The organism is Sutcliffiella sp. FSL R7-0096, from assembly GCF_038595065.1.
Classification (GTDB): Bacteria; Bacillota; Bacilli; order Bacillales; family Bacillaceae_I; genus Sutcliffiella_A.
In genome coordinates, this window is record NZ_CP152003.1 from 3915573 (window position 1) to 3973243 (window position 57671).

Sequence of the window (57671 nt, forward strand, 5' to 3'; positions counted from 1 at the left end):
TATCTTTGGACATTTTATTCAAAATGTCCCCCATTCTCCCCTCTAGTCTAAGCCCATTATAAAAAATGATGTCGGCATCACTTAGTTTACGAAGATCCCCTTGCGAGGCCTGATACAAATGGGGGTCAATTCCCGGACCCATCAGGCTCTCTACCTGTACCTTATCTCCGCCAATGTTTTTTGCGATATCACCGATCTGAGCAATTGTCGTGGTAACCCTGATGGTGTCATCTCCGTCTGTTCCCGCCTTGGCATTACAACCAGCTAGACCCAATACAAGCAAACCTAAAAGCAAGAATTTCATCCAAATTGATTTCACTTCATACCCTCTCCTTTTGACTCTCTTCTTTATATTGCTCTAAGCAACAAAAGTTTCTCTAATGCAATTTTTAAGGTAAAAAAATACACACATTTCCACTGAACTCCTAGACCAATTTATGCAGAAATTAGCAAAATGGTGCGACTAAACTTGACCAGATACATTAATTTAAGCCTCGACTCAAAAAGTTGCCCTCATACAAAACTTAAACCCTAAGCAAACTTTTGTCAAGAACGAAAAAACTGAAAAAATAAAAAAAGGGGGTCAGACCCCCAAAGGATTTCCTCGCTCCTTGTCGAATATAAATAAAGTTAAAAGCGAAAGCCCGCTGGAGTGCCAGCGGGCTTTCGCTTTTATTTTATTTTCTTTTTATTTCTGTTAATATTAATTTTTTCCGTTTATGACTATGTTTCTTGCTTGTTGAAGGTTTGAATTCTCTTACTAATCTCCTTCACATACTTTTCGTCCACTATATAACCAATTCCAGGTCCGGTTGGGACTATCACTTCCCCATTTTCTACTACTACCTCAGGCTTCGTCACATCCCTCTTCCAGTACCGACTGGATGCAGAGATATCACCTGGGATTGTAAAATTTGAAAGTGTGGCCAAAGCAATGTTGAAGGCTCTTGAAATACCTGTCTCCAACATTCCTCCACACCAAACAGGAATTGCACTTTTTTCACACAAATTATGAATGGCAATGGCATTGGTCAAGCCGCCAACCCTCCCAATCTTAATACTCATTACCTTGCAGCTGCCAAGCGCCACTGCATTTTTTGCATCTTGCAAGGAAACGATGCTCTCGTCCAAACAGATGGGGGTAGATAATCGCTTCTGCAGTTCAGCGTGCTCCACTATATCGTCTGCTGCAAGCGGCTGCTCAATCATTAGCAAGTTTAATGAGTCCAATGAAGATAACCGTTCTGAATCTTCAAGCGTATAGGCAGAATTTGCATCGACAAGTAAGGCAAGATCCGGATAAGCCTTCCTGATCATTTTAAGTATCTCCACATCCTTATGGGGCTCTATCTTTACCTTCACCCGTTCGTACCCTTCTTCTAAACGCTTTTCAATCGTAGAAAGCATCCTTTGTGGGGAGTCGACACTTACGACAACGCCTGCCTTCACCGAGCTTCGCACACCACCTATATACTCCGATAACGACAACTCCGAACGCTTAGCAAACAGGTCCCATACCGCCATTTCCAATCCTGCTTTGGCCATCGGATTTCGCTTGAAGGTTTCAAGTGCAGCATTTACTTCCTCCGGGCGATGCCATTCCCCCTTCAAAATGCACGGTATAAAAAACTCCGTCAACATATGCCAAGCGGTTTCAATGGTCTCTTCAGTGTACCATGGAGAAGAAAAAGCCACTACTTCTCCCCAGCCGCAATACCCATCAACATCCGTCACCTTCACCAAGATGCTTTCCCTGTCTTTGACGGTTTCCAGGTGAGTGCGGAAGGGTTGGACAAGTTCCATGGATGTTAAAAACAGCTCTACCTTCTCAATCCTCAAAGATGCCATCTCCCTCCGGCACCAACTTCAAAAGCTCTCTGCGCAGCAGTTTACTTGAAGCATTCCTCGGCAGGGCCTCCACCAAATAAAACTGCTTTGGCACTTTATAGCCTGCAAGGCGCTCCTTCAGGAAAAATCGCAGTTCTTCTTTATCAAACATCTCGGTCTTGTTGGCCACAACAAACGCTATAGGAACCTGTCCCCAGCGATCGTCATGTACCCCTGTCACCCCTGCTTCTTTTATCAAAGGATGAGAAACAAGAACCGCTTCTACTTCAGCAGGATACACATTTTCCCCGCCTGATATAATCAAATCACTCCGCCGATCCACTACAAACAAAAATCCTTCACCATCCACATACCCCAGGTCTCCGGTATATAACCAACCATCCTGAATCGAATCCTTTGTGGCCTCCTCCCGGTTGTAGTATCCCGGAGTCACATTCGGTCCTTTTACAACAATCTCACCCGTCTCACCTGGAGCAGCCTCTTGCCCGTCTTTTACTATCTTTAATTGGCAAGGAAACAATGGTTTACCCGCTGATCCCAATTTGGATATAGCAGAGTCGGGAGAGAGTGTGACAATCTGGGAGGATGTTTCTGTCATACCATATGTCTGATACACAGGGATAGCTTTTTCTTGACACTCTTCAAGCATCGATTTGGGCACCGGCCCCCCTCCCACAAGCATGCAACGGAAAGAAGTAGGATAGGTGCCAGTTCCAAGCTGCTCTAATAGAGCACTTAGCATCGCACTTACCACAGATACAATCGTTACATTCTTCTCCATTAAATCTCGATGGACCGCTTCCACATCAAAACGCTTATGGATGATGACCCTCATACCATATACCACATTTCTCATCAATATGGACAAGCCACTGATATGAAACATCGGAACGGCCAACAACCAGCTGTCATTCTCATGAAGGCCCAAATTAAGCGCAGACCCGGTAGCACTCCAGAAATGATTCCCATATGTCTGTTTAACGCCCTTTGGGGAACCTGTCGTCCCACTTGTATACATGATCGTATCCGTTCTATCAAGATCAAACTCTTCCACCACGTCAATAGGTCGTCCATTCAGAGAAACCAACCTGCTAAACGGAATAACCCTCTCCGAATCAAAAACATTGGCTAAGAAAGCCCCTTTATCGTCTTCCACCAAAATAAAACGCGAAGCCGCATCCTCCACTTGAAATGATAGTTCCTGCGCTGTTAATCGCAGGTTATGTAAAATGGTAATCGCCCCAATATTCTTTAGGGCAAAGAGCAATTCAACGAGTTCCATGCTATTACTCATAAAAATAGAAATCCGATCGCCTTTTTCCACTCCCAGTTCTCCTAGCTTTTCCGAAAGCTGAATCGAATTCCTGAAAAGCTCCCTAAACGTAACTTTTCTATCATCCATTTCAAGCGCAATCCGGTCCGGAGTCAAAGCAGCCCGTTTCATTAAAAAATTCGGCAATGCTGTCATATGTCACAACCCCCTTCCTTTATTTTCACCAAAAAAAGAAGAGCAATCCAAAAGCCAAAAGCTCTTAGATTGCCCTCCCAACAAAAGATTCGAATGTATTAAGGGAAACGCGGGAACTGTCCAAAGTCCGGCTTTCTCTTTTCTTTGAATGCATCACGACCTTCTTTTGCTTCTTCCGTCGTATAGTACAATAATGTTGCATCTCCAGCAAACTGTTGGATTCCTGCCAATCCATCTGTGTCGGCATTCATTGCAGCTTTTAGGAAACGAAGAGCTGTCGGGCTGTTCTCGAGCATTTCTTCACACCATTGTACAGTTTCATCTTCCAAGCGCTCCAAAGGAACAACCGTGTTCACAAGACCCATGTCCAGTGCTTCTTTAGCATCGTATTGACGGCATAGGTACCAGATTTCACGAGCTTTCTTATGCCCAACGATACGGGCAAGGTAACCAGAGCCGTAACCAGCATCAAAGCTGCCCACTTTTGGTCCAGTTTGTCCGAATCGTGCATTGTCAGCAGCGATAGTCAAGTCACACACTACATGCAATACATGACCTCCACCAATTGCCCATCCTGCAACCATTGCCACTACTGGCTTAGGAGTTACACGAATGAGACGTTGTAGATCAAGGACGTTCAAGCGAGGGATTTCATCCTCCCCAACATATCCACCATGTCCGCGAACCTTTTGGTCTCCACCGGAACAAAACGCTTTGTCCCCAGCACCAGTTAAAATGATTACTCCAACACTAGAGTCGTCGCGTGCATACGCAAAAGCCTCAATTAATTCCATTACCGTTTTCGGACGGAATGCGTTATGTACTTCCGGACGGTTGATTGTAATTTTTGCAATCCCGTTATATGTTTCATATAAAATGTCTTCAAACTGTTTTGGACCTGCTATCCATTCTCTTGCCATGTTCTGTTTCCTCCCTAAATAAATTAGTTCGACAAAAACTCACTTACTATTTTACCAAACTTTCGCGGTACTTCCACATGAATTGCATGTCCTGCTTCACTTATTTTTATAAAATGCGATTTTTTTATCCTTTTATTCATTTCCTGAGCAATCGAGACAAATTTCTCATCCCGCTCACCAGCTGCTAAAAGGACCGGAAACTCCATCTGTGTAAGGTGCTCCCAATAGGATGGCTGAATCCCAGTACCCATCCCGCGAAGGCTATTGGCAAGACCAATAGATGAATTATCCATTCTTTGCTCATAAATTGCCTTCTGTTTATTTTCAGGAAGCGCTTTTTGGGACTTAAACAGGGGAATGTTTGTCCAAAATTCCACAAAAGATTGAAGCCCTTCCCCTTGAATTTCATCAGCAAGTCTCTCATCTGCCTGTTGCCTTTCCCAACGTTCCTCTTTCGTTTTCAGTCCTGGCGATGCACTCTCCAGCACTAGTTTCCTTACTAGTGCTGGATAAGAAATCGAAAAGGAAAGAGCCAAGCGCCCTCCCATGGAGTACCCATATAGAGATACACTTGAAATACCTAATTTATCAATTATTTCTTTTAAATCAGCCGTTGCATTTTCTATGCTATACCGTTTTGGATCCATTGGTATCTCTGTTTTCCCATGCCCTAGTTGATCTATCAATATAAAAGTGAAGGAATCCGAACAAGGAAATCCAGCAATCATTTCTTTGAAGCTGGTTCCTCTTCCCGTAAATCCATGCAACATAAGTACATGATGTTCGCCATCACCTATGAGGTCGACATGATAGGTTACCCCGTTAATTTCCATCGAATTTCGTCTCCATCGACAAAATAATTTCCTGGGAAACATTTTTCCACAATTTCCGATGGAGTGCTTCGTTTTCTTCCCGATTTGTTGGTACTTCAATTACTTTCAATCCATCACTGTTTAATGAATCAACAAGCGCACTCTTAAAGTCATGCCAATTAGATGCAAGTGTGTATTTCCCATCATACAGCTTCACAGCATGCTCATAATCCATATGTGTCGGCGTCCCAAACAAGGCTTCAAAATGTTGCTCTACTTTGGACTGTGGAAGGAAAGAAAAGATGCCCCCACCATTGTTATTGATCAAGACAATGGTTACGTTTAACTTTTGCAACTTGGCAGCAAGCAATCCATTCATATCATGATAGAAAGACAAATCACCAATGACCAGTACGAAATTATCATAGAAAGTACTTGCCGCAAGTGCGGTCGATACTACACCATCAATCCCATTGGCTCCTCTATTCGCAAGCACCGTCAGTTTTTTATCATTGCAATGCAAGAAGGTATCCACATCTCGTATCGGCATGCTGTTTCCTACAAAAGTAGCTGAACTGTCAGGAAGTATCTCTTGAAGTTCTGTTATGACTCTACCCTCAAACATGCTATCCTCTTTCTCCACTGACAGGACCATTTTGGTTTTATCATTCAACGTTCGGATAGAACCCAGCCACTCACTAGTTACACGAGGTTTAAGCTGGGCTGCCACCCTCTCACAGAAATGAGTTTCTTCAGCATGTACCATATAGTTTGCTTGAAGTGTCGGATCTCTCCAACCACCATCCCCGTCCACCACAATGTGAATAGCGTTGCTGGCTTTGCTTATGTATTGCATCAAAGATTTGGACACCGGCATCGCACCGAATCGAATAATCACTTCCGGTTGCAGCTTTTCTTTCACTTCTTCCGGACGAAGAAAGGCATCATATCCTTCTATGATTGAATCCTTGGAATGGCTTCCTGTCCTCAATCCTGATAAAGGATCTGCGAAAATAGGATACTGAAGGGCTTCCGATAACTCAGTAATCGCTTTTGTAAAAGCTTCCGCCTTTGATTGCGGCATTTCCCCACAGACAATGACTCCATTTTTCCGTTCATTCAATAGTTTTGCAAAATAAGAAGCTTTCTCATCGGAAATTGAATAGTTGCCAATATTGACTTCCACGATGGAATCGCTATTTTTCTTGTATTTTGTCCATAAATCCACCGCTTCTAAATCAGGGATTAATGGCTCGCGGAGTGGAAAGTTAAGATGAACTGGTCCACCTGGAGCACTCAGGGAAGTTCCAGCTGCCCGTGCAGCCATGTTACGGGCATAGCGGACCATCCCAATTGTATCTTGAGGAAGGGACATTTCCACAAACCATTTCACATAATTCCCGTACATTTTCAATTGATCAATAGCCTGAGGAGCCCCCACATCCCGGAGCTCATGAGGCCGGTCAGCTGTCAGAACAATCAAAGGTAACTTTGATTGAAATGCTTCCACAATAGCCGGATAGTAATTAGTAGCTGCAGTTCCAGATGTGCAAAGGATGGCCACGGGCTTGTTGCTCGTTTTCGCCAAACCGAGTGCATAAAATGCCGCCGATCGTTCGTCGATCAATACTGTAACACTCAGGTCTGGATGTTCTGCCATTAAAAGAGCGATAGGGGTGGAGCGGGATCCAGGGCTGATGATCACATTTTCCAACCCGCTTTTTACTAATTCGTCTACAAATGCTGCAAGATAATAGGTCATGTCGTTTGTTGCATTCATTATGTCAAACTGCCCCCTAGTGCTGATAACATTGGTCGGAATTTAATCTGGGTTTCGTGGTACTCGCTCTCCGGATCGGAATCACCGACAATTCCGCAGCCTGCAAATAATGAGGCTTCGCTTCCCTGCAAAAGTCCCGAACGAATTGCGACAATGAATTCCCCATCTTCCTTCCAGTCCATCCATCCGAGTGGTCCCGCATACCAGCCTCTATCCAATCTCTCCACTTCCCTTATCGTCTCCAATGAAATATCTTGTGGGAATCCCCCGAGGGCTGGAGTAGGATGTAGCAATTTTACCAAGTCCGCTATGCTACTATCTTCTTTTAATTTTGCCTTAACCGGAGTGTGAAGATGCTGAATATGCTTCATTTTATATAGGTTAGGCTCAGATGGTGTGCTAACCTGTTCACAAACTTTCTCTAAGGAAGCACGTATCATCTGGACAACCAAATCATGCTCATGCATGTTTTTCTCATCCGTCAGTAGTGCTTTACCAAATTGAACGTCTTCTTCCATAGTCCCGCCACGGGCAATCGAGCCTGCCAAGCACATGGATTCGACTTTTTCCCCATGTTTTTTGACTAATTGCTCGGGAGTTGCTCCCAAAAAGCAGTCCGTCCCTCTTTCAATCGTAAATATATAACTGTTCGCCTGCTCTTCCAAAAGGTTTTGGAGAACTGGCGTGACATTCACTTTATCCTGAAAAAGAACGCGCAGCTCTCTCGCCAGTACGACCTTATCCATCTCACCTTCCGTAATTCGCTTCGTCACTTCCGATATGGATTCCTTCCATTCAACAGGATCCATTTCAAGGCATTTTACAATGGACGTGGTGCTGGCATGCTTAATAGAAGAGACATTCAATAGCTCCTCTTCCATTCTGACTAATTCCTTGAGTGTGGCTTGCTCACAATTGTTTAAGTAATTGACCGTAATATATGTTTGATTCTCTATTTTCGTAAGCATAAATGTCGGTAAAATGAAAAGGGCATCGGCAAACTCATCCCAAAGCCCTGTCTTTTCCTTTTTTGGATCAAAAGAAAAGCCACCATAGCAGACTGGACCTACATTCGGTGAATCACTTTTGCAAACAGCAGCTTGTATAAAACGCTTCCATTGATTTTCAATGTGATGATACCTGTCTTCTTCCCCTTTTGCAGTGAACTCTGCTGTTACTCCTGCACCAACCTGCATATGGGTATGATCAGGGTTGGACCAGAAAAAGCGCTGTCCCGGAAAGAACTGTTCACACTTCTGAAAAAATTGCAGGGGATCTAGCTGTTCCACTTTTTTCGTATAACTTATTAAGACCGACTGGTTTATCGAGGTCGCTCTTGTTTTCGCTTCCTCCCATAAACTCACTATATGGTTATATGGTATTGTAATCATGTAAGACTCCCCCCGAGGCCTTGTTACCGCAAGACTTTGTCTCTCAAATAGCTTCCTTAAAGATACACCTCTAAACCTTTTTATGTCAACAAAATGAACTGTTTTCTTTCGAGTTTCTTCCTTATAATAATACCATGTAAAATCTTCCTTTGTTTCTTCTGAAAAACCGTTGACACCCTTTGTCCCTTTACATACACTTATATTGTATTTATAATATAACGTTTTCGCTTTTTACATGGCTATTTTAGTATAGCCCTACTAATAGATGGAGGGGTCATAATGCAGCCTCAGACAATACAAACAGAGACAAGCTTTCAAGCACCTACCGAAAAGAGATGGAAGGTGTGGTGGAACCTGCTTCGTCCACATACCTTGACCGCGGCTTTTGTACCGGTATTTATCGGGACGGCACTAGCACTATATGACACAACTATAGACTGGCCACTATTCTTTGCCATGTTGATAGCAAGTCTTTTAATACAAGCCGCCACAAACATGATCAATGAATACTACGATTTCAAAAAAGGCCTGGATAATGAAAACTCGGTCGGGATCGGCGGAGCGATAGTCCGACACGGGGTCAAACCTAAAACCGTCATCCGCTTAGCTTTCCTATTCTTTGGTATAGCCACGTTACTCGGAGTATTTATCTGTATGAATACCACCTGGTGGTTGGCAGTGATCGGGACAGCATGCATGGCAGCTGGGTACTTTTATACAGGAGGTCCCTACCCTATTGCCTATACCCCATTTGGAGAGATTGTAGCAGGATTCTTCATGGGATTTGTCATTATCCTGATTTCGTTCTATATCCAAACTGGTGCGATTTCAGGCACTGCCATGGTGATCTCCATTCCTATTTCCATTCTTGTTGGAGCAATCCTTTTGGCAAATAATATCAGGGACATTGTCGGTGACAAAGAAAATGGTCGTAAAACAGTCGCTATTCTACTGGGACGTAAAAACGCCATCATCCTACTTGCAGCGATGTTCATCGTTTCCTATGCCCTTATTGTGCTCTTTATCGTTTCCGGATACGCATCTTTCTGGTTATTATTAGTTTTCCTATCGATCGCTAAACCACTCTCTGCAATCAAAGGTTTCACAAATAATAACAGCAACGTAACGATGATGCCTGCGATGGTGGCCACAGCAAAAACCAACACCATTTTCGGTTTCTTGCTCGGAATCGGATTGCTTGTAGGATACTTTATCTAATCATTAGACTTTGTTAAAGTTAGTTGTTGAATATGACCTGTTTCTAGCTGGTGATTGGAGCAAAAGGCGTAGACTCCAGCGGGAGAGTAGCGACAATCTTGAGACCCGCAGTGGAACGAGGAGGCTCAAGGTCGCCCCGCGGAAAGCGAAGCCTATTGCGGAAATCAACAGCGACTTTTAACAGAGCCAATCATTAAGAAGCTGACACTTAAACGTGTCAGCTTTTTTTAATTGGCAATCATGTTTTTCAAAGGGAACGTTCATAATAAAAATAGACAGGTATTTGAAAGGAGTCTATTTATGATATCCCCTGATAAAATAAACCGTTTAAAGCAACAGCTAGAAGATACAAAAAAGGAGCTTCAAGCCCACCTGGACCAAAATGACCACTACCAGCTTGAACAAGAACACCCCTACGAATCAGTAAGTGAACTCTCTGCATACGATAACCATCCTGGGGACCTTGGCACCGAACTGTATGAGCGCGAAAAGGATATTGCCCTTAATGAACATGCTGAAAAAGAAATGAAAGATATTAATCACGCCCTCCAAGCAATGACTGAAGGGACTTATGGCAAATGCGAGGTTTGCGGAAAAGAGATCGATGAAGAAAGACTCGATGCTCTTCCTACTACCACTTATTGCAAGGAACACAGCCCAGACCAAGTCGTCTCCCATGACCGTCCGGTGGAAGAAAAAGTTCTGATGCCGCCATATGGACGTTTTGAATACGACGAGTCTGAAGGGGTTGCTTTTGACGCAGAAGACACATGGCAAATTGTACAACGCTACGGTACATCCGAATCACCATCCGATTTCTCTGAGGATGTGGGAAACTACGACCGCACATATGTGGAAAGTGAAGAAAATGAAGGGTATGTCGAGGACTACGAAAACTTCGTAGGCACCGATATGTACGGCCAAAATGTCACCGTTTATCCATCTATCAAGCACGAGGCCTATGAGGATGCCCTAGATGAAGAAGGAATCATGACATCCTTCGGAGATTTACACGGGTATGAAAAGGATCCCTATACAGAATAAAAAGATAAGGCCGCCTCACTCACAACGAGGCAGCCTTTCTTATTTTTGAGGATATGTTTCCTTTAAAAACGCAACAGACTGGTTAATTAACGCTTTGAGTACATTCTCATCAATATCCGCAACCTTATTTATGTACACACAAGCCTTACCAGTAGTATGCTTCCCGAATTCCTTCAGCAGTTCCCCCCTTTTCGAATCACCTGTTGCAAAATAAAGACTTATTTTCGCTTTCCTGGGTGAAAAACCTACTAACGGTGCGTCCCCTTCATGTCCTGTTGGATACTTATAATGATAGGAACCGAACCCAATTATGCTTGGTCCCCACATTTTGGCCTCATACCCTGTCGTTTCGGAAAAAATATCTAAGAGCTTATAAGCGTCTTCCCGCTTTTTTGGACTATCCACTGCTTCAATAAATTCTATTACACTGTTATCTGTTTCCTTTGTTTTCAATTCATAAGCCACCGTTGTTCCCCCTTAAGAAATCATACTGTATAAGTAGTTCCACAGACCAACTGACTTTTCCTTTTCCTTCAGCAAAATAGGCACCACTTCCTTTCTCCATCAATACATTATCATAGGCCGTTATCACGAGTTTTTCTTAAAAGTGAGGGATATGAAATGTACTACCGAAATATTTTATCCAAGGAATGGGCTATTTTCCTAGCTGAATGCTGCCAGTTAGCCTACGATCAATATCATCAGAATGGCATCTTTTCCATTCCACCTGGTTTTGAGTTAATTAAGGAATTTAAGGGGGTATCCTTTCACAGCTTAGAATGGTTCGGATTCGTCTTAGAAAATGAAGATGCCATTATTATTTCATTCAGAGGTACCCAGACAGATCCCGATTGGATAGCAGATGCAGAAATATTTCAGAAACCCTTCCCTTATTGTCATACTCAACCTCTTGTCCATGGTGGCTTCCTATCCGTTTATGAATCCTTGCGGGCAGAACTTCTGAGCCTTCTCGAACGCCTTGACTCTTCCAAAAGCCTTTTTGTGACCGGGCATAGTCTCGGCGGTGCACTGGCCACCCTATTTTCATTGGATTGTGCTATGAATACGGATTTCTCAGCAGTTTACATCTACACCTTTGGAGCGCCTAGAGTTGGCGACGAAGCATTTGCCAGCCTCTTCAACGAGACTGTTCCCGCATCCATCCGTTTCGTAAACCTGGCTGACTTGGTTCCATTTGTTCCACCGACAAAAGTCGTCGCCCCCATCAGCAAAAAAACCTGGCACTACAAACACACCCAAACACCATCACGCTTCCTACTAACCGAAGGCTCCATCGTCAAAAACCACAGCATCGAAACCTATATCAAGGCAATGAAGGAAAAGTTGTAAAAAAAGTTCAAAAGGGGGTCAGACCCCCAAAGGATTTTCGTTACCGACGTCGAAGGAACACAAAAAAAGAAGGGCCAGCCTGCCCCTCTCTCTTAGTTATCGCTTGCTATAGCTGGGTTGGAGTCCCCAGATTTCGTCGGCGTATTGCCTGATGGTCCGGTCGCTTGAGAAGAAGCCGGAGTGTGCGATGTTTTTGGCACTCATTGTCAGCCAATGGTTCCGGTCCCGATAGGCTGCATCGACCCGTTCCTGCGCAGTAATATAAGACGAAAAATCCTTTAGCACAAAGTATTCATCATTTTGCATCAGCAAAGAATCGTGAATCGGTTCAAAGTGGTCATCCACATCCGGGAAGAAGCCGTTTACAAGCTGTTCTAGGACCTGTTGAATACGTTTATCATGATGATAATATTCACTAGAACGGTATCCCCCGTTCTGATAATAATTCAGCACCTGTTCCGCTGTCAGACCAAAAATGAACATATTTTCTTCGCCGACTTCTTCTTTTATTTCTATGTTTGCCCCATCTAAGGTACCGATGGTCAAAGCACCATTCATCATGAACTTCATATTTCCTGTTCCCGATGCCTCTTTACTGGCAGTAGAGATCTGTTCGCTCACATCGGCTGCAGGAAAGATATCCTCCGCCAAGGATACACGATAGTTTTCCAAGAAAATGACCTTTAAACGCCCATTGATCGCCGGATCATTATTCACCTTATCAGCCAAGGAGTTTATCAGTTTGATGACCCTCTTGGCATAATAATAACCAGGTGAAGCCTTCGCTCCAAAAATGAATGTCCTTGGGTGGATATCGAAACTGCTATCCTCTTTCAACCGGTTATAAAGATACATAATATGAAACACATTTAACAACTGGCGTTTGTAGGCATGTAACCTTTTCACCTGGACATCGAATATGCTATCTGGATCGACGATGATCCCTGTCTGCTTTCTTATGCGTTCTCCAAGAATCTGCTTGCGCTCACGCTTTACTTGATCCAGCTTATCCAAAAAAGCGGAATCGTTTGCATATACATCAAGCTGACGTAGCTGTGTCGTGTCCTTCATCCATCCATGACCTATAGTATCCTGGATAAGGGAGGTCAGCTGCGGATTTGCCTTTAACAGCCAACGGCGATGTGTAATTCCATTCGTTTTATTATTGAATTTATCCGGGAATGCTTCGTAAAACAAACGCATTTCACGGTTCTTCAAAATTTCCGTATGAATTTTAGCCACACCATTAACACTGAAGCTACCGACAACCGCCAAGTGGGCCATCTTAACCAAGCCATGTGCAAGAATCGCCATTTCTTCAATTCGTCCCCACTGACCGGGATATTTCTTCCACAAATCCGCACAAAAGCGCTCATTAATCTCTTCCACTATCATATAGATACGTGGCAACAACGGCTGAAAAATATTGATCGGCCATTTTTCCAACGCTTCTGATAGGGTGGTATGATTGGTATAGGAAATGGTATGAGAAGTTATCTCCCATGCTTCCTCCCAGCTCATATCCTCCTCGTCCAGCAGTATCCTCATCAGTTCAGGGATGGCCAGCACTGGATGGGTGTCATTGATATGGATGGTGACACGCTTATGAAAATCTATTAAACTTCCATTCTTCTTACGGTAGGAGCGTATAATACTGCCAATACTCGCAGCTACCAGGAAGTACTGTTGTTTGAGGCGTAATATCTTCCCTTCATCATGGGTATCATCCGGATACAAGAATTCAGATACTGCTTCTGTATCGCGCTTATATTGCATGATATCTTTATTAGTAGGAAAAGGCGCTGGCTCTGCACTCCAAAGACGCAGCATATTGACTGTCTCTGTTTGATAGCCGACAACCGGCATGTCATATGGAACAGCAGTTATCGCTTCTCCTTTTGCATGCCTGAACTTTTCTTTTCCATCTTCCTTATAGGACTCCACCTTGCCCCAGAAGTTAATTTCCACAGCCTGGTCAGGCTTTCTGACTTCCCAGACGTTACCATGTCTCAGCCATTGCTCCGGCAGTTCCACCTGATATCCGTCGACGAACTTCTGATCAAACAGACCATGCTTATAGCGGATTCCACAGCCATGTCCCGGTAGGTCCAGGGAAGCAAGCGAGTCAAGGAAGCATGCAGCAAGACGGCCAAGACCGCCATTTCCAAGCCCAGCATCCGCTTCAATCTCTTCAATTGCGGATAAATCAAGTCCAAGTTCTTTCAAGCCTTCCTCGACGACACTTTGAATTCCAAGGTTCAATAGATTACTTCCGAGTAATCTACCCAATAAGAATTCGATGGAAAGATAGTACACCTGTTTTTCATCTGCGGCGCGATTTCGTTCATTGGTGGTAATCCAGTTGGCACTAATATATTCCCGCACCATATTTCCGAGTGTATGATAATGGTCTCTTGATGTTGATTCCTGAAAGCTCTTCCCGTACATACTCTCCAGCTTTTTTAAAAAAGCTGTCTTGAACTTTTCCTTATCAGAGAACATGCACTCCACTCCTAGCCATTAAGGTTGAATACAATTGATTGTATTTAAATGCTGATTTCGCCCAGCTATAATCGCGTTCCATTGCTTCTTTCATTATGCCATTCCATACTTCCGGTTGCTCATAAAAGCTGATGGCACGTCTGATGGTATATAGCATATCGTGGGCATTGAAGTTAGTGAACGAGAACCCGTTACCTTCCAATGTAGTTTCATCGTAAGAAGTGACCGTATCATTCAGCCCACCTGTCTCTCTTACTACCGGGATCGTCCCGTAGCGAAGGGCGATTAACTGGCCAAGCCCACATGGTTCAAAACGGGAAGGCATCAAGAACATATCAGCCCCCGCATAGATCTGATGGGCAAGCGGTTCATCAAATCCGATGAATGTCCTCACCTTTTGCGGATAACGGTAGGACAGTTCACGGAAGTATTGTTCAAATTGAGGGTCACCTGTTCCAAGTACAACCACCTGTACATCCTCTTCCAACACTTCATGTAATACACAAGTGACAAGGTCCAGCCCCTTCTGCTTTGTTAATCTGCTGACCATGGCAATGATCGGAGTATCTTCTTTTACAGGCAACCCGCATAAATTCTGCAAGGCCTCTTTATTCAGTTTTTTATTCTCCATCTTATTGGCGGAATAATTCGCTTCAATGTATTCATTGGTTTCAGGGCTATATAATTCATCATCGATCCCATTAATGATTCCTACAAGCGCGTCATTCCTAGCCTTGAGAACCCCATCCAGCTTTTCACCGAAATAGGCCGTTTGAATTTCATCCTTGTAAGTGGGGCTTACGGTTGTTATGTAGCCCGATGATACCAGTGCCGCCTTCATGAAATTGACATTCCCATAAAATTCGAGTTCATCCGCAGTAAAATGCTTATAATCTACCCTTAGCAAATCGTGAAGGATGCTAGGCGGGAACACTCCCTGAAATTGGAGGTTGTGGATGGTAAAGACACTTTGAATATGCTCGTAGCGTGGATTTTGCTTGTATTCCCGCTCCAGAATGAAGTTTACCATGCCGGTATGCCAATCATGACAATGGATCACATCTGGAATGAAATCGATAGCCGTCATGCTCTCTAGTACCGCCCGACAGAAAAAGGAAAAGCGTTCCCCGTCATCAAAATGGCCATACAGGGAATCGCGATTGAAATAGTATTCATTATCAATAAAATAATAGGTTACATTTTCATGTGTCAGCTCTTCCACACCGCAATACTGGTTGCGCCACCCAACATCAACAAATGTGGTCTGTATCCTTTTCATTCTATTTTTAAATACTTCAGGGATCTGCCCGTACTTAGGCAGGATGACACGTACATCTGTACCAAGTTTCTTCAATTCCTTAGGCAATGCTCCCGCAACATCGCCCAAGCCTCCTGATTTCACAAATGGAACACATTCAGATACGACAAACAATACTTTCACGAATTCATCAGAGCTCCTTGTACTGATCCTTTTTTTACTAAATAAGGGGAATCTTCTTTACCAGTTAACACCGTTCGGTTCTCTACCTTCACATCTTTGTCTAGAATGACAGAATCTAAAACACAATTCTCTCCAATAATGCCTTTTTGCATCACAATACTGTTTTTGACCACGGTACCTTTTCCAATTCTTACACCCCGGAAGATGATACTGTTTTCCACATGCCCCTCAATGATGGCACCATTGGCAATCATGGAGTTCTTCACATAAGCATCTTTTGAATAGCTTGTTGGCGGCTCATCTTTTACTTTCGTAAAAACAGGCTGGTTCTTCACAAATACCTGCTTCCAGACGGAAGGATCCAACAGTTCCAGGCTGTGCTCATAATAGCTCTCCAAGGAATCGATCACTGCTGCATAATTCGTATATTCGTAGTTGCATATTTTATAGCCGCTCGTAATGTCCTGCACCACATCCATGATACTTCTATACCCTGTTTGCTCATGATTCATGAATAATTTGACAAGTAAATCTTTTTCTAATACATACATATCCAGCGTTTCATCTTCTTTCACCACATGCGTGATATCACATCTATTCTGAATATGGCGATCTAAAATTTGATTGAAATTCAAATTGCACACTGTGAAACTATTGGCGATAACAACATATGTCTGATTGCTCCGCACGAAAAAGTCCTCATTCTCTTTGAAATGCTGAAAGGAACCAGTATTCACATTTTCCGAACTTGGGAAGAAAAACAATCCATCACGTTTGCGATCCAGATCCCATTGTTTCCCCGATCCAAGGTGATCCATCAGCGATCGGTACTGGTAACGCGGAAAGATGGCTACATTCTGTATTCCCGAATTGACCATATTGGATAGAACAAAGTCTATCAAGCGATAACGGCCGCCAAAAGGAACTGCAGCTATTGAACGCTTCAACGTCAACTCCTGCATATCTTCATTATGGATTGTAGCATCGATGATCCCAAGCATTGATTTATTCATAAAAGACACCCTTCCTGTGTTTGATTTTGCGTCTATTAACGGGTAGTGGAGAAAATTCCTTTATCCATCATTTCCTCTGTCACTAAAATAATCTCGTCTTCATTCTTCTCTGGGCAAATGACGGCACCATCTGGAATCTTGATACCTGCAGGAATGATTGCCTTATTCACATATACATTCTCTCCTATTACCGCATCAGGCATAATAACAGAGTTTTGGATCACAGAGTTTTTACCGACATTTACACCTTGGAATAATACGGAATGATCGATTTTCCCTTCAATGAAGCAGCCTTCATTCACAAGGGAGTCCTTCACATCTGCATACGGGGCAATAAACTGTGGAGGCTGATTTGGATTAACAGAATAGATTCTCCAATCATACTCGAACAGATTCAGTTCACAATCCTCTTTTAATAGGTCCATATTCGCTTCCCAAAGACTTTTAACCGTCCCGACATCCTTCCAATAACCTTTAAAAGGATAGGCAACCAACCTCTTGTTCTCTTCTAATAACAAGGGAATGACATCCTTCCCGAAGTCATGGCTGGATTCTGGGTTCCTGTCATCCATTTCCAGATACTCTTTCAAAATAGACCATTTGAAAATATAGATTCCCATGGATGCCAGGTTGCTTTTAGGGTGGGCAGGTTTTTCGTCAAATTCAACCACTTCCAGCTTCTCGTTCGTATTCATGATGCCAAATCTGCTCGCTTCCTCCCATGGTACCTCCACCACGGAGATGGAGACATCCGCATCCTTTTGAATATGGTAATCTAACATTTCCTCGTAATTCATTTTATAAATGTGGTCACCAGAGAGAATTAACACGTATTCCGGGTCATACTGGGTAAGGTAATTTATATTCTGGTAGATGGCACTCGCAGTCCCTGTGTACCATTTGACACCCGAAGATTCGGTATAAGGAGGTAGTACCGTCACTCCCCCATTTTTACGGTCAAGGTCCCATGTACTCCCAATGCCGATATAGGAATTGAGTACCAGCGGCTGGTATTGAGTCAAAACCCCGACAGTAGTAATCCCTGAGTTTGTGCAATTGCTCAATGCAAAATCTATGATTCTATATTTTCCACCAAAAGGGACGGCCGGCTTAGCTAAAGTTTTCGTCAAGGAACTGAGTCTGCTCCCTTTTCCTCCTGCTAGTAACATTGCTACACATTTATTCTTCGACATCCGCTACCTCTCCCCTCTAATTTTCTTTGGTCTCCACATACTTACACCAAACGGAGCAACATTGACCATCATATGATATTGCTTACCGTGATATGCTCCCTCTTGTGCACTAATTTCCTGATCATTCACAAAGCCACTCCCACCAAACCTTTGCTCATCAGAATTGAATACTTCTTCATATTCCGCTAAAAGGGGGACTCCTACTTTAAAGCCTTCATATGAGGCACCAGTGAAATTACATAGTATAACTAACATATCCCCAGGTTTTTTGCCTCTTCTGATAAAAGAGAAGATGCTTTGATCCCGGTTGTCAGCATCAATCCATTCAAACCCTTCCGCCTCATGATCCCATTCATACAAAGCCTTTTGATTATGGTAAAAAGACAATGCCTCTTTGAAATAATGATGAAGCTGTTGATGAGATTCATACTGATCTATCAAGAACCAATCCAATTGCTCCAGGTCCTTCCACTCATCGAACTGTCCAAACTCTCCACCCATGTAAAGGAGCTTCTTACCGGGATGTGCCAGGAAAAATCCATACAGCAACCTTAACTGTGCAAATTTTTCATGGTACTCACCTGGCATTTTGTTAAGCAATGATTTTTTTCCATGAACGACTTCATCGTGTGAAAACGGTAAAATGAAATTTTCGGAGAATGCATACACGATTGAAAATGTCACTTTATCGTGCAGAGGCTTCCTTTGCTCTGGTGATGCCTCCATATAGCTTAGAATGTCATTCATCCATCCCATATTCCATTTATAGTTGAATCCCAATCCCCCGCTAGAAGTTGGAGTAGTGACAAGAGGCCAATCCGTAGAATCTTCCGCAATCATCAGCACACTGTAATCCTTCTCAAAGACCGCCTCATTTAACTTTTTCAAAAACTGCTGGGCAAACGGATTCGCATGCTCCTCTTGTGAATTCGGCCAGTACAACATATTTGCCACAGCATCCACCCGGAAACCATCTACATGATAATACTCCATCCAAAACAGGGCATTGGAAATGAGGAAACTTCGAACTTCAGGCTTACCAAGATCGAAATTAGCAGTCCCCCACACCTCATTCTCCCGATCATGATAGTTCTCATATTCAAAGACAGGTGCTCCGTCAAACATATACAAGCCATGGCCATCCTTACAGAAGTGACCAGGAACCCAGTCCAGTATTACACCGATATCTTCTTGGTGACATGCATCGATGAAAGCCATCAGGTCAACCGGACTTCCGTACCGGCTCGTTGCAGCATAGTACCCTGTACCTTGATATCCCCATGAACGATCATACGGATGCTCTACTAGCGGAAGTAATTCAATATGAGTGAAACCATGCTCCTTTACATAAGGAATAAGCTCGGCAATCAACTCTCTATAGGAAAAGAGCTCATCCCCCACTTTTTTCTTCCAGGAACCAAGATGCAGCTCATATATGAACATTGGCTTCTCATAAACCAGCTTCCGCTTTTTCTTTCTGCGCCAATTCTGATCTTTCCATTTATAACCTTCCATATCATAGACAATGGAAGCTGTATTAGGGCGCACCTCTGCATGAAAAGCATAAGGATCTGCCTTATGTAATATCTCTCCTGATTGTGTAACAATTTCATATTTATATAAATGTCCGTTCAGATCGTCTTCTATATGGATGCTCCATACACCCTCATTATTCAATCTTTCCAGTGGATGCTTCTGCCCGTTCCACTCGTTAAAAGAACCTATGACTCGAACCGCTTTCGCATTAGGTGCCCAGACAGTAAACCTGGTCCCCAACACCTTCTTGCGATGGCGTACGATATGTGCTCCAAAAAGTTCATAACTTTTATGTAACGTCCCCTCGTGAAAAAGGTGCAGTTGAAAATCCGTCGTACTTGTAGCAATCAATTTTTTCACCCTTCCGTCATTCCATATAAAAAGAATATTGTTATACACTACTATTCTCTTTTTTATAATATTCTCCTTTATACGACAAGTCAGAATCGTATGACATAAAACAACATATTAAATACCGGTAGGGGATTTTGTCGAATTTTATTTTTTTCAGGAAATCGTTTTCATTGTTGTTTTAAAAGAACTCTTGATTTATCAACGTTTTTGTAAGGGGATACAAAAGGAGATGATTCGACCAAATACTAGGAGGACTTTTGTGGTATTATGTCGAAAAGTATTTAATAGAATTAAAGTGAAAATAACAAAATGTATACGCATACACTTTGTTTCTATTCTAATATATTAAATATATTATTGAAAAATGTGTTTGAGATGAAAATGAAAAGGGTATAGATTATGTTGTCAATCTATTTTTATAGGAGTGTTGAGGAGAAAAAAAGGTAGTAATGAAAAAAGACAAATAAAAAAAGCCATGATATTTTATAAATACCACAACTTTTGATGACCCGTACGGGATTCGAACCCGTGTTACCGCCGTGAAAGGGCGGTGTCTTAACCGCTTGACCAACGGGCCAGATATTCTGGCGGAGAAGGAGGGATTTGAACCCTCGCGCCGCTTACACGACCTACACCCTTAGCAGGGGCGCCTCTTCAGCCACTTGAGTACTTCCCCAGAGATGGCTCCACCAGTAGGATTCGAACCTACGACCCTTCGGTTAACAGCCGAATGCTCTACCGCTGAGCTATGGTGGAACGTCATTTTTTTTATAAAATGGTGGGCCTAAGTGGACTCGAACCACCGACCTCACGCTTATCAGGCGTGCGCTCTAACCAGCTGAGCTATAGGCCCACAAAAATGGAGCGGGTGATGGGAATCGAACCCACGACATCAGCTTGGAAGGCTGAGGTTTTACCATTAAACTACACCCGCTAAAAAGGGCGACTGATGGGAATCGAACCCACGAATGCCTGAACCACAATCAGGTGCGTTAACCACTTCGCCACAACCGCCATAATACTATTTAATTTAAGAATGGTGCCGGCGATAGGAGTCGAACCCACGACCTACTGATTACAAGTCAGTTGCTCTACCAACTGAGCTACACCGGCATTTAATGATGTTTTCTTCACTTTGTGAAAAAACAAAGTGGCTCGGGACGGAATCGAACCGCCGACACATGGATTTTCAGTCCATTGCTCTACCAACTGAGCTACCGAGCCAAACTATAATATTTTGAAAAAATGGCGGTCCCGACCGGGATCGAACCGGCGATCTCCTGCGTGACAGGCAGGCATGTTAACCGCTACACCACGGGACCATTTGGTTGCGGGGACAGGATTTGAACCTGCGACCTTCGGGTTATGAGCCCGACGAGCTACCGGACTGCTCCACCCCGCGATAATATTAATTAAGTTTAAAATTCTATGCTTATATATACCGACTGTCCCGTTCTCTGAAAGTGTGTGCAGAGTAGTCTGTCGACCGGTACAACTCGAAGCTTTTGCAAGAAGCCTATGCTCGTTGCTCCACCCCGCGATAATAATATAGAATCTATACTCACCATATTCTAAAGTTAATATGGCGGAGGAAGAGGGATTCGAACCCCCGCGGGCTTTGACACCCCTGTCGGTTTTCAAGACCGATCCCTTCAGCCGGACTTGGGTATTCCTCCGCGTATAGAAAGAACTGGTGGACCTTGTAGGACTCGAACCTACGACCGGACGGTTATGAGCCGTCTGCTCTAACCAGCTGAGCTAAAGGTCCTTTTTGGTAGCGGCGGAGGGGATCGAACCCCCGACCTCACGGGTATGAACCGTACGCTCTAGCCAGCTGAGCTACACCGCCAAAAAGTAAAAGTATTTCATTAGATTTACAGGCACCAATGTTACTGGTCTGTGTCCCTTCCTCTGCAAGCAAATTCAAGGATGCTAATCCGTCGGCACAACTCGGAGCAAATTCTTGAAGTAATGCTCGTCGCTACACCGCCAAAAAGTAAAAGTATTAAAGTGGAGCCTAGCGGGATCGAACCGCTGACCTCCTGCGTGCAAAGCAGGCGCTCTCCCAGCTGAGCTAAGGCCCCATATCAAGGGTAAATATTAATGGTCGGGAAGACAGGATTTGAACCTGCGACCCCTTGGTCCCAAACCAAGTGCTCTACCAAGCTGAGCTACTCCCCGATAATGGCGCGCCCGAGAGGACTCGAACCCCTAACCTTTTGATCCGTAGTCAAACGCTCTATCCAATTGAGCTACGGGCGCTTATAAATGAAAGTAATTTTGCTATTATAAAAAACTCTGGTGCCGAGGACCGGAATCGAACCGGTACGGTAGTCACCTACCGCAGGATTTTAAGTCCTGTGCGTCTGCCAGTTCCGCCACCCCGGCAAATCTGTTGGAGCGGAAGACGGGATTCGAACCCGCGACCCCCACCTTGGCAAGGTGGTGTTCTACCACTGAACTACTTCCGCTAATATAAAATTACAATGCGGGTGAAGGGACTCGAACCCCCACGTCAAAGACACTAGATCCTAAGTCTAGCGCGTCTGCCAATTCCGCCACACCCGCAAGATAAATGGTGTGCCATGAAGGACTCGAACCTTCGACCCTCTGATTAAAAGTCAGATGCTCTACCGACTGAGCTAATGGCACATAATGGTGCCGGCGATAGGAGTCGAACCCACGACCTACTGATTACAAGTCAGTTGCTCTACCAACTGAGCTACACCGGCATTATTGTTGATTTTTTCAATATGTGAAGAATTTATGGTGGAGGATGACGGGATCGAACCGCCGACCCCCTGCTTGTAAGGCAGGTGCTCTCCCAGCTGAGCTAATCCTCCATATTATCCGCCTGGCAACGTCCTACTCTCACAGGGGGAGATCCCCCAACTACCATCGGCGCTGAAGAGCTTAACTTCCGTGTTCGGTATGGGAACGGGTGTGACCTCTTCGCCATCATTACCAGACAAATAATATTATACAAAATTGAGAAAGAAAATCAAGAAGTTTTTCATCTTTTTTATTCCTTCAAAACTAGATAGTGTGTTCGTATCAAGATATTCATATCGTTCACTTATTTCATCATTGTTGGGTTAAGTCCTCGATCGATTAGTATTCGTCAGCTCCACATGTCGCCATGCTTCCACCTCGAACCTATCTACCTGATCATCTTTCAGGGATCTTACTTACCGAAGTAAAAGGAAATCTCATCTTGAGGGGGGCTTCATGCTTAGATGCTTTCAGCACTTATCCCGTCCGCACGTAGCTACCCAGCTATGCCTTTGGCAAGACAACTGGTACACCAGCGGTGCGTCCATCCCGGTCCTCTCGTACTAAGGACAGCTCCTCTCAAATTTCCTGCGCCCACGACGGATAGGGACCGAACTGTCTCACGACGTTCTGAACCCAGCTCGCGTACCGCTTTAATGGGCGAACAGCCCAACCCTTGGGACCGACTACAGCCCCAGGATGCGATGAGCCGACATCGAGGTGCCAAACCTCCCCGTCGATGTGGACTCTTGGGGGAGATAAGCCTGTTATCCCCGGGGTAGCTTTTATCCGTTGAGCGATGGCCCTTCCATGCGGAACCACCGGATCACTAAGCCCGACTTTCGTCCCTGCTCGACTTGTAGGTCTCGCAGTCAAGCTCCCTTGTGCCTTTACACTCTGCGAATGATTTCCAACCATTCTGAGGGAACCTTTGGGCGCCTCCGTTACTCTTTAGGAGGCGACCGCCCCAGTCAAACTGCCCACCTGACACTGTCTCCCAGCCCGATAAGGGCTGCGGGTTAGAATTTCAATACAGCCAGGGTAGTATCCCACCGACGCCTCCACCGAAGCTAGCGCTCCGGCTTCTCAGGCTCCTACCTATCCTGTACAAGCTGTACCAAAATTCAATATCAGGCTACAGTAAAGCTCCACGGGGTCTTTCCGTCCTGTCGCGGGTAACCTGCATCTTCACAGGTACTATAATTTCACCGAGTCTCTGGTTGAGACAGTGCCCAGATCGTTACGCCTTTCGTGCGGGTCGGAACTTACCCGACAAGGAATTTCGCTACCTTAGGACCGTTATAGTTACGGCCGCCGTTTACTGGGGCTTCGGTTCAAAGCTTCGCTTGCGCTAACCTCTCCCCTTAACCTTCCAGCACCGGGCAGGCGTCAGCCCCTATACTTCGCCTTACGGCTTCGCAGAGACCTGTGTTTTTGCTAAACAGTCGCCTGGGCCTATTCACTGCGGCTCTCTCGGGCTTTAACACCCTAACAGAGCACCCCTTCTCCCGAAGTTACGGGGTCATTTTGCCGAGTTCCTTAACCAGAGTTCTCTCGCTCACCTTAGGATTCTCTCCTCGCCTACCTGTGTCGGTTTGCGGTACGGGCACCATACTCCTCGCTAGAGGCTTTTCTTGGCAGTGTGAAATCAGGAACTTCGGTACTATATTTCCCTCGCTATCACAGCTCAGCCTTAATGAGAAGCGGATTTGCCTACTTCTCAGCCTTACTGCTTAGACGCGCATATCCAACAGCGCGCTTACCCTATCCTTCTGCGTCCCCCCATTGCTCAAACGGAGTGGAGGTGGTACAGGAATATCAACCTGTTATCCATCGCCTACGCCTTTCGGCCTCGGCTTAGGTCCCGACTAACCCTGAGCGGACGAGCCTTCCTCAGGAAACCTTAGGCATTCGGTGGAAGGGATTCTCACCCTTCTTTCGCTACTCATACCGGCATTCTCACTTCTAAGCGCTCCACCAGTCCTTACGGTCTAGCTTCAACGCCCTTAGAACGCTCTCCTACCACTGTTCGTAAGAACAGTCCGCAGCTTCGGTGATACGTTTAGCCCCGGTACATTTTCGGCGCAGAGTCACTCGACCAGTGAGCTATTACGCACTCTTTAAATGGTGGCTGCTTCTAAGCCAACATCCTGGTTGTCTAAGCAACTCCACATCCTTTTCCACTTAACGTATACTTGGGGACCTTAGCTGGCGGTCTGGGCTGTTTCCCTCTTGACTACGGATCTTATCACTCGCAGTCTGACTCCCATGGATAAGTCTTTGGCATTCGGAGTTTGACTGAATTCGGTAATCCGATGAGGACCCCTAGTCCAATCAGTGCTCTACCTCCAAGACTCTAACACATGAGGCTAGCCCTAAAGCTATTTCGGAGAGAACCAGCTATCTCCAGGTTCGATTGGCATTTCACCCCTACCCACACCTCATCCGCTCACTTTTCAACGTGAGTCGGTTCGGGCCTCCATTCAGTGTTACCTGAACTTCACCCTGGACATGGGTAGATCACCTGGTTTCGGGTCTACGACCACGTACTCATTCGCCCTATTCAGACTCGCTTTCGCTACGGCTCCGTCTCTTCGACTTAACCTTGCACGGGATCGTAACTCGCCGGTTCATTCTACAAAAGGCACGCTATCACCCATTAACGGGCTCTAACTACTTGTAGGCACACGGTTTCAGGATCTATTTCACTCCCCTTCCGGGGTGCTTTTCACCTTTCCCTCACGGTACTGGTTCACTATCGGTCACTAGGGAGTATTTAGCCTTGGGAGATGGTCCTCCCTGCTTCCGACGGGATTTCTCGTGTCCCGCCGTACTCAGGATCCACTCAGGAGGGAACGAAGTTTCAACTACAGGGTTTTTACCTTCTATGACGGACCTTTCCAGATCGCTTCATTTACCCCGTTCCTTTGTAACTCCATGTTGAGTGTCCTACAACCCCAAGAGGCAAGCCTCTTGGTTTGGGCTAATTCCGTTTCGCTCGCCGCTACTCAGGAAATCGCGTTTGCTTTCTCTTCCTCCGGGTACTAAGATGTTTCAGTTCCCCGGGTCTGCCTTCATTACCCTATGTATTCAGGTAAAGATACTGCTCCATTACGAGCAGTGGGTTTCCCCATTCGGAAATCTCCGGATCAAAGCTTACTTACAGCTCCCCGAAGCATATCGGTGTTAGTCCCGTCCTTCATCGGCTCCTAGTGCCAAGGCATCCACCGTGCGCCCTTAATAACTTAACCGTCGACCAAAATTGGTCATGTGTCGATATCAGCGATGATATCTATAAAGAAAATTACTAAGATGAACGATATTTTGTGAATATCTTGATATTAGTTACATTATCTAGTTTTCAAGGAACAACTATGACAATTCGTAAGAATTGCCTATTTAGAGAGAATGCTCTCTCAAAACTAAACAAAACAACAAGCGTACATTCCTTAGAAAGGAGGTGATCCAGCCGCACCTTCCGATACGGCTACCTTGTTACGACTTCACCCCAATCATCTGTCCCACCTTAGGCGGCTGGCTCCAAAAGGTTACCCCACCGACTTCGGGTGTTACAAACTCTCGTGGTGTGACGGGCGGTGTGTACAAGGCCCGGGAACGTATTCACCGCGGCATGCTGATCCGCGATTACTAGCGATTCCGGCTTCATGCAGGCGAGTTGCAGCCTGCAATCCGAACTGAGAACGGTTTTATGGGATTGGCTCGACCTCGCGGTTTTGCTGCCCTTTGTACCGTCCATTGTAGCACGTGTGTAGCCCAGGTCATAAGGGGCATGATGATTTGACGTCATCCCCACCTTCCTCCGGTTTGTCACCGGCAGTCACCTTAGAGTGCCCAACTGAATGCTGGCAACTAAGATCAAGGGTTGCGCTCGTTGCGGGACTTAACCCAACATCTCACGACACGAGCTGACGACAACCATGCACCACCTGTCACTCTGTCCCCCGAAGGGGAACGTCCTATCTCTAGGAGTGTCAGAGGATGTCAAGACCTGGTAAGGTTCTTCGCGTTGCTTCGAATTAAACCACATGCTCCACCGCTTGTGCGGGCCCCCGTCAATTCCTTTGAGTTTCAGTCTTGCGACCGTACTCCCCAGGCGGAGTGCTTAATGCGTTAGCTGCAGCACTAAAGGGCGGAAACCCTCTAACACTTAGCACTCATCGTTTACGGCGTGGACTACCAGGGTATCTAATCCTGTTTGCTCCCCACGCTTTCGCGCCTCAGTGTCAGTTACAGACCAGAAAGTCGCCTTCGCCACTGGTGTTCCTCCAAATCTCTACGCATTTCACCGCTACACTTGGAATTCCACTTTCCTCTTCTGCACTCAAGTCCCCCAGTTTCCAATGACCCTCCACGGTTGAGCCGTGGGCTTTCACATCAGACTTAAAGGACCACCTGCGCGCGCTTTACGCCCAATAATTCCGGACAACGCTTGCCACCTACGTATTACCGCGGCTGCTGGCACGTAGTTAGCCGTGGCTTTCTGGTTAGGTACCGTCAAGGTGCGAGCAGTTACTCTCGCACTTGTTCTTCCCTAACAACAGAGCTTTACGACCCGAAGGCCTTCATCGCTCACGCGGCGTTGCTCCATCAGACTTTCGTCCATTGTGGAAGATTCCCTACTGCTGCCTCCCGTAGGAGTCTGGGCCGTGTCTCAGTCCCAGTGTGGCCGATCACCCTCTCAGGTCGGCTACGCATCGTCGCCTTGGTGAGCCGTTACCTCACCAACTAGCTAATGCGCCGCGGGCCCATCTGTAAGTGATAGCCGAAACCATCTTTCAATAAAGAACCAGGAGGTTCCTTATATTATCCGGTATTAGCTCCGGTTTCCCGAAGTTATCCCAGTCTTACAGGCAGGTTGCCCACGTGTTACTCACCCGTCCGCCGCTGACCTTTCAAAAGCAAGCTTTTAAAAGGTCCGCTCGACTTGCATGTATTAGGCACGCCGCCAGCGTTCGTCCTGAGCCAGGATCAAACTCTCCAATAAAGAGTCTGAGCTTTTGCTCAAAATTTGCTAGCTTGTGTTACTTAAATCATTTTGTTAATCCCGTAGGATTAACGTTATGACGCTGTTGTTTTGTTTAGTTTTCAAAGATCATTTTCTTACAAATTTCGCTCAAAAGCGACTTCCTAATCATAACAACTTGTTCGTTTAAAGTCAAGCTGTTTTTTGATTATTTTTCAAGTGCTTTGTTGCTATATTAATATCGCCTGCTCGAAGCGACGAGATTAAATATACCACCCTCACAACTATATTGCAATACTTTTTCTGAAAAAAATTTCATGTTAGTGTTGTCATCTAATAATACTTTATAGAAGAAACATATCATCTAATAACTTTACTCTACAAATGAGATAATTCGACAAATGGAAAAAGCTTGTCGTTTTCTAGTAGGTTATGTATGATGATAAGTAATAATTAAATAATTCCACGAGGGGGGCCACTATGGCTGAGAGTGAACTATTATGTTCTGACCCTTTGAACCTGTTAGTTAATACTATCGTAGGGATGTGGCACATTTTATTTCTTAACGTTATCTAAGCAATAAAGGAGCCCTCCTTTATTGCTTTTTTTATTTTCATGGTTCTGTAAATTGATGAAATAGCGGATAAATGAGCATGATGTTACAGCCCATTTAGACTGCTTACCAACAACTTAATGTCAGAACCGTTATTCTAAGGAGGAGTATTATGAAGAAAAATAATACGTTGTTTCTTGTCGAGGTTGCCATTTTTAGTGCCTTGGCTTATATGCTAGATTTATTATCTGGAGCATTATCCCAAATATGGCCACAAGGTGGCTCTATAGCAATTTCAATGGTACCAATATTTATCATGGCGTTTCGATGGGGATTAAAAGGTGGTATCCTTTCAGGCTTTGTCCTTGGGTTATTACAAATAGTAACAGGTAACTTTTATGGAGTGGATCCTGTACAGATTTTCTTAGATTATATTGTAGCTTTTGTCGTACTAGGATTTGCTGGTGTTGTGGCAAAACAAGTTGTGAATTCCTCTAAGGAAGACAACTTAAAGAAGTTAACTTTATTCGTAACAATTGCGATATTCCTTGCATGTCTACTCCGGTTCTCCGCTCACTTCGTGGCAGGCATGATCTTCTTTGGTCACTTTGCTCCGGAAGGACAGCCAGTGTGGCTTTATTCTTTAATTTACAATGGTTCATATATGTTACCGAGCTTTGTTGTTACCACCGTAGTCACAGTATTGTTAATCAAGACAGTTCCCCGTATTTTTAGATTCAATAAGTCCATTGCCTAAGCTGATCAATTAGATCAGCTTTTTCTATTTGCTTTTCTACAAATACATATTAATTGTTGGATTGATGGAGCCTGAGCTTTTAAAAGAGATGATATAAAAATTACTAGAATGTTCCGTTTGCTTCCTTCATATAATGGAATAACTGATGGAGCAGGGGGAAAAGATATGTATCTCTTAAAATACACAGCGTTTTTGATAGCTTTGCTAACTTCAATCGTATTGTTTTTATTTGCTTACTTTGAGGCGGTGCGAATAAGCGAATCAGAAGAGAAAGTACGTGGAGAGAACGTGATTATGAGTTTTTCACTTGCGCTTTTTTTTGCTATTATGGCCACTCGGTTAAGTTAAACTTTACATAATTAAAGCTAATTACACTAAAAGCCGACAATGTCGGCTTTTTACCCTTCTCTTATAAGCTTCCGCAAGTCTTTCCAAACGTATGCCGTTTCCTCATAACTGTTTTCACCAATTTTAATCTGTTCAGTATCTAGTTCTTCGGGACAGAAGGAAAGATAGAAATGTTTACAAGGGTTTTCTGTTAGAACCCATACAAGCATGGAGAAATGGTCTTTTTCCATTAAGAAGCTTGCTACTTCTTGAATCAGTTTTTTTCCTATTCCTCTTCCCTGGTTCTCTTTAAGCAAATAGATGGCATACAACTCAGTGTCTATGCCGTATTTCTTCGTACGCTCAGGTCCCCCGCTGGCAAAGCCTACAACTTTCCCATCAATTAATGCAACAAATAAACAACTCTCGTTGAACCCCCGCTCAATAACCCCTTTCCACATCTCTTCCCGGCTGCTCTTGGATAAGGACTGTAAATAGTTTTCATCAACAATACCCTGATAGGTTGTTTTCCAACTTTCAACATGAACCTCGGCAATTGCACATTCATCGCCTGGAATCGCCAATCTTACATCCATTTCCTCTCCTCCTCTTTTCTCTCCGATGTTAACACTTTGTTGTGATTTGTCTTCCTATTCTCTCTTAGAAAATAACCTACACTTAACATTACTAGGAATCCTCCCAAGAATTGAGTCCATGTTACCGATTCATTTAAAACATAGTATGCAAGAATAGCAGCACCAATTGGCTCAAAGAGAATACTCATGGATATAACATTGGTACTGATATACCGGACTGCCCAGTTGAATAAAGAATGTCCCAACAGTGTGGGGAAGATGGCAAGCAGGATGAACCATCCCCAATCTGATGCAGAATAGCCTGTGAATGAATCACCTGTAAACAGCACATAGAGAAACAATGTAACAGTGCTGAACCCATAGACAATGAATGTATAGGTAACCAACGATAATCTTTTTCTGACATCCTGCCCAAATAGAAGATAAGCTGTAACCAGCGCACATGCCACTAGCGCAAGGATATCTCCGAAAAGAGCCATTCCACTTATTCTAAAATCTCCCCAGCTGATCACAACACTTCCGAGAATTGCGATGATTCCACTGGTAATCGCTTTTTTACTGAGCCTTTCCTGGAAAAACAGGTATGTCCCTATAAAGGCGAACAGTGGCTGTAGCGTGACAAGTACAGTTGAACTAGCCACACTGGTATAGTTCAAGGATTCAAACCATAAAATAAAATGAAATGCCAAAAATACTCCGGCAAGAACAGAAAAAAGCCAGTCCCTTCCTCTAATTCGCTTTAATTCCCCTACATATTTATATAGAAAAACGGGAAGTAAAAATAACACAGAAAATAGTAACCGATAGAAGGCCACCACTCCGGCTGGTGCTTCCGCCAGTTTGACAAATATGGCTGAGGCGGAAACAGTTATTACTCCCACCGCGAGAGCCACATAAGGATTAAACCATTTATTCATACACTTTCACCCAAACCATTTCCATTTAAGTTTATACTTTCTAATTGTACAGAATATTGTTATAATTCTCTAACCATTTGTTATTAAATAGGTTGCTTTCAAAGTTGTCAATGCAACTATGGAAAGAAACAATATACAAGAATCATACAGCATTTTATACAGGAGGTGCCATATGAAATTATTTTTCGAATTTATCGACGAGTACGATTTTGTAGTAAAGCTTATCTTTGCAACCTTTGCAGGTATTATCATTGGCCTAGAGCGTGAATTAAAAGGAAAGCCACTTGGATTAAAGACTTGTGTAATTGTATCCGTGATGGCTTGCCTCTTAACCATCGTCTCCTATGAATCCGCCTTTCTCTATTCAAAAGAGTATTCGAGACCTATGGACCCAGGTCGTATTCCTTCCTATGTAATTAGTGGTATTGGATTTTTGGGAGCAGGCGTGATACTTCGTAGAAGCAATGAAGCCATTTCCGGCCTGACTACAGCAGCATTGGTATTGGCCTCTGCCGCTTTGGGGATTACAATAGGTGCAGGTTTTTTTATTGAAGGTGCTTTCGGCGTTATCTTTATCATCTTGGGTGTGAAGGTCATCCCTTCCCTTTTTGAAAAAATCGGACCGAAGAAATTGAAGGAAAAAGAGATTAAAGTGAAGATCTATCTTGAAAAAGATGTTGACCTGACCATGGTCATGAAAGAGATTCATCATAAAAACTTGTCTATAAAGCGAGTCAAAGTAAAAGAAGAAAAGGACGATATTGTATTAAACTGCATCATCACAACCAAGAAGATTGTATACACAACAGATGTCTATTATGAATTGAAATCATTGACCGGTGTCATCCAAGCGGAAGTAGAAAACTTGGACTAATAAAATCTTTTCAAATAATGTTTGCAAAAGGCTGATTTTTTGGTAAAATAAATTCAGTCTCATCGGGGCGGTAGTTCAGTGGGAGAATACTTCGCTGGCAGCGAAGGGGTCGTGGGTTCGAATCCCATCCGCTCCATACTAAAGGCACCACTACATTGTAGTGGTGCCTTTTTTTGATCCTCTTTTGACCCACTAATGAAGTAATTCCTTTAGACTATTTACGATTCAATAGAATATCTTAAATCCGGACAAGCATACGATGGTAAAGATAATCATTGGAAAGGAAGATAGTGCGATGATGACCTCCATGAGGAAAACCTTTACTGCCTCCCTGTATGCCACCATGGCTATCAGTTTTTGGGGGATTTCATTTGTGTCCACAAAGGCTGTTTTGGATAAGCTTGATCCTTTCACCTTATTGGTAATGAGGTTCGGCATAGGAGCTTTGTTTTTAATGATTCTATTAGTTCTAAAACGTGAACGATTTTCCATTTCTATAAAATATATTCCCCATCTACTAGTGTTGGGAATATTGGGCGTCTTTGTTCATCAAGTATTGCAAGCGAGTGCCTTGTTGACGATAGATGCCTCTGCTGCAGGATGGCTTATTTCCTTTTCCCCCATTTTCACCGTCTTTCTATCGATGCTATTCTTGCACGAAAAAATGACCCTTTCTAGAGCGATTGGAATGATTCTAGCTGTAGTTGGTGTATTTATGATTACTTCCGCAAGAAGCGGCCAGCCTTTCACTCTTACCTTGAACATTGGTTTTATTTTGATGATTCTAAGTACCTTGAACTGGGCTATCTATTCCATTCTTTTAAGAGGGCTCCGTATCCCCTATCCCGCGCTAGTCATAACTTTTTATATGAGTTTCATAGGTTTCGTTCTAACTACACCTTTTTTCATAAAAAACAAAGGGTGGGTATCCCTCCCCCTGCTTAACGCCGGGGAATGGGCCCACCTATTGTTTCTTGGAATATTTGTTTCTGGTATTGCTTATTGGTATTGGGGGAAAGCGCATGAAGTAATGGTAGCATCAAAGGTTTCAATGTTTTTATATTTAGAACCTATTACTACTTTACTTGCAGCTTTAACCTTATTACATGAAAAAATAAATGTCACCAGTGTTTTCGGTGGTGTAATTATTATAGTAGGTGTTGTTATTGTTAATGGGCAGTTATTGCCCTCCTTGTTACGTCATATCTCTGCATGGTTCTTTATAAAAACAAAGGAATGATCAATCCTGCTCCCAGTAGAATTAATGCTCCACCTAATCTTGAAGAAATCTGGGCAAATGGCATCAATTCCATTCTCTTTGCAGCAGATAATACTGCAACATCCCCTGTCCCCCCCATATTTGCCATGCATAGGCCGGCAGTGATGGCTGATTCGATTGGATAGAAACCTACCATTTTCCCTAAAATACCCGCACCGATTACAGCTCCTACTACCACACCAGCAACAATAAGGATGTACTGTACGCTAAGTGCATTCAACACTGCTTCAAGGTCGGTATATGCGACACCGATTCCAAACAGTAATGCCAACGTCCAGTTTTTCGCAACGAACTGATACCACTGGCTCGCTCCTTCCACGACTGATGATGGCAGAAGGTTGGCTATTTTTACAATGGCAATCAAAATGATCATAATGGCATATGGATGCAAGGGCATCAATCCATCCAATAAGAAACCGATCGTAAAGAAAGTTAACGCCGCTGCCATCCCGGCACCCATTTTTCCTATTTCGTATTTTTGTACTGTTTTTTCATACGTAAAACCTTTCATTAGTACACCGTTTCCGGAAAGGCTTGGCATCTTGTTCCCCAATACATTCAAGGCGCTTGCAAGTACAATCGCAAATACATTTCCAAGGGCCAATGCCGGCACTAAAATAGATATATAATAGCTAGGACTGTTTCCTAAAAGCTCCGAATAGATTTGACTCATAGGTACTGCACCGGCACCCATTCCACCACCAAGTATTGGCAGGGTAATGACCAACACAGCTTCCTGAAGTGTGAATCCGACGAGCATACCGACAATAGCAGCGATAGCCATCGCACCGAGCACCGCACCCATAATTGGTAAGAAGAATCGGACGCCTACTTTTACAAGCATTTGGGAGTTCATCCCTAAAATACTTCCTGTTATTAAGGCCGCAATGTAAAAGTCTAGAAATCCTCCAGTTGTCATAAAATCAGTGATGGAGGTTGAAACATTTTCTGGTAATATCCCACTATAGACCATGTAAGCGGAACCAAAAATAGCCACAATGGCACCTCCGCCGAGGAATGTCTTAATTATTGGCAAACGATCGCCAATCCAGCCCAATGCCTCTCCGAACACTACCATAACAAGGAGGGCGCCTATCATACCAGTGGGCAAATTATCCGTATACACAGCAAGCGCTGTTAAAACAAGGAACACCCCAAACCATAGCACTGGTATATTAAAAATGCTCACACCTTGTTTAGTTGGAATGGAGTAAATTTTGGTATTACTTTTGGAAGGTAGAGTAGTTTCTGTGTCTTTTTTTACTGCTTGCTCCATTTAGGACAACTCCCTTTTCTGAATATTATTGAGCATCAAGCCCTGCATCAATTAAGATACAGAACTTGATCGGATAGATTTCTTTTTTGCGATATTTGCGACAGCTTTGGATACTTCCACCGCCACCTGTTTATCCAGTGCGCTTGGAATGATATTGTCTGCGCGTAATTCTTTTTCACTTACCATTTTTGCGATGGCATAGGCAGCAGCAATCTTCATTTCTTCTGTGATATCGGTAGCTCCAGAATCAAGAGCTCCTCTGAAGATTCCTGGGAAAGCCAGTAGATTATTAATCTGGTTAGGATAATCGGAGCGCCCTGTTCCCACCACTGCTGCCCCTACGGCCAAAGCCTCTTCCGGATAGATCTCCGGGATAGGATTTGCAAGTGCAAAGACAATCGGATCCTTAGCCATTTTCATGATATGACTCTGCTTCAAAGCTGCCGGGCCCGAAACACCAATAAATACATCTGCACGGGAGATAGCTTCATTAAGTGTTCCATTAATCTGGTGCAGATTTGTTCGTTTAGCTATCTCTGCTTGACTGGCATTCATCCAATCCAACCCTTCACACACAATACCTTCGAGGCTGACTAGGGTAATATCAGCAAAGCCCGCTGTCAGGAGAAGCTTTGCAATGGAAATTCCGGCAGCCCCAGCTCCATTGATGACGATTTTAGTCGTCTCCTTCGGTTTCTTTACCAGCTTTAATGCATTGATCAATGCACCCAATACAACAATTGCCGTCCCATGCTGATCATCATGGAACACCGGGATTTCCAAGTCTTTTTTTAACCGCTCTTCTATTTCGAAACATCTTGGTGCTGCAATATCCTCTAAATTTATCCCTGCAAAGGTTGGCTGAAGCGCTTTGACTATTGATACAATTTCATCCACATCTGTGGTATCAAGACAAATTGGAAATGCATCGATATCTGCAAACTGCTTGAAAAGGATACTCTTTCCCTCCATGACAGGCATCGCTGCTTTAGGGCCGATATCCCCAAGACCAAGCACTGCAGTACCGTCTGTCACAACGGCTACCATATTGCCTCGTGATGTTAATGAATTTACCTTACTTGAGTCTTTGGCAATCTCTTTGCAGACATCTCCTACACCAGGTGTATAAGCTAGACTTAGATCATCTTCCGTTTGTATATCAATCTTGCTGACGACCGCAATTTTTCCCGCATTTTCACGATGAAGATTCAGAGCTTTCTCTTTTAAGTTCGTTCCTTTCATATCCATCTCTCCTTTAAAGAAATCGCTTTCACTTTTTTATCATCCTACTGGGAAAGATGTACTTTTCATAGATTAATAAAGTAATATACGAGTTTTGTAACTAAAAAAAGTGACCAAGACTGGTCACTTTTTTAATAGTATTTCGAAAGTACATCCACGTTCATTTCTTTATAGACGTACTGATAAATGGGTCTACCAATGGTTCCATACGTCATCCTTTCCCCCAATACGCCGATACTTTTCAAGAATTTCAAATACTTTCTGATGGATACTCTGGATATTTGAGTGATTTCTGCTATATCCTCTGTGGAAAAGGAATCGGATTTTTTCAGTTGTATTGCGTCCATTACCACTTTCAAGGTCGCTTTTGTCAAACCTTTAGGAAGACTTTCAGCTTCTATTGCTTGATGCTTCTGATGAAGTATCCGTTGATCCAGTTCTATTTGATTAAAGACATGCTGATTGGATAACAGAGTCCATTTATCCTTATATCTTAGAAGTGCCTGCTTAAATCTATCAAATTCAAAAGGTTTGATAAGATAATCGAAAGCCCCATAGCTTAAAGCTGACTGAATGGTTTGGGCATCAGAAGCAGCTGTAATAAAAATGACGTCCAATCGGGCTTGGGCAGCTCTTAAATTCCTCATTAGTTCAAGTCCTGTTTTTCCAGGCATAAAATTATCGAGTAGAAGAAGGTCCACCTCTTTTTTCTGCAGAACATTTTGAGCGGCATCAGGTGTATGCACAATATCCACCAAAGCAAAGCCGTCCAATTCTTCAAGATACCGTTTATTGAATTCCGCTACCATAGGATCATCATCTAGAATCAAGACTTTAATCATGGTTGTTCACCTCCATATGGTATATCTATTTGAAAAATGGTTCCTTTGTTTTGAAAAGTATCCACTACAAGCGTTCCACCAAGTTTATCCACACTTTTTTTCACGAGGAATAACCCGTATCCACGGTTTGGACCTTTCGTAGAATACCCTTTTGAGAATATATTTTTAAGAACCATGTCCTTGATCCCGATACCTGAATCCTCTACCACAATAGTAAGCATGTGTCCAATGTTTGATAGTGTGACATTGACCTCTTTAATCTCCCTATTTTTCACTGCTTCCATGCCATTATCAATCAAGTTTCCAAGTATAGTGATTAGTTCATGAATGGTATTGGATGGAACAGATTCGGGAATGACCGTTTCCGTGTTGATCGACAGTTGTACTCCTGACTCCCTAGCATAACTCAATTTCCCAAGAATGAAGCCTGATAGTACCGGATTCTCTATATTTGTCGTGACAACCCCTATTTCTTTATGGCGATTTTGAACCGTTTCGTTTATAAAACCTGAGAGTTGATCATAATTCTTCAACCTGACCATTCCCAAAATGACTTGCAATTTATTCATAAATTCATGAGATTGAGCCCTTAAAGCTTCCGCATACGATTTAACACCTGTCAGCTGTTCAGCCAATAAGTCCACCTCCGTTTTATCACGAAAGGTTGAGATGGCACCAACCACTTGGCCATCCACTTGAAGCGGAACCCTATTGACGAGACAGGACATCCCGTTGATTTCAAGTTCTTCGTCCAATTCTGGCGTTCCAGAGGCCAGTACTCTGTCCAGACGGGAACTAGGCATATACTCACTTACCTTCATTCCCACGGGATCGCCCTCTAGTCCTGCCCTTTTGAAAATAGCAAGTGCAGATTTATTTACAAGCACTATCCTAGCTTCTTTATCGACAGCAATAATTCCTTCCCGCACGGACTGCAGCATCGTGTCCCTCTCCTGCAGGATTTTAGCAATGGCAAAAGGCTCTAAGCCATACAACGTCTTTTTAATATAGGCAGCAATCAAAATCGCACCAATTAAGCCTGCAATCAAGCCAAACAATGAACCGATAAGTAGCTTTAAATGGCTCGCAAATACAGTGTCTTCTACCCTATCAAGGGATATCCCTACCGCAACGGCTCCAATTTGAATCCCTTGATCGTCATAAACAGGCGTGAAGGTACGCAAAGAGGTTACCATTGTTCCTTTGGCTATGGATGTACTCTCTTCTCCTTCAAGTACTGCCTTTTCATCTCCTCCTTCAAAAGGAAGGCCTATATTTTCTTCATTTGGATGCGACTTTCTGATTCCGTCCATATCCATAACGACAATAAATAAAACATCTGCCGTCTCCAAGACATCTGCAGTATAGGACTGAATGTCTGAAGCTTTTTCATCAACTATCAATCCCTGTCTAACTATATCATCCTTAGCCACAATCCTCGCTATTATCTTAGCTTTTTCTTCTTGGTCTTCCTTAATCGTTTTCGTTACGTGCTGGCTTATTAATACATCCGTTATTAATAGAGATAACACGACCACAAGACATACCAGTAATATAATGAGAGGCCTTAATCTCATTTTTTTTAACATATGTAAATCCTCCCGGAGTTTCATTGCTACTATATTAACAGAAAATAGAGATGGAAAATAAAAAAAAGTAGTACCCATATCCATTTCTGAATATGAGTACTACTATAATCACTAAAGCATTTTCATCACATTTTTGACAGATTCAACTGACTTATCAAGGGCTTCCTTCTCTTTTTGGGTAAGTTGCAGTTCAATAACACTTTCAATACCATCTCCACCAATTATAGTTGGTACACCTAAATATATATTCTCATATCCGTACTCTCCTTCAAGAAATGCAATCGATGGCAGGATTCTTTTTTTATCTTTGATTATTGCCTCAGCCATTTGCACCATGGATGCTGCTGGTGCGTAGTAGGCACTTCCTTGACCTAGCAACTCAACTATTTCTCCCCCACCTTTACGTGTCCGCTCGACTATTGCTTCTATCTTTTTGGAAGGTAAAATTTTTTCTAAAGGAATTCCTCCTACATACGAAAATCGGACGAGCGGCACCATCTCATCCCCATGACCTCCGAGCACGAAACCTGATACATCCTCTACTGACACATTCAGTTCTGTTGCAACAAATGTGTTAAATCTAGCTGTATCCAATACACCAGATTGGCCAATTACGCGGTTCTTAGGAAAACCTGTTGTCTTATAACAAATGTAAGTCATAGCATCGACAGGATTGCTTAGAACAATAATATAGCTATCGGGAGCATACTTCTTTACATTTTCAGAAACCTGCTTCATGATATTAGCATTTGTTGCAACAAGTTCATCACGGCTCATACCAGGCTTTCTAGGTAAGCCTGCTGTAATTAGTACAAGGTCTGCTTCCAAGATATCCGCATAATTAGAAGTGCCCGTTATTTTCGAATCGAATTTTTGGACAGGGCTTGTCTGGAGCATATCTAACGCTTTTCCTTTTGTTGGTTTCTCTTGATTAGGAATATCTACAAGTACAATATCCCCCATTTCTTTCTGGGCCATCATCAATGCTGCTGTTGCTCCTGTAAAGCCTGAGCCTATTACCGCGATTTTTCTTCTTTTAAAAGACATTGCGATTCCTCCAAGTTTGTAATGTTTAGCTTTGACTGGTAATTAAAGCCCGGTATGAAGAAAACCAAAATTCTTAATTCCTATCCTATATCTAAAAAATCACCTAACCGTTAATCTTTGTCAGGTGATTCTTTTGAATAATCTTCTTGTTGATCCACTGGTTTTGTAGCTTTCTTGCGTGATTTTTCCGGCTTTTTAATTATTTCCGGAGCTATTCTTTGAGCGGACTGTGACTCAGCTACTTTTTTTTCACCTGAAAGAAGCATTGACCCTATACCTTCATCTGGATGGGGGATTACGTGCGCGGAAACCAGTTCCCCTACACGTGCAGCCGCCTCTTTGCCGGCATCGATTGCTGCCTGAACTGCTCCTACGTCACCTTTAACCAAAACTGTTACAAGAGCTGCATCCACTTTTTCCTGGCTTACCAGGCTGACATTGGCTGCTTTAAGCATGGCATCTGCTGCTTCAATGGAACCTATTAATCCTCTTGTTTCAATCATTCCTAAAGCTTTACTCACGATGTATCCCTCCTTCCACATCAACGGAATCTACTATTCCAATTACCAGTGCGTCAATTGGCAGATTAATCTCCGGCATTATATGTGATGCTGAACTTCCATTGGTTATCATCACCCTGTCACCAACACCCGCACCGATTCGATCCACTGCAATAAACGGAAATCTTGTTACAGTTCCATCTGGAAGTTCTGGTTGGACAAATAGAAATTTCAATCCTATTAAGTTATCTTCTTTCCTTGTAGCCCATACATTCCCGATAACCGTCCCTAATTGCATCGCTAATCTGCCCCTTTGGAATCTAGTATTTGGATAGTTTTTCCTGATCTACGTGCAGCATCGCGCGCTAGTGGAGTGATGATTGTTTTTGCAGTTACTTTAATTGTTTCCTCTATGTGCTGCCTAACGTCTTGCTCAGTCAAAAGCTTTCCACTGAAGGAATGGCTTTCACTTTTTGATTCTTCTTTGTCCCTGGCCAACCTTTTTTCAAATTGTGAGAGAGGTTCTATGGTTACCCCAAACTTTTCTAATGTACTTTTATATTCTAGAAGATGCGTCCGATAAACATTGTTTACAACCTTCCGTTCATCCTCATAGATTACTTGTTTAAAAGCTTCTGTGGGCACTATGGTAATATTCTTACCCATCATCACATGATAAGCCAACCTCTTCGTTTCAGGTGTATCGGTAATTCCAATAGCCCCTTTGACCATCAAATCCTGAGACCCTTGCAGGAAAAGTACAGCATCTATCTTTTCAGGCATAGCCTCATCATCCACACTTTTGGTGATAATGTTCCATGATTTTTCCAGAACATTGGAGGAATAAGCTTCCCCTTCATTCTTTTTTGTATAAACGATGAGGTTTTTTTTCGTGTGATCAACAGGGCTTTTTTCTGAAATCGGCGCAATCCTCTTCAACACTTCTAGAACGATTTGTTCTATTAAGTCTTTATTCATGACACTCCCTCAATTTTAGATAATATTCCATATGCACCCTTTCCAATCAAACCTGCATTTGCTTCATCTGTATCAATATGCATTTCTAACCGATAGCGGGAAGAGACGCGAATGAGGACTTTATTGAATTTAACTGGCCTTATCGTATCGGTTGTGATAGTAACATATTCACCATTCTCAACCGAAAATGAAGCGGCATCCTCGGGAGTCATATGAATATGGGCTTGAGCGATGATTAATCCTTCTTGTTTGTATATACTTCCTTTTGGTCCTACCAAAGTGACGGATGCCGAATTTTGTATATCACCCGACTCCCTGAGTGGGGGCTTTACACCAAGTTTAATCGAATCTGTTGCACTGACTTCCACTTGCGTTATGTTACGAGCGGGACCGAGGATGCGCACCTTTTCGATGCCACCCCTTGGTCCGACAATCGTAATCGTTTCGTTAGCAGCAAATTGACCAGGTTGGGAAAGTTCCGCTTTCTTTGTCAGTTGATAGTCCTTACCAAACAGCACGTCTAAATCTGTCTGGCTCAAATGACAGTGTCTGGCAGATACAGCCATAGGAACAGCTTTTTCTGCAGAAGGGAGTTTAGCCAATTTCCCAACCACTTCTTCCACTATCGCTTTAATGGCTTGTTCATTCATACATGATTGCTCCTAACCATTATTGTCGTTTACGCTTCTACTTCGAATTTAGGTAAAATGCTTTCCAGCTCATTATGAGGACGTGGGATTACATGAACAGATTTCAAATCGCCTACACGTTGGGCAGCAGCAGCTCCAGCTTCTGTAGCAGCTTTCACTGCACCGACATCACCGCGGACAAGAACAGTCACAATTCCTCCACCTACATGCACTTTTCCAACCAAGTGTACATTCGCAGCCTTTACCATTGCATCTGCCGCTTCCACTGATGCTACTAAACCTTTTGTTTCGATCATTCCTAATGCTGTCATTTCTCTAGCCATAATAAATTCCTCCTAATTAATTCGTTTGATATTTTTTTAATACTTCGTTTACTAGATCTGCTATTACTTTCGGATTGATTTCTTCTGTTGAATCCATCTTCTCTATGACTTGATTGACAATGTTTCCTACCTCTTTCTCTTTCAATGGTTTGGATGCTGATGCTTCTCTGGCGGAAGGAGCCGGCTTTGGAATGGAAATATCCTTTATGCCATAAGCCATTCTTTTTATATTAATTAGATGTCTGGCTGTCACATTGTCCGAGGTAATATTCCCGCCGAATGATCCACATCCAAGGGTAAGAGATGGCATCAGAGCCGTTGTACCTCCAACTGCACCAACAGAGGATAAAGTGTTAACCATAAGCCTGGAGACCGGCATGATTAGTGCAAATTCTGTTGCCACTTTGTCATCATTGGTGTGCAAGGACAAACTATGGCCTCTTCCGCCAAGGTTCAAGATTTTAATACATAAGTCTTTTGCTTCTTCATAACTATTTGCTGTGTAGAGCGGAAATATAGGAGATAGTTTTTCAATGGAAAATGGAATCTCCTTTCCTACTTTTGTCTCCTCAGCTATCAGCAACCTGGTATCTGGTGGTATCGAAATGTCAGCCATGGCGGCAATCTTCACTGCACTCTGTCCCACGATATCCGGATTAAGCTTTCCAGGTTCAGGAGATATGACCTTCTCCAATCTCTTTTTTTCTGCTTCATTCAAAAAATAGGCCCCGTTATTTCTGAACTCTCTTACGGTATATTCCTGAATGTTTCTGTCCACAATAACGGCTTGCTCGGTTGCACAGATTGTTCCGTTATCAAAGGTCTTACTGTCCACGATCATCTTGACCGATTTGGCTACATTGGCACTTCTGTTAATGTAGACTGGTACGTTCCCCGGACCGACTCCATATGCCGGTTTTCCGGAACTGTAAGCTGCCCGGACTAGTCCGCTGCCGCCAGTTGCCAAGATCAATTGGATCTCCCGATGCTTCATCAGCTCTTCCGTAGCCGCCATCGAGGGTTTGGATATCCACCCTATGAGACCTTCAGGTGCCCCTGCTTCCACCGCCGCCTCAGAACATATTCTCAATGCTTCGACTGTACATCTGACTGCTCGGGGATGAGGACTGACTACTATTGCATTACGGGTTTTTAGTGTTATCAAAGCCTTGAAAATTGCTGTTGATGTCGGGTTGGTAGTTGGGATGATACCAGCAATTACTCCAAACGGATCGGCTACTTCCAACACTTTATTTGCCCTGTCCTCGTTTATAATTCCAACTGTCTTTTCATCCTTGATGGATTCATAGACCGCTTGGGATCCCACTTCATTTTTAATTCTTTTATGCTCTACAACACCCATTCCCGTTTCCTCTACTGCCATTTTTGCAAGATCAAGAGATCTTGCAAAGGCGGTTTCTGCCACTCGCTTCACAACAGCATCCACCTGCTCCTGAGAGAAGGAAAGATATTGTTGCTGGGCTTCCTTTGCCTTTTGAACAGCATTTCTCATTTCTTCCAATGAGTGTTGTTCCTTTTCACTAGACATTTAGGCATCACTCCTTTCATCAGTCTCTTTCCTCAAAGATTGTTTCTATTGATTAAATAAAAGGTTGGCATGTGAACTTTTTACTGACAGTTAGTTAATATTGAATTGGCTGTTGAGCTATTGAGAGGATGGCATCTCTGAATGCTTCTGCCGCCGCTTGGCAAGCGGACTGTGAACCAGTCAACAGGCCGCCGCCAAAGTTTGTTTCAGAAGGTGGCCCAAAAAACTTCACCAATTTCACATCTGCAGCTTTTAAAGCGGCATCCAGTCCATAGACCGCTTCCAATGGGGGAGCAATCAGATAGGCAAGTGGTTCCCCCTGTGCTATGCCGGCTTCTCTCGATAAGTAAGATCCTGTTCTTGCCACAACGTGTGCATAGATGGCGTGTGCCTTGTTATCATCCAACGCTTCAAAAAAAGCATCCGATGCAGCAGTCTGGATAATCGCATCCATTCCGCTTTTCACTTCATCAGGATTGGGTCCTGCCAATATTCCAATCATCTCACCTGATAAAGGACCTGATGAATGGCCGGCTCCAGCATAAAAAGATTTTGCATAAACCACTTCCACATCTGCACGTTTAGTTGCCTCATCAAGGGCGGTATATCCAACATCGTCAACGGTGGAAGTGAAAATTGCCAAGCTCCTATGATGCGGTTCAAGTTGAAAGCTTTCTGCAAGTTCCCTATCTACATTTGGAATAACCCTTACCGATAATATCTCTGCATGTATTTTTGCGAGTGACATACTTCCTGCCCCCCTTCCTAGTTTTCCTTTTCCACAAGCGACACTCCGCTTGCTTCATATTTAAGAACCTTTTGAACGACTGTTCCGAGATAAGCCCCAGCTTCCACTGGTGGAATTCCACCTCTATGAATATTGGAGATTACCATCCTATCAGCCTCAATTGTTCCTTTCTTCGGTTCATAACAGAGGTAGGCACTCAAGGATTCAGCACTTACAAGTCCTGGCCGTTCTCCGATTAAAAGCACGACAACTTTCGGATTCAACAAATCACCTATTTCATCCATGACTGCCACTCGACCTTTTTCAATATAAAAAGGGGTACCAATATCAAACCCATTACTTTTTAACGCTTGCTGCAAGGACAAATACACATCCTCGACATTTTCTTCTATCGCTTTGGAACTGAGTCCATCCGAGACGACAATCTGAACGGTAGGGGCTTGCTTGCATTTTTCTTTAATAAGAGCCTTGGCTTCATCTGAAAGCTTCCTGCCATAATCAGGTCTTCGAATATACACTTCTTTTTCCGTAACCCTGGTATTCACCTTAAAAAGGTCCAACCGTTGCAGCAGTTCTTCTTGCACATCACCGTACACTGCATCAACTGCAGCAGCATGGTCATAACGAAACTTAAGCCATGATTCGGTTTTCGGCCGTAACCCCGCTCGCCCTATTCCGATTCTTGCTGGTGTCTTACTCTTCAACAGTTCAAGTTCTTCCTTGTTTACAGGCTCTTCTAGTCCTTTTAGGGTTCTATCAGGCTCTTCCACATTTTCTGTATCACTTTTCACCGCAGATGAAGAGCCTTCCCCTTTTATGTTTTTGGAGTATGGTTTTAAGGAAATCAACTCTTCACTATCCTTAGCAGAGTTTACTTCCTTCAATACTTTCATGGTGGAATCCTTTTGCTTCGATTCTTGATTTACGTGCGACCAGAATCTCACCTGTTTGGATTCCTTGGAAGATGCATTTTCGTCCTGTTTAACATCTTCTTTATCAGGAGACTGTTGTGTTCTCAGCTTTTCCACTACAATCTTCGTTATCTGTTCCACCAGCTCTTGGTTCATCTGCACCACCTCCTATCTTGTAAATATAGTGGGATCTCCGGCAATCTTGCTCAGCTTCCCATTTTCGAAAATCCCCATTTTTTCCAGCCATTTTTCAAATAATGGTGCCGGCTTCTTTCCTAATGTTTGCCGAAGGGTCGCTACATCGTGATAGCTCATGGATTGGTAGTTTAGCATGCAGTCATCCCCCATAGGTGTTGCGATGATAAAATTAACACCGGCAGCCGTCAGTAATACCCCAAGATCTTCAATGTCATTTTGATCAGCTTTAATGTGGTTGGTGTAGCAAATATCCACGCCCATCGGGATATTGTGCATTTTGCCCATGAAGTGGTCTTCAAGTCCCGCCCTGATTACCTGTTTGTTGTTATATAAATACTCCGGACCTATAAATCCGACGACCGTGTTCACAATATATGGATCATAGTAGCGGGCAAAACCATAGTTGCGCGCTTCCAAAGTCATTTGATCGATGCCAAAATGTGCTTCAGCTGACAATTCAGATCCTTGTCCTGTTTCAAAATATAAGCGCTGTGGACCTGTTCCTGTACCATGTGTTTTGGCCAATTCATTGGCTTCTTCCAAAAGCGATGCCGTAATACCAAAGGAACGGTTAGCCGCTTCCGTTCCAGCAATGCTTTGGAAGATCATATCCGCCGGGGCTCCCTGTTTCATCGCTTTCATTTGTGCCGTCACATGGGACAATACACAGTTTTGGGTCGGAATCTGCCATTCCTGGATGAAGTCTTGTGTAGCATGCAGGAGCCGTTTTATACTTTCAACCGAATCGTCAACGGGATTTATGCCAATGACCGCATCCCCTATTCCATATGACAATCCTTCCTTCAATGATGCAATCATACCTTCCACGTTGTCAGTAGGGTGGTTTGGCTGCAAGCGTGATGCGAGCGTACCTTTTTGCCCTATTGTAATATTACATTTAGTCAAAACCTCTATCTTATTCGCTGCATGTACTAGATCCAGGTTGGACATGATTTTTGCTACAGCAGCAATCATTTCACTGTTTAGACCTATACTTAGACGTTTTAGATCCTCTCCGGTTGTTTGATCATGGAGGATGTATTCTCTCAGTTCAGAAATGGACCAGTTCTTTATGGATTGGTATATTCTTTCATTGACTTGCCCTTCAATAATACGGGACACTTCATCTTCTTCTGGAGCAAGCAAAGGGTTCTCCCTGATATCCTTCAGTGTTAAATAGCTTAATACTTCCTTTGCTGCAATCCGTTCCTGCACAGTTTCAGCAGCAACACCCGCCAGGCGGTCTCCTGACTTTTCTTCGTTTGCTTTTGCAAATAAATCTTTTAACGATACAAAGTGATACACGGTACCTAAATAGTTGGTGCTTAACTTCACCATATAGCCCCCTTTCCTAACTGTTATGGAAGGTTAATGTCTTAATGACGACCGGAACGACACTAGTTTGTAAAACATTCCCGATGTCGAGATAATCTCCATGCTCCACTTTTATTTGATCTATACATACTACGCTTACCTTGCTATCCATCACATTCAGCGTCTGCCCCAACACCTTTGCATGATCACTTTCCAATACAATCACCAGCGGTTGCTCTTGTTTAGGCTTCTGTTTTATTGCAGCAAGAATGGTTTCTGCAAGTGTTTGAATTTGCTTGAAGCCCATATAGGGCATTTCGGCAAGATATAGGGCAAAGTTCTGTCCCTCACGCTGTGGATCATAGATATCTATCGCTTGTTGCATCGCAGAGGATATCTTTTTTATTCCGCTATCAAACTGCTGATTAAATCTTATTTGATAGACTGGCAGATTTTTTATAGGTAGTTCATCGGATTTTACTTCAATGGTAGCTCCACTTATCTCGGTCGTTTGGGTACCTGCTCCAAGCACAGTTGCTCTAACAGTTTCTTCCGGTTGTATCCAATCCCAGCTTTTCAGCTTATTATTTTCCTGTAGTGCTGCAGCAAGTGTCCTCCCTATATCATCATATTCTGCTGTTACTGGTTGGTCTTTCTCATGCTGGTACACACATTCACTGATTCCTCCAGAAAACATTACGGCCTCGACCTGTTCTTCCCAGTTCGGATGGTGCCCTAGCAAGAGAGACTCATCTTCCCTTGTCAACTCCTTGTTCAACATGCGAACAATTACATCACTCATATATTTGCATAGCTTCTTTACATCCTGATGTTCTTTCTCCACACCTGTTGCTAAAGAAGAATTCCAATTCTGAAGTACTCTGACTACCGGTGAGGAGATGGTTTTAACTTTGTTTTCAGCGAAATCTATTAATCTCCCGCCAATATGAAGCGTGCATGTCCCACAAAGCCTACCAGATTTATAGACAGCGACATTGGCGGTACCTCCCCCGATATCAATATTGGCAATTGTTTTTCCTGTTTTCTTGGAAAAGGCAAATGCTCCTGATCCTTTGGCTGCAATGATTCCTTCGAGATCAGGGCCTGCGGTTGCCACAAGAAATTCTCCTGCATGGCCTGAAAGATGGTGGATCATTTCCTCTGCATTCTTTTTTGTGGCCGTTTCCCCAGTTATGATGACGGCTCCAGTTTTTATGTCTCTTGTCTGGATATGAGCTTTTTTATATTCTCTATCAACCAGTTCATCCACTGCTTGCATATTAATTTCCGACAGTGATAACAAAGGGGTACGGTAAATCGGACTTCTATAGATGATCTCTTTATCAATGATCTCTATTCTTGGCATATGGGTTCCACCAGCCATGTTCATCAATGAGAATTTACTGACGACCAGCTTTGTAGTGCTTGTTCCTATATCAATTCCAACACTTATAATGTCTTCTTTTTGTGGACCATATCGCTTCATAGCTACATCTCCCCAAATCGGTAGAACGTAAAAAGGCACCTCATACGAGCTATCCGTTGAAAGATAGCTGTACAAGGCGCCTTTGCCGTTGAATTCATTTATAAACAAAATATAATGTATTTTCTGTATTTTGTAAAGAGTTTCATACAAATATCACATTATTTGAAGGATTGCTTTCCACAAGTGCCCTCATTTCTTGAAGGGAGTTGCATTGGACAAGATCTTTCACTTCCTGTATCCCCTCCCCACGTTTAGAAGAGGTGACTATGATTGGGCCTTGTGTCATTACCTTTTTCAATTCAGCTATGGCAAGATCAATATCCGCTTCGTTCGCATCGGACTTTGTTACAATACCAATAGGGATTTTATTTAATCCGTGGCTGAAGCCGGGCGGAAAAATGGTCTTTCTTTTAGTGGCGTCCTGCAGGAAAAGAATATGGGTGACCTCTAAAGCTGTTGCCATGATATTTTTGTAAAAAAGCGGATTTTCCGTATATTCACCAGGGGTATCTACAATCCAATCATAGTAGTGAAGAGCTTGCGTTTTAACCGCCTCAACCTTTCTGCCTAGAAGCGCATTGGTCAGGGTTGATTTTCCTGCCCCGATGGAACCTATCAGCATTGCACGATTTTTTCTTGTCATGGTTGTCTCCTTTACTTTGGGTCAATATTCACGATTTAGTAATTTTAGACGGGGTGTACCCAAGGGTATCCTTAAGGAATCGGTTGATTTCCGACATGGCCATATCTACCTCCGAAACACTGCCCACAATAACGAGACTTCCGGTAAATCGATCGAGAAACCCTATCCGCACATTCGCTGCTTTAGTGGCAAGGTCTCCTGCTATTATAACTGTTTCACTAGGAGTAAGGGTTAATATCCCAAGCGCTCCTGCTTCCTGAATCCCCAGTTTATCGAACATATCCGGGTCAGGATTTGCTATTAGATGGCTTAACGTAACCTGCTTTCCTGGAACAAATTCTTGAATAAACCGCTTTTTCTCTTCACTCATGACGAAATCCTCCTTGTTGCTATTTTTACATTGATTTTGTTCGATGATCAATTGTGAAGTCTTTCTCTAAGTATTCATCTTTGCCGATAATACCTGCTTCACGATCTTTTCTTTCCAATTCCAACGCTTTAGGTACGGATAACCAATAAGCGAATCCAATACCAATGACCCCAGCTGCCAGCTTCCCTGCAATAATCGGTAAAATTAAATTTGGTTGGAAATTCGCTGTAAATGAAAGGTGGTCTCCCAATAAAAAGGCTGCACACACAGCAAAAGAAATATTGATAACCTTATCTTTAGGTGGCATATTACGCACCAGTTTAAACATGGCTAGAATATTTGCAATCGTTGCCAGAATGCCTGCACTACCCTCTTTACTCAATCCGAACCTTCTACCCATGGCTTCGAGTGGTCTGCCTGCATATTTTTGAAGTAAATAAACCATGGGAAATGCACCGGCTAACATGATCCCAATATAGCCTGCTGTTTCAAGTGCACGGAACTGATCTGCCTCATCCGCCATAATCGGGTCGAATCCCCAAGCTCCGAAAACCGTCGAGAACAACCCTGTAAAGATCTCCACGATGGAGAACACCAGGACAAGCTTGATCCCTGCATCCAAGATTTTCCCAAACCACATAAAACCCTTAATCATCAAGTCAGGTAGGAAATATAGCCCTACAGCGATAAGAATGACAAAAATCAGTAACGGAGATAAGTTCATGAACATTTTCAAATAGCTCATGGTGAATGCGTAAGTTGACTCCGAAGAAGTAGAGACAATCTCACGGACTTTCGTATTTGTCACTAAAATCAAGACACTGGAAATGAATGCTCCGATAGGAATGGTCAATACACCTGACATAATCCCCAAGGCCATGTATTTATGATCCCGTTTATCCAACATTGCAAGCCCCATCGGGATGGAAAACACGATGGTTGCACCTGCCATAAAGCCGACAATCAATGCCATAATCCACCCTTCATACGACTGTTTCAATACCTCTGCGAGTTGATAACCACCCATATCCGATGCCAGGATTGCTGTGGCTGCTATTGCAGGATCTGCTCCAATTTTCGCGAAGAATGGTCCACATACCTTATCTATAAACCAAGATAAATAGGGAATGGACGCCATTATTCCCGCGGCAGGAACAAAAATATGACCGATTGAGTGTATTCCTTCCATGAATTGCTTTCCGATACCTTCCTCACTGTTCTTTATGGCAGCAATTGCCCCGATTACAGCACATGCCATGATGATATAAATCACAATATTTCCAACCAAGACCATGTTATACCCCTCCTGCTTTCTCTTTATTTTTAATTAACTTGAAGACTTCTGTGTTCTTGATAACCCCCAGTTGATTTCACTTTATATAAAAGGTTTATTTAAACGGAAGATTGTGATTCTTACTTAAACCTGGAAGGCTAAAGCAAAGAAATAAAATTGTGCCTTTTTTTCTTAATTCTCCTGAAAAAGACAAAAAGGTACTAGGTGGTTTTATGTAACTCAAACCACTTAGCACCTTTGCTACTGTTATTTACTTTTAGGATGATTAAGTGTTGTATTTGACTATGATGTTCCTGGCTACTTTCTCCAAGGTCACCTGTCGATCCATGCTTATGGTCCGCATCTTGTTATAAGCCACTTCTTCAGTAAGTTTGAACCGTTGCATCAATACCCCTTTGGCTTTCTCCACAATCTTCCGGTTTTTTAATCTATTATTCATTTCTGCGACTTTCTCTTTATAAACATTTGCATTTTCAGCCTGCTTTAGTGCTATTTCTATCGCAGGAATCAAACTGGCTTCCGATATCGGCTTTACTAAATAACCTAATATATTTGCCTGTTTCGCTTTATCAATAAATTCCCGTTGGCTATATGCGGTAAGAAGTATAATAGGAATGTTGAATCTATTTGATATGATCTCGCTGGCTTTGAGTCCATTTAACTTCGGCATCTTTATATCCATCAAAATTAGATCTGGTTTGAGTGAATAGGCCAACTCAATTGCCTTTTCACCATCTCCTGCTTCTCCGACAATTTCATAGCCAGCATCCTGTAGCATCATGGAGATATCCAACCGGACAATCGATTCATCTTCTACAAGGATTATTCTCTTTTTCATCCTATCACTCCCTTTCCATCGGGAATACAATAGCTGCCATCGTCCCAGTCTCTGTCCGTTGAATGCTGAACTGTCCAGATAAATCATGTTCTGTCATCATTTTGACTATTTCAAGGCCAAGTGATGGTTTGGAGCTATCAGAGTAACCCACTCCATCATCCTCCACCTTTACTATGCATTCAAGTCCATTGACATAAAAACTGACATGGATATTTCCAAAACAGCGGTTGTGAAAAGCGTGCTTCATAGAATTTTGAATGAGCTCATTAATAATAAGAGCAACAGAAACAGCCTTGTTTGATTTAATCGTCAGCCGTGGACCTTTGTAATTGATACTGATTGTTTTCGGTTCACCTTCAGGCTGATCAATTAACATATTACCAATTTTCTCTATTAAGCTATAAACTTCTACATCATCCACACTTGAATTGGATAGAATGATTTCATAGACATGGGCAATACTCAATATCCTGTTCAGGCTTTCAACAAAATGGACCTTACTTTCTTCCGGTACACCCCTACGCATTTGAAGACGCAGAAGACTTGCCACTGTCTGTAAATTATTCTTTACCCTATGGTGTATTTCCCGAATGGCCACACTTTTTACGATAAGTTCCCGTTCTTTTTCCCGCAGTTCGGTCATATCACGGAAAATGATGAACGTACCTTCCGCTTTCTCATCTTGTTCCAGACAGATCTTTTTCACTTGAAATGTTTTACTAGCAATCTCCATCTCTTTAACAAGTAATTCTTCAGGGTTATGCAAAATTGATTTCAAGCATGGAAAATAGTTAGTGATTTTGGTTCCCACCGTACACTCTTTTGTGCAAACTTCCGAAACCAGGTTGATTGCAGAAGGGTTAAAATATAACAGACTCTCATCTGGGTCAACAAAGAACAACGCTTCTTCAATTACCTCTGGAATAATCGGCCTGTTTTCTGTCATTCCAATCAGTATTTCACTTAATGTTTCTGTGGTTTTTGACAACGCTTTCATTTTATCTTGATGTTGAATTTTTTCACTTATGTCTTTCTCCATTATTACTGTACCAATTATTCGGTTGTTCGTTCCCTTGATTGGAACTACACTCTGCTCCACCGTCCTGCCTTCCTGGGTGATGGCACGATTGAGAAACATATGTTTTCCGGTTCTCAAAGTGAAAAAAACTGCTGGTTCAAAAGCTTCATAGGCAAACTTTCCTACCACAGGGTTTTTATAAACTGACTTTGCTGTTGTGGGTGCTGCTTCTGCTACCACAATTGCATGATTCCCCTCTTGTGTTGGACAATCAATGAATACATTGGCTTGGTTCAAATCTGCCATAAATGGGAGGTTGCGCGAAATCTCTTCTATCTTTAGAACATCCTCTTCTACTAGGTTAGTATGCTGAGTACATAATGATTCTACCGATATGGTGTGCGTCATAGTTGGTCTCCCATTCCTCTTCAATAGTTAGAATATAGTGAATATTATATTTTTACCTACTTCTTTTGTCAATGCAAGATTATTCCTGCAGGAATATCTACCTATACAAAAAGCCATCCTCTTGCTGGATGGCCCTTGCTTACAAAATAATTTCAGCCTTCTTTTACTTTTGCCAATTTCACACCACTAGCTTTATGCTTAAGAGCCTGTTCTATCAGATCTGCTAAATAAGCTCCCGCTTCCACTGGCGGAGTACCTCCATCATGGATGTTTGAAATGACTGTCCTGTCTGCCTCAACTGATTTTTCGTTAGGTCGATAAATGAAGTAGGCACTGATACTTTTGGAAGTTGCCAGTCCTGGTCTTTCACCAATAAGAGAGATAACAATATCACAATTTGCTATCTTTGCTATTTCATCCTGAATCCATACCCGGCTTTTGTGAATAAAGATCGGATCACCTACTGAAATATTTTTCACTTTCAGGCCCTGCATCAGTGCGGGTAGAAGGTCAGGAATCGTTTCTTATATTCCTGTGGAACTTAACCCGTCAGACACAATGATTTGCACCTGTTTACCTTTCGCAAGGTTTGCCTTAGCCCATTCAAATGATTCAGCCGATAGTTTCCTGCCAGATCCAGGTTCATTAAGTACTCTTCCATGGACTCTGCTTTTGATCGAAGCGTAGGAAGGTTCAATTTTTCAATAAATTCATCGGGTACATTTTTAAATACGGCGTCCTGTGCTGCAGCATGATCTATGCGAAAGTCTAAATAGTTCTTGGTCTTCATTCTTGTTCCGGAACGGCCTATTCCTATTCTGGCGGGTGTTATAGACTGTGATTTTTGAATGGTAGTTTCATTACTTGGGTTATCAACTGTGACCCTTTTTTCTGTATGATATTTTACTTCTTTAAAATCTGTAACTGAATCACCATGATTGGAAGAGACCTCTTTTATATCGGATAAAAAACCTTTACGCGATACATTCTCTTCCTTGCTTTTCTTATCCAATTCTTTCATGACCATTTCAACAATCGCTTGTACATCCATGTTTTCTTCCTCCTTCCCTAGTCAAAGATAGACAGGTCTCCAGCTTTTTCCGTCAAGCGCCCGTTCTTCATAATTCCCATCTCTTCCATCCATATTTCAAATTCCCTCAATGGACGCAACCCCAGCATCTCTCTTAAGCTGGCATCATCATGATAGCTTGTATCTTGGTAACTCAGCATCACATCATCACCGCCTGGGACTCCCATATAAAAGTTCGCTCCGCCTAAGGCCGTGAGCATACCAGCAATTTCTTGGTCATTTTGATCAGCTTTCATATGATTGGTGTAAGTCGGGGCAATTCCCATTGGAAGGGCATGGAGCTTACCCATGAATAAATCCTCCAAATCCGCTCTTATCACCTGCTTTCCGTCATAAATGGTTTCAGGTCCGATAAAACCTGAAACATTATTCACCATAAAGGGCTTCCAGTGGCGCGCATAACCGTAAGTTCTTGCTTCTAATGTCTGCATATCCACGCCCTGGTGCGCATCTAGTGACACTTCAGACCCTTGACCAGTTTCAAAATAAAACTGGTTCGGTCCTGTAGATGTTCCATATTTCCTTATCAACTCAAAAGCCTCATCCAATATTTCTTTGGACACCCCAAAATCGTCATTCGCTTTTTGGGTTCCGGCTAAACTTTGGAACATCAAACCGATCGGCGCCCCCTTTTTCAGCGCTTGCATTTGCGTAGTAATATGGGCCAACACACAGTTCTGAGTAGGGATTTTCCACTTCTCCATGAAATCATGTGTCATATGCAAGATTTTTGATACTGACTCAACTGAATCATTATTTGGGTTCACCCCAATGACCGCGTCCCCGGAACCATAGGAAAGGCCTTCTTTCATGCTTGCCAGAATGCCTTCGGGATTATCTGTAGGATGGTTTGGTTGACAACGGAATGCCAATCTCCCTTGCTCACCAATTGTCGTATTGCAATGGGCAGTTGGACGAATCTTCTGTGAAGCCATAACAAGATCAATACTGGACATGAGTTTAGCCACAGCAGAAATCATCTCACTTGTCATCCCTTTACTTAGACGAAACAGATCACTGGTCTTCGTCGAATGAGAAAGAATATAGTTACGAAGTTGTCCTACTGACCAACCCTTTATTTCTTTATAAATATACTCATTGATATCATCATAGATGGTTCTTGTCACTTCGTCTTTCTCATAGGGAATAACCGGATTTTCGAAAATATCCTCTAGTAGAATTTCACTTAAAACTGCTTTTGCAGCCATTCTCTCCAAGGAAGAAGTAGCTCCTATCCCAGCCATTGTGTCTCCCGATTTTTCTTCACTTGCTTTTGCCAAGACTTCCTTTAGTGATTGGAAAACGTAATGTTGACCTTTTATTTTTGTTGTAAATTTCATCTTGATGCCTCCTTAAGCAAGATACTGCCACCTCATAGTAAGCGGTTTCATTTCTCGCAAACAAAAAATGCCCAAACGAGTCCTCTCATCTAAGAGTAACTTCGTTTAGGCATCTTCACCTGTCTGTATTTACTTAATAATATTGAGTATAACAAATTGTTTTTTGAAAATAAAGATTTTTTCTAAACCTCAACTTTTGCTTATTTCTTCCTAAGCTCATCTGCTAGGAACTCTACATCCGTTCCAACGATGACCTGCATGTTTGTTTTGCTCAGTTTGACGATTCCTTTCGCTCCAAGCTCTTTCAGCTTTGCTTCATCCACAGCTGAAGAATCATTTACTTTCAGTCGAAGTCTTGTGACACAATTATCGATTTCCAAGACATTTTCTTTTCCTCCAAGTGCCGCCAGATAGCCATCTGCAAGTTCCGCGTAGTTTCCTTTATCAGCACTTTGTGTAAATTCTCCAGCCACTTCATCTTCGCGTCCTGGCGTCTTCAAGTCGAGCTTCATGATCAGGAAGTAGAAGATAACGAAGTACAATCCTCCATACACCAGACCCACACCTGCAAGAAGGATAGGCTTTTGGGCAATTCCGAAGTTTAATAGATAGTCAATGGCACCTGCCGAGAAACCGAATCCATGGTGGATATCAAGCAAGTAGGCGACTGACATCGCAGTTCCTGTCAGGAATGCGTGTATCAGATAGAGAATCGGAGATAGGAACATGAATGAAAACTCAATTGGCTCCGTAATCCCTGTTAGGAAAGAAGTAAATGCCAAGCCGATTAATGCGCCGGTCATCGCCTTTCTCCGTTCTTTCTTGGCTGCTGCTATCATTGCAAGAGCTGCCCCCGGCAGTCCGAACATCATGATAAGGAAGAACCCGGCCATAAAGATACCTGCAGATGCATCACCCGCAAGGAATCGCCATAGATCCCCTTTGATAACCTCTCCGGCTGCATTAGTGAATTCCCCGAATTCAAACCATACAATTGTATTAAGGATATGATGAAGGCCAAGCGGAATCAACAGTCGGTTCAAGAAGCCGAAAATCCCTACCCCTGTAGCTCCTGCACCAATGATCCATTCCCCAATACTATCGATGAATGCTTGAACCGGTGGCCATAGATACCCGAATAAAAAGGCGAGAAGCAACATGACAAGGGAGGTGATGATCGGTACAAAACGCCTTCCACCAAAGAACCCGAGCCAGTCCGGAAGTTTGATATTGTAGTATTTGTTATAGAGAAGCCCCGCAATAATTCCTGAGATGATTCCTCCCAGTACTCCCATATTGATAGATTCATTGATGGCTGCCGCGCCATTGGTCAATACGAAGTAACCTACTGCTCCAGCAAGAGCCGCGGCCCCACTACCATCCCTAGAGAACCCAATGGCCACTCCGATGGCAAATAATAATGCAAGATTTCCAAATACAGCATTTCCTGCTGCGGATATGAAAGGAATATTTAATAAGTCCTCTTGCCCTAAACGTAGGAGCAAGGCAGCTGCAGGCATAATTGCGATCGGAAGCATCAGGGATTTACCGATTTTCTGTAAAAAACCTAACATAAATAAGCACCTCTTTTCTTATGGTTTACTAAACATTATGTAACCGCATACGACATTAGTACATGCCTAGTGGTCTAGTTTTCTATTTTTTTATTTTATTTAGCTCCGCTGTTGATTTCCGCAAATGGCTTCGCTTTCCGCGGGGCGACCTTGAGCCTCCTCACAACGCTTCAGGGGTCTCAACATTGTCGCTACTCCCCCGCTGGAGTCTACGCCATTTGCTCCAATTACCAGCTAGGTTACTTTTTTAAAATTAAGGGAAAAGAACTCGAGGCTTTATCCACCTCAAGTTCCTTCCAGCTATTATTTATAGATTAGGTATTGCTTTCGAACTTTATTGAATTCGCTTAAGTCACCCTGCCATTGAGAGACTAAGTCTTCTACAGATCTTCCTTCTTCGATACCTTTGCGGATCCAGCTGTTGCCAATCAAGTTGTCAAAGAAAGAGATACCGGCGCTATTTTCTGCACGGAATTGGAAATCTTCCGGATACATATCATGAATCGTTTTCACAATATGCAAACCAGTTTCTACAGGTTTGAACGTGTCTCTATCCGTAATATGGATCTGAATTCCATGTGACAGGCTTCCTGCATGTTTTGAAAATGTTGGGGTAAAGGATGCAGCTCTGAAGGTCACTCCTGATAATTTCAAATTATTTAACTCAGTTGCAACGTCATCCGCATTCATAAACGGAGCACCAATTAGTTCAAATGGTTTGGTAGTCCCGCGTCCCTCGGATACATTCGTTCCTTCGATAAGTGCTCCACCAGGATAAACTAGTGCCGTTTCCAATGTTGGCATATTCGGTGATGGCATAACAAACTCAAGCGGTGTGTCATCGTAATACATGTTGCGTTTCCAGCCATTCATTTCTACTACCGTTAAATCTGCGCCGATACCGAATTCTTCATTAAACAATTTTGCTAGTTCTCCTACAGTCATTCCGTGTCTCAATGGAATGGCATAGTTCCCTACAAAGGATGCATACTTCATATCAAGCACTGGTCCTTCTACTTTTAATCCACTTAATGGATTCGGTCTGTCCAAGACAACGATAGGAATGTCGTTTTCCTGTGCTGCTTCCATTGCATATGCCATTGTATAGATATATGTGTAGAAACGAGTTCCGACATCTTGAATATCAAAAAGTAGTACGTCAATATCCTCTAGCATTTCCGGCGTTGGCTTTCTTGTCGGTCCGTATAAACTGTAAACCGGAAGTCCTGTTTTTTCATCAATATAGAAGTCTACATATTGTCCTGCTTGGGCATCCCCACGCACTCCATGCTCTGGTCCATAAAGGGCTGTCAATTCTGTATCAGGATCATTATGAAGCGTATCCACAATACTGTTCAGCTCCTGATCTACTCCTGTTGGGTTTGTAATAAGGCCCACACGTTTTCCTTCAATGAGGTGCTTTTCTTCTTTTAGAAGGACTTCTACTCCAAGCTCAAATTTCTTGCCCTTCCCCTTGCCTTTGCTTTTTCCGTTTCCATTATCTGCAAATACTG

Annotated in this window: 47 protein-coding genes, 23 tRNA genes, 3 rRNA genes, 1 pseudogene and 1 riboswitch (2 of these 75 cut by a window edge); of the genes and pseudogenes, 8 read left to right on the plus strand and 66 right to left on the minus strand. The window is 43.1% G+C overall.

Translation table 11 applies throughout. The features are described 5' to 3' along the window. The 7 genes from MKY77_RS20075 to MKY77_RS20105 all read right to left on the minus strand — a co-directional run. On the minus strand, positions 1–319 hold the 5' end (the start) of the coding sequence (locus MKY77_RS20075; RefSeq protein ID WP_339147443.1) for a zinc ABC transporter substrate-binding protein. Its footprint begins 608 nt before the window's first position; 319 of the gene's 927 nt are visible here — the first part of the coding sequence; its start codon is at positions 317–319; its stop codon lies off the left edge, out of view. 404 nt (positions 320–723) lie between these two features. Next, positions 724–1839, minus strand: a complete 1116-nt coding sequence (gene menC, locus MKY77_RS20080; protein WP_339147444.1) for an o-succinylbenzoate synthase — start codon at positions 1837–1839, stop codon at positions 724–726. Beyond that, a complete protein-coding gene (locus MKY77_RS20085) occupies positions 1829–3316 on the minus strand; it encodes an o-succinylbenzoate--CoA ligase (protein ID WP_339147445.1) in 1488 nt (495 codons plus the stop codon). The genes menC and MKY77_RS20085 overlap by 11 nt, the downstream gene beginning before the upstream one ends. 98 nt (positions 3317–3414) lie before the next feature. After that, positions 3415–4236, minus strand: coding sequence for a 1,4-dihydroxy-2-naphthoyl-CoA synthase (gene menB, locus MKY77_RS20090; protein ID WP_148988000.1), 822 nt, complete (start codon positions 4234–4236; stop codon positions 3415–3417). A gap of 23 nt (positions 4237–4259) precedes the next feature. Continuing rightward, entirely contained in the window at positions 4260–5069 is an 810-nt protein-coding gene (menH, locus tag MKY77_RS20095; protein ID WP_339147446.1) for a 2-succinyl-6-hydroxy-2,4-cyclohexadiene-1-carboxylate synthase, read from the minus strand. Further along, positions 5059–6828, minus strand: coding sequence for a 2-succinyl-5-enolpyruvyl-6-hydroxy-3-cyclohexene-1-carboxylic-acid synthase (menD, locus tag MKY77_RS20100; RefSeq protein ID WP_339147447.1), 1770 nt, complete (start codon positions 6826–6828; stop codon positions 5059–5061). The genes menH and menD overlap by 11 nt, the downstream gene beginning before the upstream one ends. Beyond that, the gene (locus MKY77_RS20105; RefSeq protein ID WP_339147448.1) at positions 6828–8219 is read right to left on the minus strand and encodes an isochorismate synthase; all 1392 of its coding nucleotides are present in this window, start codon (positions 8217–8219) and stop codon (positions 6828–6830) included. The genes menD and MKY77_RS20105 overlap by 1 nt, the downstream gene beginning before the upstream one ends. Before the next feature lie 279 nt (positions 8220–8498). Here MKY77_RS20105 and MKY77_RS20110 point away from each other — a divergent pair, with 279 nt between their 5' ends. Both MKY77_RS20110 and MKY77_RS20115 read left to right on the plus strand, forming a co-directional pair. Further along, complete coding sequence (locus tag MKY77_RS20110; protein ID WP_339147449.1) at positions 8499–9437, plus strand: 1,4-dihydroxy-2-naphthoate polyprenyltransferase; 939 nt, start codon at positions 8499–8501, stop codon at positions 9435–9437. A gap of 300 nt (positions 9438–9737) precedes the next feature. Continuing rightward, positions 9738–10481: a TraR/DksA C4-type zinc finger protein gene (locus tag MKY77_RS20115; protein WP_339147450.1), complete on the plus strand. Its 744-nt coding sequence runs from the start codon at positions 9738–9740 to the stop codon at positions 10479–10481. A gap of 39 nt (positions 10482–10520) precedes the next feature. Here MKY77_RS20115 and MKY77_RS20120 read toward each other — a convergent pair whose 3' ends face one another. Continuing rightward, positions 10521–10946, minus strand: coding sequence for a DUF1801 domain-containing protein (locus MKY77_RS20120; protein WP_339147451.1), 426 nt, complete (start codon positions 10944–10946; stop codon positions 10521–10523). Between the two features lie 156 nt (positions 10947–11102). Here MKY77_RS20120 and MKY77_RS20125 point away from each other — a divergent pair, with 156 nt between their 5' ends. Further along, complete coding sequence (locus MKY77_RS20125; RefSeq protein ID WP_339147452.1) at positions 11103–11831, plus strand: lipase family protein; 729 nt, start codon at positions 11103–11105, stop codon at positions 11829–11831. Between the two features lie 96 nt (positions 11832–11927). On the opposite strand, the gene MKY77_RS20130 is transcribed toward MKY77_RS20125, so the two are convergent. The 30 genes from MKY77_RS20130 to MKY77_RS20275 form a co-directional block, all read right to left on the minus strand. Beyond that, positions 11928–14333 (minus strand): glycogen/starch/alpha-glucan phosphorylase, encoded by a 2406-nt coding sequence (locus MKY77_RS20130; RefSeq protein WP_339147453.1) that lies wholly within the window; start codon positions 14331–14333, stop codon positions 11928–11930. Next, positions 14323–15774 (minus strand): glycogen synthase GlgA, encoded by a 1452-nt coding sequence (gene glgA / locus MKY77_RS20135; protein WP_339147454.1) that lies wholly within the window; start codon positions 15772–15774, stop codon positions 14323–14325. Before glgA ends, MKY77_RS20130 begins: the two co-directional genes overlap by 11 nt. Then, a complete protein-coding gene (locus tag MKY77_RS20140) occupies positions 15771–16787 on the minus strand; it encodes a sugar phosphate nucleotidyltransferase (RefSeq protein WP_339147455.1) in 1017 nt (338 codons plus the stop codon). The genes glgA and MKY77_RS20140 overlap by 4 nt, the downstream gene beginning before the upstream one ends. A gap of 35 nt (positions 16788–16822) precedes the next feature. Further along, entirely contained in the window at positions 16823–17980 is a 1158-nt protein-coding gene (locus MKY77_RS20145; protein WP_339147456.1) for a glucose-1-phosphate adenylyltransferase, read from the minus strand. Between the two features lie 3 nt (positions 17981–17983). Continuing rightward, positions 17984–19867 carry a 1,4-alpha-glucan branching enzyme gene (glgB, locus tag MKY77_RS20150; RefSeq protein ID WP_339149872.1) on the minus strand — a complete coding sequence of 628 codons (1884 nt, stop codon included), beginning with the start codon at positions 19865–19867 and terminating at the stop codon, positions 17984–17986. 508 nt (positions 19868–20375) lie between these two features. Beyond that, positions 20376–20447: transfer RNA gene (locus MKY77_RS20155), tRNA-Glu, on the minus strand. Between the two features lie 8 nt (positions 20448–20455). Then, positions 20456–20546 (minus strand) — tRNA-Ser (locus MKY77_RS20160). A 5-nt stretch (positions 20547–20551) separates the two neighbouring features. Beyond that, positions 20552–20626, minus strand: a tRNA-Asn gene (locus MKY77_RS20165). Between the two features lie 20 nt (positions 20627–20646). After that, positions 20647–20723, minus strand: a tRNA-Ile gene (locus MKY77_RS20170). Positions 20724–20730: 7 nt separating this feature from the next. Then, positions 20731–20804, minus strand: a tRNA-Gly gene (locus MKY77_RS20175). Between the two features lie 7 nt (positions 20805–20811). Continuing rightward, a tRNA-His gene (locus MKY77_RS20180) sits at positions 20812–20884 on the minus strand. A gap of 23 nt (positions 20885–20907) precedes the next feature. Next, positions 20908–20983, minus strand: a tRNA-Thr gene (locus MKY77_RS20185). A gap of 38 nt (positions 20984–21021) precedes the next feature. Then, positions 21022–21094: transfer RNA gene (locus MKY77_RS20190), tRNA-Phe, on the minus strand. Positions 21095–21116: 22 nt separating this feature from the next. Then, positions 21117–21192: transfer RNA gene (locus MKY77_RS20195), tRNA-Asp, on the minus strand. 3 nt (positions 21193–21195) lie between these two features. Then, positions 21196–21272: transfer RNA gene (locus MKY77_RS20200), tRNA-Met, on the minus strand. A gap of 181 nt (positions 21273–21453) precedes the next feature. Next, a tRNA-Ser gene (locus tag MKY77_RS20205) sits at positions 21454–21546 on the minus strand. Between the two features lie 15 nt (positions 21547–21561). Then, a tRNA-Ile gene (locus MKY77_RS20210) sits at positions 21562–21638 on the minus strand. 4 nt (positions 21639–21642) lie between these two features. Next, positions 21643–21719: transfer RNA gene (locus tag MKY77_RS20215), tRNA-Met, on the minus strand. A 162-nt stretch (positions 21720–21881) separates the two neighbouring features. Then, positions 21882–21954, minus strand: a tRNA-Ala gene (locus tag MKY77_RS20220). Positions 21955–21974: 20 nt separating this feature from the next. Further along, a tRNA-Pro gene (locus MKY77_RS20225) sits at positions 21975–22051 on the minus strand. A 4-nt stretch (positions 22052–22055) separates the two neighbouring features. Next, positions 22056–22132: transfer RNA gene (locus tag MKY77_RS20230), tRNA-Arg, on the minus strand. A 37-nt stretch (positions 22133–22169) separates the two neighbouring features. Further along, a tRNA-Leu gene (locus tag MKY77_RS20235) sits at positions 22170–22258 on the minus strand. An 8-nt stretch (positions 22259–22266) separates the two neighbouring features. Beyond that, a tRNA-Gly gene (locus tag MKY77_RS20240) sits at positions 22267–22341 on the minus strand. Between the two features lie 16 nt (positions 22342–22357). Beyond that, positions 22358–22438: transfer RNA gene (locus MKY77_RS20245), tRNA-Leu, on the minus strand. Positions 22439–22446: 8 nt separating this feature from the next. After that, a tRNA-Lys gene (locus MKY77_RS20250) sits at positions 22447–22522 on the minus strand. Between the two features lie 4 nt (positions 22523–22526). Next, positions 22527–22602, minus strand: a tRNA-Thr gene (locus MKY77_RS20255). A 35-nt stretch (positions 22603–22637) separates the two neighbouring features. Further along, positions 22638–22713: transfer RNA gene (locus MKY77_RS20260), tRNA-Val, on the minus strand. A 9-nt stretch (positions 22714–22722) separates the two neighbouring features. Next, positions 22723–22839: ribosomal RNA gene (gene rrf / locus MKY77_RS20265) — 5S ribosomal RNA — on the minus strand. Positions 22840–22961: 122 nt separating this feature from the next. Further along, positions 22962–25893, minus strand: a 23S ribosomal RNA gene (locus MKY77_RS20270). 202 nt (positions 25894–26095) lie between these two features. Continuing rightward, positions 26096–27647: ribosomal RNA gene (locus MKY77_RS20275) — 16S ribosomal RNA — on the minus strand. Together the 16S, 23S and 5S rRNA genes with 22 tRNA genes alongside form the textbook arrangement of a ribosomal RNA operon. Positions 27648–28084: 437 nt before the next feature. Then, positions 28085–28187: riboswitch (TPP riboswitch) on the plus strand. Positions 28188–28351: 164 nt separating this feature from the next. On the opposite strand from MKY77_RS20275, the gene thiT reads away from it, so the two are divergent. Together thiT and MKY77_RS20285 are read left to right on the plus strand one after the other, a co-directional pair. After that, positions 28352–28936, plus strand: a complete 585-nt coding sequence (gene thiT / locus MKY77_RS20280; protein WP_339147457.1) for an energy-coupled thiamine transporter ThiT — start codon at positions 28352–28354, stop codon at positions 28934–28936. Positions 28937–29101: 165 nt separating this feature from the next. Next, positions 29102–29284: a hypothetical protein gene (locus MKY77_RS20285; RefSeq protein WP_339147458.1), complete on the plus strand. Its 183-nt coding sequence runs from the start codon at positions 29102–29104 to the stop codon at positions 29282–29284. Positions 29285–29334: 50 nt separating this feature from the next. Here MKY77_RS20285 and MKY77_RS20290 read toward each other — a convergent pair whose 3' ends face one another. Further along, a complete protein-coding gene (locus MKY77_RS20290; RefSeq protein ID WP_339147459.1) occupies positions 29335–29859 on the minus strand; it encodes a GNAT family N-acetyltransferase in 525 nt (174 codons plus the stop codon). Continuing rightward, a complete protein-coding gene (locus tag MKY77_RS20295) occupies positions 29850–30776 on the minus strand; it encodes a DMT family transporter (RefSeq protein ID WP_339147460.1) in 927 nt (308 codons plus the stop codon). Before MKY77_RS20295 ends, MKY77_RS20290 begins: the two co-directional genes overlap by 10 nt. A 172-nt stretch (positions 30777–30948) precedes the next feature. Between MKY77_RS20295 and MKY77_RS20300 the strand changes: the two genes are divergently transcribed. The 3 genes from MKY77_RS20300 to MKY77_RS20310 all read left to right on the plus strand — a co-directional run bounded on the left by MKY77_RS20300 (position 30949) and on the right by MKY77_RS20310 (position 32890). Beyond that, positions 30949–31650, plus strand: coding sequence for an MgtC/SapB family protein (locus MKY77_RS20300; RefSeq protein ID WP_339147461.1), 702 nt, complete (start codon positions 30949–30951; stop codon positions 31648–31650). Positions 31651–31714: 64 nt separating this feature from the next. Further along, a tRNA-Ala gene (locus MKY77_RS20305) sits at positions 31715–31786 on the plus strand. A gap of 123 nt (positions 31787–31909) precedes the next feature. Continuing rightward, positions 31910–32890, plus strand: coding sequence for a DMT family transporter (locus MKY77_RS20310; protein WP_339147462.1), 981 nt, complete (start codon positions 31910–31912; stop codon positions 32888–32890). Here MKY77_RS20310 and MKY77_RS20315 read toward each other — a convergent pair. The 26 genes and pseudogenes from MKY77_RS20315 to MKY77_RS20440 form a co-directional block, all read right to left on the minus strand. Next, the gene (locus tag MKY77_RS20315) at positions 32871–34205 is read right to left on the minus strand and encodes a 2-hydroxycarboxylate transporter family protein (RefSeq protein WP_339147463.1); all 1335 of its coding nucleotides are present in this window, start codon (positions 34203–34205) and stop codon (positions 32871–32873) included. The genes MKY77_RS20310 and MKY77_RS20315 overlap by 20 nt on opposite strands. Before the next feature lie 51 nt (positions 34206–34256). Further along, on the minus strand, positions 34257–35447 hold the full coding sequence (locus tag MKY77_RS20320) for an NADP-dependent malic enzyme (RefSeq protein WP_339147464.1): 1191 nt from the start codon (positions 35445–35447) through the stop codon (positions 34257–34259). A 131-nt stretch (positions 35448–35578) separates the two neighbouring features. Further along, entirely contained in the window at positions 35579–36289 is a 711-nt protein-coding gene (locus tag MKY77_RS20325) for a response regulator (protein WP_339147465.1), read from the minus strand. Next, positions 36286–37878 (minus strand): DcuS/MalK family sensor histidine kinase, encoded by a 1593-nt coding sequence (gene dcuS, locus MKY77_RS20330; protein ID WP_339147466.1) that lies wholly within the window; start codon positions 37876–37878, stop codon positions 36286–36288. The genes MKY77_RS20325 and dcuS overlap by 4 nt, the downstream gene beginning before the upstream one ends. A 111-nt stretch (positions 37879–37989) precedes the next feature. Further along, entirely contained in the window at positions 37990–38925 is a 936-nt protein-coding gene (gene mdh, locus MKY77_RS20335) for a malate dehydrogenase (protein ID WP_339147467.1), read from the minus strand. A gap of 110 nt (positions 38926–39035) precedes the next feature. Further along, complete coding sequence (locus tag MKY77_RS20340) at positions 39036–39446, minus strand: BMC domain-containing protein (protein ID WP_339147468.1); 411 nt, start codon at positions 39444–39446, stop codon at positions 39036–39038. Next, complete coding sequence (locus tag MKY77_RS20345) at positions 39439–39723, minus strand: EutN/CcmL family microcompartment protein (RefSeq protein WP_339147469.1); 285 nt, start codon at positions 39721–39723, stop codon at positions 39439–39441. The genes MKY77_RS20340 and MKY77_RS20345 overlap by 8 nt, the downstream gene beginning before the upstream one ends. A gap of 2 nt (positions 39724–39725) precedes the next feature. Next, a complete protein-coding gene (locus MKY77_RS20350; RefSeq protein WP_339147470.1) occupies positions 39726–40403 on the minus strand; it encodes a hypothetical protein in 678 nt (225 codons plus the stop codon). Then, complete coding sequence (locus MKY77_RS20355; protein WP_339147471.1) at positions 40400–41053, minus strand: phosphate propanoyltransferase; 654 nt, start codon at positions 41051–41053, stop codon at positions 40400–40402. The genes MKY77_RS20350 and MKY77_RS20355 overlap by 4 nt, the downstream gene beginning before the upstream one ends. A gap of 29 nt (positions 41054–41082) precedes the next feature. Continuing rightward, positions 41083–41376 carry a BMC domain-containing protein gene (locus MKY77_RS20360; protein ID WP_339147472.1) on the minus strand — a complete coding sequence of 98 codons (294 nt, stop codon included), beginning with the start codon at positions 41374–41376 and terminating at the stop codon, positions 41083–41085. Between the two features lie 16 nt (positions 41377–41392). Next, complete coding sequence (locus MKY77_RS20365) at positions 41393–42925, minus strand: aldehyde dehydrogenase family protein (protein ID WP_339147473.1); 1533 nt, start codon at positions 42923–42925, stop codon at positions 41393–41395. A gap of 94 nt (positions 42926–43019) precedes the next feature. Further along, complete coding sequence (eutL, locus tag MKY77_RS20370; protein WP_339147474.1) at positions 43020–43673, minus strand: ethanolamine utilization microcompartment protein EutL; 654 nt, start codon at positions 43671–43673, stop codon at positions 43020–43022. Positions 43674–43690: 17 nt separating this feature from the next. After that, entirely contained in the window at positions 43691–44740 is a 1050-nt protein-coding gene (gene eutC / locus MKY77_RS20375) for an ethanolamine ammonia-lyase subunit EutC (protein ID WP_339147475.1), read from the minus strand. A 12-nt stretch (positions 44741–44752) separates the two neighbouring features. Next, complete coding sequence (locus MKY77_RS20380; protein ID WP_339149873.1) at positions 44753–46117, minus strand: ethanolamine ammonia-lyase subunit EutB; 1365 nt, start codon at positions 46115–46117, stop codon at positions 44753–44755. Positions 46118–46133: 16 nt separating this feature from the next. After that, entirely contained in the window at positions 46134–47582 is a 1449-nt protein-coding gene (locus MKY77_RS20385; RefSeq protein ID WP_339147476.1) for an ethanolamine ammonia-lyase reactivating factor EutA, read from the minus strand. 142 nt (positions 47583–47724) lie between these two features. Beyond that, entirely contained in the window at positions 47725–48225 is a 501-nt protein-coding gene (locus MKY77_RS20390) for a EutP/PduV family microcompartment system protein (RefSeq protein ID WP_339147477.1), read from the minus strand. A 28-nt stretch (positions 48226–48253) separates the two neighbouring features. Continuing rightward, positions 48254–48595 (minus strand): BMC domain-containing protein, encoded by a 342-nt coding sequence (locus MKY77_RS20395; RefSeq protein WP_339147478.1) that lies wholly within the window; start codon positions 48593–48595, stop codon positions 48254–48256. A 25-nt stretch (positions 48596–48620) separates the two neighbouring features. After that, the gene (gene eutH, locus MKY77_RS20400; RefSeq protein WP_339147479.1) at positions 48621–49889 is read right to left on the minus strand and encodes an ethanolamine utilization protein EutH; all 1269 of its coding nucleotides are present in this window, start codon (positions 49887–49889) and stop codon (positions 48621–48623) included. Positions 49890–50154: 265 nt separating this feature from the next. Next, the gene (locus tag MKY77_RS20405; RefSeq protein ID WP_339147480.1) at positions 50155–50727 is read right to left on the minus strand and encodes a response regulator; all 573 of its coding nucleotides are present in this window, start codon (positions 50725–50727) and stop codon (positions 50155–50157) included. 4 nt (positions 50728–50731) lie between these two features. Beyond that, positions 50732–52153 (minus strand): sensor histidine kinase, encoded by a 1422-nt coding sequence (locus MKY77_RS20410; RefSeq protein ID WP_339147481.1) that lies wholly within the window; start codon positions 52151–52153, stop codon positions 50732–50734. A gap of 152 nt (positions 52154–52305) precedes the next feature. Continuing rightward, entirely contained in the window at positions 52306–52647 is a 342-nt protein-coding gene (locus tag MKY77_RS20415; RefSeq protein WP_342515457.1) for an ethanolamine ammonia-lyase light chain EutC, read from the minus strand. A gap of 30 nt (positions 52648–52677) precedes the next feature. Further along, positions 52678–52851 (minus strand): ethanolamine ammonia-lyase light chain EutC, encoded by a 174-nt coding sequence (locus MKY77_RS20420; RefSeq protein ID WP_339149874.1) that lies wholly within the window; start codon positions 52849–52851, stop codon positions 52678–52680. Continuing rightward, a pseudogene (locus MKY77_RS20425) lies at positions 52806–53204 on the minus strand (ethanolamine ammonia-lyase light chain EutC); the annotation flags it as partial. The pseudogene MKY77_RS20425 and the gene MKY77_RS20420, both read right to left, overlap by 46 nt. Positions 53205–53221: 17 nt before the next feature. Beyond that, entirely contained in the window at positions 53222–54583 is a 1362-nt protein-coding gene (locus tag MKY77_RS20430) for an ethanolamine ammonia-lyase subunit EutB (RefSeq protein ID WP_339147483.1), read from the minus strand. 200 nt (positions 54584–54783) lie between these two features. Further along, the gene (nagE, locus tag MKY77_RS20435) at positions 54784–56157 is read right to left on the minus strand and encodes an N-acetylglucosamine-specific PTS transporter subunit IIBC (RefSeq protein ID WP_339147484.1); all 1374 of its coding nucleotides are present in this window, start codon (positions 56155–56157) and stop codon (positions 54784–54786) included. Positions 56158–56460: 303 nt separating this feature from the next. Next, on the minus strand, positions 56461–57671 hold the 3' portion of the coding sequence (locus tag MKY77_RS20440) for a DUF1343 domain-containing protein (protein ID WP_339147485.1). It continues 58 nt past the right edge of the window; the window shows 1211 of its 1269 coding nt (coding positions 59–1269); the start codon falls outside the window, past its right edge; the stop codon is at positions 56461–56463.

Coding starts and splice junctions, on each gene's coding strand:
- MKY77_RS20085 (WP_339147445.1), bottom strand. CDS start 3,316: ATGACAGCATTGCCGAATTTTTTAATGAAACGGGCTGCTTTGACTCCG.
- menB (WP_148988000.1), bottom strand. CDS start 4,236: ATGGCAAGAGAATGGATAGCAGGTCCAAAACAGTTTGAAGACATTTTA.
- menH (WP_339147446.1), bottom strand. CDS start 5,069: ATGGAAATTAACGGGGTAACCTATCATGTCGACCTCATAGGTGATGGC.
- menD (WP_339147447.1), bottom strand. CDS start 6,828: ATGAATGCAACAAACGACATGACCTATTATCTTGCAGCATTTGTAGAC.
- MKY77_RS20105 (WP_339147448.1), bottom strand. CDS start 8,219: ATGATTACAATACCATATAACCATATAGTGAGTTTATGGGAGGAAGCG.
- MKY77_RS20110 (WP_339147449.1), top strand. CDS start 8,499: ATGCAGCCTCAGACAATACAAACAGAGACAAGCTTTCAAGCACCTACC.
- MKY77_RS20115 (WP_339147450.1), top strand. CDS start 9,738: ATGATATCCCCTGATAAAATAAACCGTTTAAAGCAACAGCTAGAAGAT.
- MKY77_RS20125 (WP_339147452.1), top strand. CDS start 11,103: ATGTACTACCGAAATATTTTATCCAAGGAATGGGCTATTTTCCTAGCT.
- MKY77_RS20130 (WP_339147453.1), bottom strand. CDS start 14,333: ATGTTCTCTGATAAGGAAAAGTTCAAGACAGCTTTTTTAAAAAAGCTG.
- MKY77_RS20140 (WP_339147455.1), bottom strand. CDS start 16,787: ATGAATAAATCAATGCTTGGGATCATCGATGCTACAATCCATAATGAA.
- MKY77_RS20145 (WP_339147456.1), bottom strand. CDS start 17,980: ATGTCGAAGAATAAATGTGTAGCAATGTTACTAGCAGGAGGAAAAGGG.
- thiT (WP_339147457.1), top strand. CDS start 28,352: ATGAAGAAAAATAATACGTTGTTTCTTGTCGAGGTTGCCATTTTTAGT.
- MKY77_RS20285 (WP_339147458.1), top strand. CDS start 29,102: ATGTATCTCTTAAAATACACAGCGTTTTTGATAGCTTTGCTAACTTCA.
- MKY77_RS20290 (WP_339147459.1), bottom strand. CDS start 29,859: ATGGATGTAAGATTGGCGATTCCAGGCGATGAATGTGCAATTGCCGAG.
- MKY77_RS20295 (WP_339147460.1), bottom strand. CDS start 30,776: ATGAATAAATGGTTTAATCCTTATGTGGCTCTCGCGGTGGGAGTAATA.
- MKY77_RS20300 (WP_339147461.1), top strand. CDS start 30,949: ATGAAATTATTTTTCGAATTTATCGACGAGTACGATTTTGTAGTAAAG.
- MKY77_RS20310 (WP_339147462.1), top strand. CDS start 31,910: ATGGTAAAGATAATCATTGGAAAGGAAGATAGTGCGATGATGACCTCC.
- MKY77_RS20315 (WP_339147463.1), bottom strand. CDS start 34,205: ATGGAGCAAGCAGTAAAAAAAGACACAGAAACTACTCTACCTTCCAAA.
- MKY77_RS20320 (WP_339147464.1), bottom strand. CDS start 35,447: ATGAAAGGAACGAACTTAAAAGAGAAAGCTCTGAATCTTCATCGTGAA.
- MKY77_RS20325 (WP_339147465.1), bottom strand. CDS start 36,289: ATGATTAAAGTCTTGATTCTAGATGATGATCCTATGGTAGCGGAATTC.
- dcuS (WP_339147466.1), bottom strand. CDS start 37,878: ATGTTAAAAAAAATGAGATTAAGGCCTCTCATTATATTACTGGTATGT.
- mdh (WP_339147467.1), bottom strand. CDS start 38,925: ATGTCTTTTAAAAGAAGAAAAATCGCGGTAATAGGCTCAGGCTTTACA.
- MKY77_RS20345 (WP_339147469.1), bottom strand. CDS start 39,723: ATGCAATTAGGGACGGTTATCGGGAATGTATGGGCTACAAGGAAAGAA.
- MKY77_RS20350 (WP_339147470.1), bottom strand. CDS start 40,403: ATGAATAAAGACTTAATAGAACAAATCGTTCTAGAAGTGTTGAAGAGG.
- MKY77_RS20355 (WP_339147471.1), bottom strand. CDS start 41,053: ATGAATGAACAAGCCATTAAAGCGATAGTGGAAGAAGTGGTTGGGAAA.
- MKY77_RS20360 (WP_339147472.1), bottom strand. CDS start 41,376: ATGGCTAGAGAAATGACAGCATTAGGAATGATCGAAACAAAAGGTTTA.
- MKY77_RS20365 (WP_339147473.1), bottom strand. CDS start 42,925: ATGTCTAGTGAAAAGGAACAACACTCATTGGAAGAAATGAGAAATGCT.
- eutL (WP_339147474.1), bottom strand. CDS start 43,673: ATGTCACTCGCAAAAATACATGCAGAGATATTATCGGTAAGGGTTATT.
- eutC (WP_339147475.1), bottom strand. CDS start 44,740: ATGAACCAAGAGCTGGTGGAACAGATAACGAAGATTGTAGTGGAAAAG.
- MKY77_RS20385 (WP_339147476.1), bottom strand. CDS start 47,582: ATGAAGCGATATGGTCCACAAAAAGAAGACATTATAAGTGTTGGAATT.
- MKY77_RS20390 (WP_339147477.1), bottom strand. CDS start 48,225: ATGACAAGAAAAAATCGTGCAATGCTGATAGGTTCCATCGGGGCAGGA.
- MKY77_RS20395 (WP_339147478.1), bottom strand. CDS start 48,595: ATGAGTGAAGAGAAAAAGCGGTTTATTCAAGAATTTGTTCCAGGAAAG.
- eutH (WP_339147479.1), bottom strand. CDS start 49,889: ATGGTCTTGGTTGGAAATATTGTGATTTATATCATCATGGCATGTGCT.
- MKY77_RS20405 (WP_339147480.1), bottom strand. CDS start 50,727: ATGAAAAAGAGAATAATCCTTGTAGAAGATGAATCGATTGTCCGGTTG.
- MKY77_RS20410 (WP_339147481.1), bottom strand. CDS start 52,153: ATGACGCACACCATATCGGTAGAATCATTATGTACTCAGCATACTAAC.
- MKY77_RS20415 (WP_342515457.1), bottom strand. CDS start 52,647: ATGCAGGGCCTGAAAGTGAAAAATATTTCAGTAGGTGATCCGATCTTT.
- MKY77_RS20430 (WP_339147483.1), bottom strand. CDS start 54,583: ATGAAATTTACAACAAAAATAAAAGGTCAACATTACGTTTTCCAATCA.
- nagE (WP_339147484.1), bottom strand. CDS start 56,157: ATGTTAGGTTTTTTACAGAAAATCGGTAAATCCCTGATGCTTCCGATC.